At 68.8% G+C, this 57671-nt stretch carries 44 protein-coding genes (1 of these 44 running past the window's edge); 22 read left to right on the top strand and 22 right to left on the bottom strand.

The window, feature by feature from the left end; translation table 11 throughout:
* Positions 1-1813, top strand: partial view of a serine/threonine-protein kinase gene (locus tag QHF85_RS32215; protein ID WP_281331219.1) — the 3' portion only. Its footprint begins 2735 nt before the window's first position; the window shows 1813 of its 4548 coding nt (coding positions 2736-4548); its start codon lies beyond the left edge, outside the window; its stop codon occupies positions 1811-1813.
* 12 nt (positions 1814-1825) lie between these two features.
* Here the strand turns inward: QHF85_RS32215 and QHF85_RS32210 are convergent, their stop codons facing one another.
* A complete protein-coding gene (locus QHF85_RS32210; RefSeq protein ID WP_281331218.1) occupies positions 1826-2158 on the bottom strand; it encodes an FKBP-type peptidyl-prolyl cis-trans isomerase in 333 nt (110 codons plus the stop codon).
* Positions 2159-2315: 157 nt separating this feature from the next.
* Between QHF85_RS32210 and QHF85_RS32205 the strand changes: the two genes are divergently transcribed.
* The 4 genes from QHF85_RS32205 to QHF85_RS32190 all read left to right on the top strand — a co-directional run bounded on the left by QHF85_RS32205 (position 2316) and on the right by QHF85_RS32190 (position 8459).
* Positions 2316-3053 (top strand): SDR family oxidoreductase, encoded by a 738-nt coding sequence (locus QHF85_RS32205; RefSeq protein WP_281331217.1) that lies wholly within the window; start codon positions 2316-2318, stop codon positions 3051-3053.
* A gap of 84 nt (positions 3054-3137) precedes the next feature.
* Positions 3138-4703 carry a family 1 glycosylhydrolase gene (locus tag QHF85_RS32200; RefSeq protein WP_281331216.1) on the top strand — a complete coding sequence of 522 codons (1566 nt, stop codon included), beginning with the start codon at positions 3138-3140 and terminating at the stop codon, positions 4701-4703.
* Positions 4704-4834: 131 nt separating this feature from the next.
* Positions 4835-5476, top strand: a complete 642-nt coding sequence (locus QHF85_RS32195) for a serine protease (RefSeq protein ID WP_281331215.1) — start codon at positions 4835-4837, stop codon at positions 5474-5476.
* Between the two features lie 19 nt (positions 5477-5495).
* Complete coding sequence (locus QHF85_RS32190) at positions 5496-8459, top strand: hypothetical protein (protein WP_281331214.1); 2964 nt, start codon at positions 5496-5498, stop codon at positions 8457-8459.
* Here QHF85_RS32190 and QHF85_RS32185 read toward each other — a convergent pair whose 3' ends face one another.
* The 10 genes from QHF85_RS32185 to QHF85_RS32140 all read right to left on the bottom strand — a co-directional run bounded on the left by QHF85_RS32185 (position 8460) and on the right by QHF85_RS32140 (position 22251).
* Positions 8460-9149 (bottom strand): SDR family oxidoreductase, encoded by a 690-nt coding sequence (locus QHF85_RS32185; protein ID WP_281331213.1) that lies wholly within the window; start codon positions 9147-9149, stop codon positions 8460-8462.
* A 27-nt stretch (positions 9150-9176) separates the two neighbouring features.
* The gene (locus QHF85_RS32180) at positions 9177-10313 is read right to left on the bottom strand and encodes an SUMF1/EgtB/PvdO family nonheme iron enzyme (protein WP_281331212.1); all 1137 of its coding nucleotides are present in this window, start codon (positions 10311-10313) and stop codon (positions 9177-9179) included.
* A gap of 82 nt (positions 10314-10395) precedes the next feature.
* Positions 10396-11412, bottom strand: a complete 1017-nt coding sequence (locus QHF85_RS32175; RefSeq protein ID WP_281331211.1) for a hypothetical protein — start codon at positions 11410-11412, stop codon at positions 10396-10398.
* Positions 11388-12194, bottom strand: coding sequence for an SUMF1/EgtB/PvdO family nonheme iron enzyme (locus tag QHF85_RS32170; RefSeq protein WP_281331210.1), 807 nt, complete (start codon positions 12192-12194; stop codon positions 11388-11390). Before QHF85_RS32170 ends, QHF85_RS32175 begins: the two co-directional genes overlap by 25 nt.
* Positions 12179-13180: an SUMF1/EgtB/PvdO family nonheme iron enzyme gene (locus tag QHF85_RS32165; protein WP_281331209.1), complete on the bottom strand. Its 1002-nt coding sequence runs from the start codon at positions 13178-13180 to the stop codon at positions 12179-12181. The genes QHF85_RS32170 and QHF85_RS32165 overlap by 16 nt, the downstream gene beginning before the upstream one ends.
* Before the next feature lie 165 nt (positions 13181-13345).
* The gene (locus tag QHF85_RS32160) at positions 13346-16492 is read right to left on the bottom strand and encodes a lamin tail domain-containing protein (protein WP_281331208.1); all 3147 of its coding nucleotides are present in this window, start codon (positions 16490-16492) and stop codon (positions 13346-13348) included.
* Between the two features lie 170 nt (positions 16493-16662).
* Positions 16663-17136 carry a pyridoxamine 5'-phosphate oxidase family protein gene (locus tag QHF85_RS32155; RefSeq protein WP_281331207.1) on the bottom strand — a complete coding sequence of 158 codons (474 nt, stop codon included), beginning with the start codon at positions 17134-17136 and terminating at the stop codon, positions 16663-16665.
* A gap of 94 nt (positions 17137-17230) precedes the next feature.
* On the bottom strand, positions 17231-20329 hold the full coding sequence (locus tag QHF85_RS32150) for an efflux RND transporter permease subunit (RefSeq protein ID WP_281331206.1): 3099 nt from the start codon (positions 20327-20329) through the stop codon (positions 17231-17233).
* A gap of 33 nt (positions 20330-20362) precedes the next feature.
* Positions 20363-21550 (bottom strand): efflux RND transporter periplasmic adaptor subunit, encoded by a 1188-nt coding sequence (locus QHF85_RS32145; RefSeq protein WP_281331205.1) that lies wholly within the window; start codon positions 21548-21550, stop codon positions 20363-20365.
* A gap of 5 nt (positions 21551-21555) precedes the next feature.
* Positions 21556-22251 carry a TetR/AcrR family transcriptional regulator gene (locus tag QHF85_RS32140; protein ID WP_281331204.1) on the bottom strand — a complete coding sequence of 232 codons (696 nt, stop codon included), beginning with the start codon at positions 22249-22251 and terminating at the stop codon, positions 21556-21558.
* Between the two features lie 112 nt (positions 22252-22363).
* Here QHF85_RS32140 and QHF85_RS32135 point away from each other — a divergent pair, with 112 nt between their 5' ends.
* The 4 genes from QHF85_RS32135 (at position 22364) to QHF85_RS32120 (ending at position 28651) form a co-directional block, all read left to right on the top strand.
* Complete coding sequence (locus tag QHF85_RS32135) at positions 22364-23449, top strand: hypothetical protein (RefSeq protein ID WP_281331203.1); 1086 nt, start codon at positions 22364-22366, stop codon at positions 23447-23449.
* A gap of 86 nt (positions 23450-23535) precedes the next feature.
* Positions 23536-24225 carry a TetR/AcrR family transcriptional regulator gene (locus QHF85_RS32130; RefSeq protein ID WP_281331202.1) on the top strand — a complete coding sequence of 230 codons (690 nt, stop codon included), beginning with the start codon at positions 23536-23538 and terminating at the stop codon, positions 24223-24225.
* Entirely contained in the window at positions 24222-25454 is a 1233-nt protein-coding gene (locus QHF85_RS32125) for an efflux RND transporter periplasmic adaptor subunit (RefSeq protein WP_281331201.1), read from the top strand. Before QHF85_RS32130 ends, QHF85_RS32125 begins: the two co-directional genes overlap by 4 nt.
* Before the next feature lie 2 nt (positions 25455-25456).
* Positions 25457-28651, top strand: a complete 3195-nt coding sequence (locus tag QHF85_RS32120; protein WP_281331200.1) for an efflux RND transporter permease subunit — start codon at positions 25457-25459, stop codon at positions 28649-28651.
* A 21-nt stretch (positions 28652-28672) separates the two neighbouring features.
* Here the strand turns inward: QHF85_RS32120 and QHF85_RS32115 are convergent, their stop codons facing one another.
* Positions 28673-29431 carry a hypothetical protein gene (locus QHF85_RS32115; protein ID WP_281331199.1) on the bottom strand — a complete coding sequence of 253 codons (759 nt, stop codon included), beginning with the start codon at positions 29429-29431 and terminating at the stop codon, positions 28673-28675.
* A 60-nt stretch (positions 29432-29491) separates the two neighbouring features.
* Between QHF85_RS32115 and QHF85_RS32110 the strand changes: the two genes are divergently transcribed.
* The 3 genes from QHF85_RS32110 (at position 29492) to QHF85_RS32100 (ending at position 32513) form a co-directional block, all read left to right on the top strand.
* Positions 29492-30103, top strand: a complete 612-nt coding sequence (locus QHF85_RS32110; protein ID WP_281331198.1) for a hypothetical protein — start codon at positions 29492-29494, stop codon at positions 30101-30103.
* Positions 30104-30390: 287 nt separating this feature from the next.
* A complete protein-coding gene (locus QHF85_RS32105; RefSeq protein ID WP_281331197.1) occupies positions 30391-31077 on the top strand; it encodes a hypothetical protein in 687 nt (228 codons plus the stop codon).
* A gap of 23 nt (positions 31078-31100) precedes the next feature.
* Positions 31101-32513, top strand: coding sequence for a NosD domain-containing protein (locus QHF85_RS32100; RefSeq protein WP_281331196.1), 1413 nt, complete (start codon positions 31101-31103; stop codon positions 32511-32513).
* 9 nt (positions 32514-32522) lie between these two features.
* On the opposite strand, the gene QHF85_RS32095 is transcribed toward QHF85_RS32100, so the two are convergent.
* From QHF85_RS32095 to QHF85_RS32085, 3 genes are all read right to left on the bottom strand, one after another.
* Complete coding sequence (locus tag QHF85_RS32095) at positions 32523-32990, bottom strand: thrombospondin type 3 repeat-containing protein (RefSeq protein WP_281331195.1); 468 nt, start codon at positions 32988-32990, stop codon at positions 32523-32525.
* Positions 32991-33085: 95 nt separating this feature from the next.
* On the bottom strand, positions 33086-34396 hold the full coding sequence (locus QHF85_RS32090; protein ID WP_281331194.1) for an acetyl-CoA hydrolase/transferase C-terminal domain-containing protein: 1311 nt from the start codon (positions 34394-34396) through the stop codon (positions 33086-33088).
* Between the two features lie 17 nt (positions 34397-34413).
* The gene (locus tag QHF85_RS32085; RefSeq protein ID WP_281331193.1) at positions 34414-36078 is read right to left on the bottom strand and encodes an FGGY-family carbohydrate kinase; all 1665 of its coding nucleotides are present in this window, start codon (positions 36076-36078) and stop codon (positions 34414-34416) included.
* Positions 36079-36102: 24 nt separating this feature from the next.
* On the opposite strand from QHF85_RS32085, the gene QHF85_RS32080 reads away from it, so the two are divergent.
* Genes QHF85_RS32080 through QHF85_RS32070 form a run of 3 tightly spaced genes read left to right on the top strand, consistent with a single transcriptional unit; the run spans position 36103 to position 39547 of the window.
* On the top strand, positions 36103-37092 hold the full coding sequence (locus QHF85_RS32080) for a substrate-binding domain-containing protein (protein ID WP_281331192.1): 990 nt from the start codon (positions 36103-36105) through the stop codon (positions 37090-37092).
* Complete coding sequence (locus QHF85_RS32075) at positions 37089-38591, top strand: sugar ABC transporter ATP-binding protein (protein ID WP_281331191.1); 1503 nt, start codon at positions 37089-37091, stop codon at positions 38589-38591. The genes QHF85_RS32080 and QHF85_RS32075 overlap by 4 nt, the downstream gene beginning before the upstream one ends.
* A complete protein-coding gene (locus QHF85_RS32070) occupies positions 38588-39547 on the top strand; it encodes an ABC transporter permease (RefSeq protein ID WP_281331190.1) in 960 nt (319 codons plus the stop codon). The genes QHF85_RS32075 and QHF85_RS32070 overlap by 4 nt, the downstream gene beginning before the upstream one ends.
* A 423-nt stretch (positions 39548-39970) precedes the next feature.
* Here QHF85_RS32070 and QHF85_RS32065 read toward each other — a convergent pair whose 3' ends face one another.
* The 5 genes from QHF85_RS32065 to QHF85_RS32045 form a co-directional block, all read right to left on the bottom strand.
* Positions 39971-42499 (bottom strand): ATP-binding protein, encoded by a 2529-nt coding sequence (locus tag QHF85_RS32065; protein WP_281331189.1) that lies wholly within the window; start codon positions 42497-42499, stop codon positions 39971-39973.
* A gap of 181 nt (positions 42500-42680) precedes the next feature.
* Positions 42681-44201, bottom strand: a complete 1521-nt coding sequence (locus QHF85_RS32060) for a hypothetical protein (protein WP_281331188.1) — start codon at positions 44199-44201, stop codon at positions 42681-42683.
* Between the two features lie 31 nt (positions 44202-44232).
* On the bottom strand, positions 44233-45561 hold the full coding sequence (locus QHF85_RS32055) for an aspartate kinase (protein WP_281331187.1): 1329 nt from the start codon (positions 45559-45561) through the stop codon (positions 44233-44235).
* A 116-nt stretch (positions 45562-45677) separates the two neighbouring features.
* On the bottom strand, positions 45678-46817 hold the full coding sequence (gene chrA / locus QHF85_RS32050; RefSeq protein WP_281331186.1) for a chromate efflux transporter: 1140 nt from the start codon (positions 46815-46817) through the stop codon (positions 45678-45680).
* Positions 46818-46879: 62 nt separating this feature from the next.
* A complete protein-coding gene (locus tag QHF85_RS32045; protein ID WP_281331185.1) occupies positions 46880-47209 on the bottom strand; it encodes a DUF2934 domain-containing protein in 330 nt (109 codons plus the stop codon).
* Positions 47210-47364: 155 nt separating this feature from the next.
* Between QHF85_RS32045 and QHF85_RS32040 the strand changes: the two genes are divergently transcribed.
* The 3 genes from QHF85_RS32040 to QHF85_RS32030 all read left to right on the top strand — a co-directional run bounded on the left by QHF85_RS32040 (position 47365) and on the right by QHF85_RS32030 (position 51866).
* Positions 47365-49488: a S9 family peptidase gene (locus QHF85_RS32040; protein WP_281331184.1), complete on the top strand. Its 2124-nt coding sequence runs from the start codon at positions 47365-47367 to the stop codon at positions 49486-49488.
* A 95-nt stretch (positions 49489-49583) separates the two neighbouring features.
* Positions 49584-50945 (top strand): hypothetical protein, encoded by a 1362-nt coding sequence (locus QHF85_RS32035; protein ID WP_281331183.1) that lies wholly within the window; start codon positions 49584-49586, stop codon positions 50943-50945.
* Between the two features lie 117 nt (positions 50946-51062).
* Entirely contained in the window at positions 51063-51866 is an 804-nt protein-coding gene (locus tag QHF85_RS32030) for a hypothetical protein (RefSeq protein WP_281331182.1), read from the top strand.
* Between the two features lie 39 nt (positions 51867-51905).
* Here QHF85_RS32030 and QHF85_RS32025 read toward each other — a convergent pair whose 3' ends face one another.
* Both QHF85_RS32025 and QHF85_RS32020 read right to left on the bottom strand, forming a co-directional pair.
* Positions 51906-52712, bottom strand: coding sequence for an energy transducer TonB (locus tag QHF85_RS32025; RefSeq protein WP_281331181.1), 807 nt, complete (start codon positions 52710-52712; stop codon positions 51906-51908).
* A 556-nt stretch (positions 52713-53268) separates the two neighbouring features.
* Positions 53269-53745 (bottom strand): hypothetical protein, encoded by a 477-nt coding sequence (locus QHF85_RS32020; protein WP_281331180.1) that lies wholly within the window; start codon positions 53743-53745, stop codon positions 53269-53271.
* Positions 53746-54043: 298 nt separating this feature from the next.
* On the opposite strand from QHF85_RS32020, the gene QHF85_RS32015 reads away from it, so the two are divergent.
* From QHF85_RS32015 to QHF85_RS32000, 4 genes are all read left to right on the top strand, one after another.
* On the top strand, positions 54044-54898 hold the full coding sequence (locus QHF85_RS32015; protein WP_281331179.1) for a hypothetical protein: 855 nt from the start codon (positions 54044-54046) through the stop codon (positions 54896-54898).
* A gap of 161 nt (positions 54899-55059) precedes the next feature.
* A complete protein-coding gene (locus QHF85_RS32010) occupies positions 55060-55695 on the top strand; it encodes a hypothetical protein (RefSeq protein ID WP_281331178.1) in 636 nt (211 codons plus the stop codon).
* 910 nt (positions 55696-56605) lie between these two features.
* Positions 56606-56935: a four helix bundle protein gene (locus QHF85_RS32005; protein WP_281331177.1), complete on the top strand. Its 330-nt coding sequence runs from the start codon at positions 56606-56608 to the stop codon at positions 56933-56935.
* A gap of 240 nt (positions 56936-57175) precedes the next feature.
* Positions 57176-57671: RNA polymerase sigma factor (locus QHF85_RS32000; RefSeq protein WP_281331176.1), on the top strand; the 496-nt coding region annotated here is incomplete at its 3' end.

Genomic DNA, 57671 nt, shown 5'->3' with positions numbered 1-57671 from the left:
GCTGCATCCGCGCACGCTCGTCGTGCGCCCGCATGACGCGCCGTTCGTCGAGCGCGTCCCGCTCCCCTTCGACACCGCGCTCGCGACGCGCTCGGTCGCCGGCGAGGTGCGCGTCTTCCGCCTTCGTCCCGACGGCGAGGTCATGCTCGCGGCCATCGCGCCGCGCCGCTGCACGGGCGCGCTCGAGGTCGCGGACGCGGCGCCCGTGCTCGCGTGTGCCTCGGAGAACGGCCTGCTCCGCTGGGATCTCCGCCGCGCGGCCGAGGTCGACACGCACCCCTTTCAGGGCATCGTGCTCGACGTCTCGCCGGACGGCTCCCTCGTCGCGGCCGCGTCCGGATCGAAGCTCGTCGTCTGGCGGCCGGCCGACGGCAGCATCACCGAGATCAAGCCGACGAGCGCGGCTGTGCTCGCTCGCTTCGGCCCGCGAGAGCCTTTGCTCGCCCTCGCCGAGCATGGCGCCTTCGAGATCCTCGATCCGGCGCGGCCCGACGTGCCCCTCTTCCGCGGCCCCAGCGTGGAGGCGCCCTCGTTCCTCCGCTGGGACGAAGGGGGCCTCGACCTCGCGGTCTGCGGCACGGACCCCACCGGCCCCGACAAGGCGATCGTCGGCCAGTTCCACTACCTCCGCCGCGGCGGCCGAGCGCCCAGCGACGCGCTGCCCAAGGGCGCCCCTTGCTCGCCTGCGCCGCGCCCCAGGCGCCCGGAGCCCATCTCCTCGCCCGAGGAGGTCCCTGCGTTCGCGCGTGTCCCCATCGGCCCGCGGGATCTCCTCGGCGGCCATCGCCTGGAGAACGGCCACGTCGTCACGGGCGACCTCGTCCTCCTCTCCGGCGCGACCGGCGCGATCGACGCGCTCGTGCGCGTGCGCGCGGACGACGCCCCCGTGCCCTCGTCGACCAGCTCGGTGCGCGCCGTGGTCCGCGAGAGCAACGACGTCGCCGCGTTCCAGGTCGACGACGAGGTTCGCTTCTACCGCATCGCCGACGGCAAGCGCGAGCTCGGCCGCAAGGGCAACCTGCTCCGCCGTTGCCAGGACGGCCGCGTCGCCGCGTGGGCGCCCGAGGGCGACGCGTGGCACGTGTTCGACGCCCGCAGCGGCGCCACCATCGGAGACGTCGTTCGCGAGTCGGGGCTCGTCCTCGCCGTCGACGAGGCCTGCCGCACGCTCTTCACGCAGCGGCTCGACGGCGCGCTCGTGGCGACGCCCCTCGACGGCACCTCGCCCTCTGCGCCGCCCCGCGTGATCGGCTCCGCGGACGGCTACGTGTACGACGTGCGCCCGAGCGCGGCGCGTGGCGGGATCGGCGCGGGCTTGTGGATCGCGGTGAGCTCTGGCGCGCTCGCGCGGATCGACGACGCGACATCGGAGGTTCGCGTCCTCGGGTACGCGAGCCCGCGCGCGACGGCCCTCGGCGACGGACCTCGCCCGGGCGAGCTCGTCTATGCCGACGACACGGGCGTCGTCGTCCTCCACGCGCGTGGCCCCGAGCGCCTGCTCGAAGCCTCTGGCGCCACGGTCTGGGAGGACGTCTCCGTCGCGCCCGACGGCCGCTCCATGCTCCTGCTCTCGGCCGATCGTGTGGCGGCGCTCGACGTCGGGCGTCGCGAGATCGTGGGCAGCATGCCGCTCCGGGGACGCACGCGGTTCGTGCCCTGGGATGCGGCTGGATCGGTGCTCGTGTGGTCGTTTGATCGTCCGGGGGGCGTGGAAGGCGAGATCATCCCCCGGGGTCGGCCTCTCGCGGACGCGGTCGCGCGGACCCTTTCGAATCTACGCGTCGATCACGGCCGGCTCGGCCTTCAGCAGTGAGCGGTTTCGGCGTCAGGACACGCCGAGCAGCTCGACCTCGAAGACGAGCGTCGCGTTCGGCGGGATGAGCCCCGGGAACCCGCGTTCGCCGTAGGCCAGGTGCCCCGGGATCGTCAGCTTCCGGGTCTCGCCGACCTTCATCCCGGCCACGCCCTGGTCCCAGCCCTTGATCACCTGCCCGCCGCCGAGCTTGAACTCGAACGGCTTGCCTCGGTCGCGGGAGCTGTCGAACTTCTTGCCATCCGTGAGCGTACCCACGTAGTGCACGCTGACCTTGTTTCCGACCTTGGCCTCTGGGCCGTTGCCTGCGTGGAGCGTCTGGATTTCGAGCTCACCGGTCGCCATGTCGATTCTCCTCTTCCGGGGTCGGCCGGTATTCGACAGGTGGGCGGGGCGCTCGTCAAGCGAATCGAGCGCGCACTTCGACGAACGTGGTGTCTCTTTCCGACCGCGTGTGATTCAGGGGGCGCGACACGCCTGCGGCCGCGGTAGGATCTTCGGCATGAGCGATCTGGAGAGCGGACGTACCGCGCTCGTCACGGGCGGCGCGGTGCGTGTGGGGCGGACGATCGTGGAGGCGCTCGTCGACGACGGATACGAAGTCCTCATTCATTATGCGGCGAGCGAGGAGAGCGCGCGCGAGGCGCGGGAGCACTTCCTTTCGCGGGGCGCGCGGGTCGAGCTCTACCGCGCCGATCTCTCGGATCGGACGGCCGTGAGCGCGCTCGCCGCGCGGGCGCGCAGGTTCGGCGCGGGCAAGCTCGACCTCCTCGTGCACAACGCCGCCAATTTCGAGCGTGTATCTCCCGACGAGCTCGACGCGGGCGCCTGGGATCGGGCGATGGCCTTGAACGCGACCGCGCCTTATCTGCTCACGCTCGCGCTCGCGCCCGAGCTCCGGGCCGCGCGTGGATCGGTCGTGGCGATCGGGTGCGTCAGCGCGGAAAGGCCCTTCAAGCATTACATCCCGTATTCGATCTCGAAGGCCGCGCTCGTCTCGGCCATGCAGGGCCTCTCCCTCGCGCTCGCGCCCGACGTGCGCGTGAACGTGGTTTCGCCGGGCACGGTCCTTCCCCCGGTCGACGTCGACGCCGAGCGGCGCGAGAAGCTCCGCCGGAAGATCCCGCTCGGGCGGATCGGCGATCCCGGGGACGTCGCGCGCGCGGTGCTGTTTTTTGCGAAAAACCACTTCGTGACGGGACAGGTGCTCGCCGTGGACGGCGGACGTTCCATTGTGTGAGGGTTCGTCGCGGCTGGATCATGCGCCGTTTTTCCGAATTCCCTCACGAACCGGTTTTTCCGTTCCATGTTAGGTTTGCCCTTCATGAGAACCGATTTCCGCCTCGCCATACCGATGACGCTTTTGCTGGCCGCGTGCGGGGAGGACCCTCCGGTGACCGAGATCCCCGAGGTGGCCGAGGATCTCTCGTTTCCCGAGGGGTTTCTCTTCGGGACCGCGATCGGCGGATTCCAGGCCGACATGGGCTGCCCGGCGCCCGACCTCGATGGTTGCGTCGATAACGGATCCGATTGGTATGCGTTCGCCACCTCCCCCGCAACGACGAGCTCTCCCTTGGCATACCTGTCCGGGCAAGACCCGGCCGTCGTCGGCCCTGGCTTCTGGGCGCTCCACGAGCAGGATCTCGACCGCGCGTGGGGCGATCTCCACAATGGCGCATTTCGCTTCAGCATCGAGTGGAGCCGCATCTTCCCGAAGTCGACCGAAGGTATCACCGGGTACGAGGCATTGCGGTCCGTCGCGAACGAGGAGGCCCTCGCGCATTACCATGCGATGCTGAATGGGCTCCGGCTCCGCGGGATGTCGCCCATCGTCACGTTGCATCAAGGCACGCTCCCCGCGTGGATTCACGACGCCGTCGGGTGCCACCTGAACCTCGCCGCGTGTTCGCCGCGGGGGTGGCTCGATCCGGAGCGAACGGTCGCGGAGATCGCGAAATACGCGGGGTTCGTCGCGCGGGAGTTCGGCGCGGACGTCGATCGCTGGGCGACGCTGGACGATCCATTCGCGATCCTCCTCTCGGGCTACATCGCCCCGAGCGCCGAGCGCAGCCATCCGCCGGCGGTCGCGTACCCGTCGAGCGCCGCCAAAGACGTGTTCGTCACGCTCGTCGAGGCGCACGCGCGCATGTACGACGCGGTGAAGGAGAACGACGCGGCCGACGCCGACGGCGACGGGAAAACCTCCGATATCGGACTCGTGTATGCAATGATCCCCGTGTCCCCGGCCGATCCGGCGAGCCCGCTCGACGTGCAGGCGGCCGAGAACATGTTTTACCTTTACAATCTGGCGTACCTCGACGCGGTCGCGAAGGGGGAGCTCGACGAGGATCTCGTGGGCACGAGCGCGAGGCGCGCCGATCTGGAGGACCGCATGGATTGGCTCGGCGTCAATTATGAAACGCGCGCCACGGTGCGAGGCACGAGCGGACCTTTTTTGCAGGAGCTCACGCCGCTCGGCACGTTCGATCCGCTGGAGGTGCTCCGCGGCGAGGAGGATCCGCGGGGCCTCCACGAAATGCTGGAGCTCGCCGACCGGATGTATGGATTGCCCCTCTTCGTCACGGGCAACGGGCTCGATCACCCTCTCGACGACGAGGACGCGGGCCCGAGCTTCCTCGTCCGTCACCTCGCCTGGGCGAGCCGCGCGGTGCAGGACGGGATCGATCTGCGTGGGTACTTCTTCCGGAGCCTCGTCGACGATTTCGAGTGGAATCATGGCATGAGCCGGCGCTTCGGGCTCTATGCGGTCGACGCGGCCGATCCGCAGAAGAACCGCACCCCGCGCAAGACGGCCGAGACCTATGGCACCATCGCCGAGGAGCGCCGGATCCCGCCCGAGCTCCTCGTGGCGTATCCGGCTCCGCGATGAAGGCCGGGCCACCACCGACGCCCCTCGCAGCAGACGCGCATTCCGCGTCGAGGCGCGTTAAGATGAGGCGTGGCCCTCGCCTCGCCCCGCTCTCCCCACCACGAAGGCGCCCTCGTTCGGAGGCAGGGCCCATGAACCTCGTCGCGCAGGCGCTCCAGGCGGCCACCGCCGATCCGGCCGAGCCTTGCCTCGACGGCCCCGTCGTCCGGATCCGCGCGCGTTTCGGCAAGACCTGGGCGGCGTCGGGCACGGGGTTCTTCATCGCGGACTGGCTCTCGTCGATCGTCACGGCCCGACACGTCGTCGCGCTCGCGGACGGCGCGGCGCCTGCGGAGGTCGCGGTCCGCGTCCTCTCCGGCGGACGCTGGGTCGAGCTCGAGGCCGTCGCCGTCGCGTATCCCTCGGGCGGCGGCGCGGCCGACGACGTGGCCATCGTCCGGGTGAACGCGCGGTGCGTGAGCGCGCTGCGCATGGCCACGCTCGACGCGTCCGTGGCGAGCCAGGTCTGGGGGTATCCGCTCGGCAACGAGGCGCCGCGCCTGCCGCTCGTCGTGCCGGCGCGGGCGCGGCCGAGCGAGGGGAAGGTCGTGCTCGATCGCCAGGGCCGCATCGGCATGAGCGGTGGGCCCGTGGTTGCCCTCGTCGGCGAGGGGCCACCCACGGCGGTCGTCGGCATTTACCTCGGACCTGCGCCGAACGGTGGGGGCCGGGCCCAGACCCTCGCCGCCCCGTCGGTGCTCGCCAGCATGGAAGCCGCGATGGGCTGCGCATGATTCCCTGCAAAGAGACGCCATGAGGACGAGGACCACCTATTCGATCGTCGGAATCGGGCTCGCGCTTTCGGGCTTGGTCCCGCTCGCGGAGGCGAGCGCCGGGCAGGTCACGCCCGTCCTCGTCCCCTCGGATCAGCGCACACAGCCCGCGCCCACCGCGCCTCTCGCGCCGCCCGTGACGATCTCCGCGAGGGCGACCGCGCCCCGGAGCGACGCGGGGGATCCCCTTCAGGTCCACGTCGGCCGCGTGGAAGCCCTCACGTCGCTCGCGGGCGCTCTACGGGCCACCTGCGCGGCGCCGGCGGGCGACGATCCGAAAGCCGCGCTCGAAAAGGCCGCCGCGCGCCTCGTGGCCCAGCGAAAGGGAATCGAGGCCGTCGAAGCGCGGCAAAAGAAGCTCGAACAAGAGGTCTTGGAAAAACCGTTCGACGTCCGTACGAACGCCGCGCTGGAGGCGGCGAAACGCGAGCGGAAGGCCATCGAAGACGCCGCGCGGCGGGACGTCGCGGGGAGGCTCGACGAGCCCGCGCGGAGCCTCACGAGCCTGCGCGCCGACCTCTGCGCCGAGCTTTGCGCCGGCGGGGACACGGCTCGGTCGCCGCTGAACCTTTGCGCGTTTTCGGCGCCCGCGCTCGCGAATGCGGCCGTCATCTCGGATCAACGCAGCGTCGAGGCCGTCGCGCGGTACGTGACGCGTAAATTCGCTCCGATCCGGATCGTCCTCGCGGATCGCAGCGTGCTTTCGCTCGCCGAGATCGGGGAGGCCGATCCGCTCCTCGCCCGCCAGTTCCCTCTCCTCGACGTCCCCGCAGCGGCGGCGCGTGTCTTCACCGTGCAGCATACCGGCCTCGAAGTGGCCGCGTTCACGGCCGCCACGCTCGACGTCGGCGTCCGCGCGCTCGCGAGCTTCGTCGGCGATCGGGCCCGGCGCGAGGCGCTCGTCTGGTTCCTCGAGCGATTGCACGAAGACGCCTGCGGCCCCGCGATGACGCCCTCCGGCACGCAGGGGGATTCGTACCGGGAGATCCGCTCCTTCTGGCTTCCCACGACCTGCGCGCTCTCCACGCGGCGCCTCGATTTCGCGCAATATGGCGGCGGCGAGAGCCTGCTCGGCGCGCTCCGGGGCGCCGTCGCCTCCGACGTGAAGAACTGGCCCGGCGTCGCCCTCGGCCTCGGCGTCGGCGCCTCGTTATGGGCGGACGTGAACCTCGGCGGCAACCTGTTTACGTGCGCGGACGACCCGTCTGCCCCGGCGATCTGCGATGCCAGCGCGCCCGATCGCGTCACCTGCCAGGCCCGCGCCCAGCGTCGGCTCGTTTGCGGCGCGGAAACACGCTTGCGCGGGGCCGCGTCGAAGCTCGTCTCCGACCTCTCGACCGGCGCGAATGCCGCCTTGAGCCTTTCCCATTTCGGCGACGCGCTCGACGGCGCGAACGGATATCGCATCTTCCGCGGCGCGCCCCGGCGGCTCTTCAGCCAGCGCCTCGAAATCGCGGCGTGCGCCGCTTCCCTCCCGCACGTCTTCCAGGAGTATGGCGAGCTCGTCCGCCAGACCCGTCCCGGCCGGGCCGAGGAGACCGAGGCGCTCCTGCTCGCCGCGCTCACGACGTCGCCCGCTTGTTTCACGCTCGTCGGCCGAGGTTTTTCCCGGAACGATTGCCCTGCGTTCTCCGCGAATGAAGGCGCGTCCGGCCCGCACGCCTGCCACCACAAGGATCCGGCCGTCGCGGGCGACGTGGACGCGGCGCTCGCCTCTGCGCTCGACGCCTCGGCCCCCCTCGAAAGACTCTCGACGATCGTGCGGTGGTCGAGCTTCGTGCGCTCTCCCGCGGCCGAGATCGGGACCCGCTGGAGCGCCGTGCTCACGGCCTTCGAGGCCTATCGCGCCGCCGCCGAGGCGCTCCGCGCGCCGCTCGATCCCAGGCTCGCGAGCCCGCCGGCCCTCCAGATCGGCGTCGACGTCGACGGAAAAAAGATCGGCGAGATCGTGCGGGCCCTCGAAGCCTATGCCCGCGACACCTCGCGTTTGGCGAGCCAAACGAATTCGTTCGCGCTCCAGCGCGCCGGCGTGGTCCTCGCGCGCGCGTCGCTCGATCTCGCCATGGCCTTCGTCGAGGCCGGCGAAGAGCTCTCCGAGGCCGTCTCGTTCCCGGGCCTCTGCAAGGCCGTGACGTGCGCGCCCGGCGAAATCGCGCCGAGCTTCGCCGCGGCGCGGGTCGAGCTCGCGCGCATCGCGGCGACGCTCGAGACCATCGAGGCGGCGCTCGCCGAGGACTGGGGCCGGGTCGTCGCGCGGGTCGTCGCGGCGGCGCGCGCCGATCTCGAGCGCATGTGCACGGACGAGGAGTGCAAGAAGCTGTGCGCCGCGGGGAAGGGGCCGTGCCGCCCCCTCGACGCCCTCGCGCGCCACAGCGGCCTTTTTGCGACCATCGCCTTCGAGGCGGACCCCTCGCGCATCGCCGAGGCCCTCGACGCGGCCGCCATGCCCATCGGCGGCTGGCGACGGAAAAACACGCTTGGCGCCACCACGATTTCGCTCGGCGCGTTCCCCGGCATGTTCGTCGGCGGCGAGGTGCGCTTCGGCACCTATGGAAACGTGACCGAGCGCGGCCGCGTGCCCCACGTCGTCGCGCCGACGCTGACCATGCCGATCGGCCTCGATTTCGCGACGGGGCGCGGCGATTACAACCTCGGCGCGTTCGTCTCTTTGATCGATCCGGCGGCCTACCTGCAATACGACGTCGAGCAGGGCGGCCGTTTGCCCGGAGCGCAGATCCTCACGTTGCTTTCGCCCGGCGTGTACCTGCGCGCGGGCCTGTTCGACAGCCCCTTCAACATCGGCATTTACGGTGTCTTCCGGCCCGGCCTCCGCGCGTGGGAATCCGGGCTCAGCATGCCGGGCGCGCACGCCTTGCAGTTCGGCCTGGCGGCGAGCGTGGACGTCACGCTCTTCGATCTGTTCACCGGCGCGGCCGGAGAATGATCACCACGGGATCGTGTCGCCGCGGAAATGGTAGAATCCGCCCGATTCGGTGCGGGAGATACGATCGACGAGCGCGAGGATCCCGGCGACCGCGTCCTCGACCGTCATCGGCGCTTCGGGCCCGCCCATATCGGTCTTCACCCAGTCGGGGTGGAGGGCGATCACCGTGAAATGCTCGTCGCGGAGGTCCACGGCCATCGTCTTGCTCGCCATGTTCAGCGCCGCCTTCGACGTACGGTACGCATAGGCCCCGCCGCTCGTATTGTCGGCGATGGAGCCCATGCGGCTCGACATGTTCACGATCTTGCGCGTTGTGCTCCGCCGGAGGTGCGGGAGCAGCGCGGACGTGACGCGCAGCGTCCCCACGGTGTTCGTATTGAACGTCCGAAGCACGTCCTCGAAATCGAGGTCCGCGAGCGAGAGCCATTTGCCCATGACGCCCGCATTGTTGAAGAGTACGTCCACGGTCACGTCGCCCAGCGCGGCGGCGAAGGCGCGCACGCTCGCATCGTCCTCGACGTCGCAGGCGAGCACGCGGAGCCTCCCGGAAGCGGCCTGGCCGAGCGCGGCGAGCTCGCTGGCGGCTGCGGGATTTCGGACACCGGCGTCCACATGGTCGCCGCGCTCTAGATACCTACGGGCGAGCTCGAGGCCGATCCCTCGGTTCGCACCAGTGATCACGATGCGCATGCCGTGGGGTCTAGCACGGCATCTACTTCATTTCTCGATCGATTTGCAGCAACGAAAACCGAGGTGGTAATTGCCGTGGCTGTTGGGATCCGTCACGCGGGTGCCATGCCAGTCGGGCGCGCGCCACCGGCAATCGTCCGGGTGTGCCTCGAATTCCGAGAAGATGAACCAGCTCCCTTTCATCTCGGTCTGTCCCGTGCCCCCGTGGCTCGTCATCTCCTCGGGGCGGAGCGGTAAGTTCATGTGCTCGGCCACGTTCCCATGCTGATCGTACACGCCGAACGGGCTTTTGCACTCGGGGAACGCTCCGGCCGGGAACGAATTCGTCCCGCAACGCTTCCATCCGCTCGACGTGCACCCCTTCGTCTTGCGGCTCTTCGTCGCGCACTTCGAATGGTCCTTCTCGCGGCCGTACGCCCAGACGATCTCTCGATCTCGGTTGTGCAGGTCCTTCGATTCCTTGCGGGCCTTGCCGAACGAATACTCCTGCTCCGGCGCGTGGACGGCGCCGGCGCACGCGCCCTCCCATTCGTGGGCGTCGCAGAGCCGCTTGCCGACCGCCGCGCAGAGCTCGGCCGCCTCCTTGGCGGTCGGGCCCGTGACCGGGTGCTCGCACGGGATACCGGGGAATTCGTACCGATCGATGCAGACGCGCGCGTCCGCCTCTTTTTCACCCGCGAGCACGTCGTAGATCGGCGTCATGAACGGCGCGCCGCAGGCGGGTTCGTCCTGCTCGAATCCTCCGCCCGCGTTCCGCGCCTCGCGGCATTCCTTGCGGGTCATCGGGTATTTCGTGACCTTGGGGTTGCCCTGGCCGAGCACCGGCGAGCGCTGGAAGATGGCGCGCACCGCGACCATTTGCTCGTCCGTGACGTGGAGCATCGACACCATGCGCCGGAAGAGCGCCTCGCGTTGCTCCTCGATCGTGTCCGGATAGAGCTCCTCCTCGGGCATCGCCGAGAGCGGCGCGAATACCTTCGGGGCGGGCGCCTCGGGCTCCTTGACGGGCGGCGCTGCGCTGGCCGAGGCGGCCGGGGAGGGGAGCGACGAGGAAGCCCGAGCGCCGTCGCTCTCGCTGGCCTCGGGGGACGAGCAAGCGGCGAGGGCCGAGGCGAGGAGCGCGGGGGCGACGCGGCGGATCGAGGAAACGAAGAGAGGCGACATGCGGCACGTCAGACGCGTGGGGGCGCGGGGCGTCTTCCCGGCGCCACGGCGGCGCAACCTATACCCCGAGCCGCGCCGCTCGTCACGGGACGTCGAGGTCGAGGACGAGCATCGTCACGAGCGAGGTCCCGCGGCCCTTCACGTTCGACACCGAGACCTTGTACGTGTGCCCTTTCGTGGGTTCGATCACGACGACGGGCGCCGCGTCGTCGGCCTCGTCGCTGCCGGCGATCGCGTTCGTCGTCGCGTCGAGGACCTCCAGATTGACGTCATCGGCCTGACCGTCCGCGCCCGCGAGGATCACGCTGAGCGGCGCCTCCAGCTCGAGCCCGCCCGTCCGGATGTTCTCCTCCTCGGCGAGGATCGTCCCGAAGAACGACCATTCGCCGTCGGCGTGGAACGCGAGGCCCTGCGAGCCCTTCATCCGCCGCGCGACGAGGTGCGAGGCCTGCGCCGCATTCGAAAGGGTCCGGCCGAACGACTCGACGAAGCGACGCACCGGGATCGACAGGCCTCCCTCGCGCATGATGGCGACGACGCCAAACCCGCCGCCTTCGCCTTTTTTCGCGTTCCCCAGGCGAATGCGGTATTTGCCGTCCGCCTTCGGCGTGAGCTCCACGACGGGCTGCGCGTCGTCCATCGTATCGGCCGCGACGCTCTTGCCTTCGGGGCTCTCGACGGCGAGGTCGAGATCCTCCACGCCGTCCGAGCCTCCGCCGAGGATCACGTAGCGCACGCCGGCGCGGAGCGGGCGCGTGACCGACACCTCGCGCCCATTTTCGAGGAACGCGCCGAGCACGCAGGAGGCGTCCTCGTCGAAGCCGAAGCGCGATTGCTGCTCGAATCGTTGCGCGGCGCCCGTCACGCGCCCGACGGCCTGCGTCATGAATCGACCGGGGCGCCAGGCGGATGTCTCGTCGTCCTCGGCGTCGCTCGGGGCGAGGTGCGTCCGATCGTGGCGCGTTTCGCGCGGCTCGGGGGCCCGCGTGATCGCCGGTCGTGCCTGCGGATTCGCGCCTCCGCCGCCGCCACAACCGGCCGCACAGGCGAGCAAGACCGGAACGACGAGCCGGATCACGCGCCACCGTCCGCGCAGCATCGGAATCCCGTGTTGTCCTCGGCGGCGTCGATGGGTCGCCCGCTCCTCGCGTCGCAGCTCATGTATTTCGCCGAGCTGGAGAACGATCCGCCGCGGCGACGGCACTCGGGGACGCCAGCGTCGCCCGGAATGCAGGCGTCTTCCCATTCCCAGACGTTGCCGCTCATGTCGACGATTCCGGGGGAACCGCCGCCGCAGCCCGGGAGCGCGAATGCGGTGAGCGGCGCTCCGTACTTCGCGTCGGAGCCATTGCACGCGTTCGGATCGTACGTCGCGCCGTAAGGAAATGCCATCGCGCCGCCGTGCGTGCAGGCGCTGTGCCACTGGCTCTGCGCGGGATCGTCGTGCCCGAAATAAGGCGTGGGCCCGCCGGTGATGCGCCCGCAGAGGCGCTTGCCGAAAGCCGCGCAGAAGGCGACCGCGTCGCAGAAATCGACGTTCACGACGGGATAGTCGTTCTTCGGCGGCGGCCCCGACGAGGGCATGAACGACGTGTTCCCGGCGCAATCGGGGCGCTGCCCGCTCGTCTCCGGAGACGTCTCCAGCCACGCGGCATACTGCGCGTTCGTCACCTCGATCGTATCGATGCAATACGCCCGGCCGTCCCAGCCGCCGAGCGCGATCATGGGCGGGGTCCCGGGGACCTCCGGGCACGTCAATGCGCCCGCGTCGTCGACGAACGTGCCGGTCGTCCCGCCGTTCGATTCCGTGCCGCCCTCGCAGCCCGCGAGCGCGGCGACGAGCCCGAGGGCCGGGGCGGCGAGGATCAATCGGCGCAGCATCGGAAGCCCGTGTTCGCCTCGGCGGCGTCCCGCGGCCGCGTGCTGGAAACATCACAATCGACGTTGTCGGCCGCGCTCGAGAACGAGCCGCCGCGGCGACGGCAGAGGTCGGCGCCGCCATCCGTGGGGATACACGAATCCTCCCATTCCCACGCGTTCCCGCTCATGTCGACGAGCCCCTCGAACCCGCCCTTGCAGCTCGCGAGCGTGCCCACGGGCAGGACCGCGCCGTAGGCCGCGTCCTTCACGTTGCAGGCATTCGCGTCGTACGCCTGACCATAAGGATAACTTTGCGTGCCGCCGTGGCTGCACGCGCTGAACCACTGGTTCCGCGAGGCGTCGTCGTGCGCGTAATAAGGCGCCGGGCCTCCGCCGATGCGGCCGCAGAGCCGCTTGCCCACGGCCTTGCAATAAGCGAAGGCGTCACACCAGTCGACGGATCCGACCGGGTAATCGTCCTTCGGCGGGGTCCCGGCCGGCGGCGTGAACGAGAGGTTCGACGCGCAAACCGCGCTCTGGTTCGCGACGCTCGGCCCGCTCTCGAGCCAGGCCGCGTACTGTGCGTTCGTCACCTCGGTGGCGTCGATGCAATAGGCCTTCCCGTCCCAGCCCGGCACGGCGACCATCGCGGCCGTGTTCGCGATGGACGGGCACGTTTTCGCGCCCGCGTCGTCGACGAACGTCCCGCTGCTGCTGGAGCTTGCGGCGCCGCCCATGCCGCCCGCGCCGCCGTTTCCGGCGCCGCCGTTGCCCATGCCCCCGCTCCCGGCGCCGCCCGTGCCCGCGCCGCCCGCGCCCGAGGAGGCCGAGCTCGCGCCGCCGTTGCCCGCGCTTCCGCCCGAGCCGCCCGAGCCGGTCGTGGTGGACGCGGTGGTTTGTCCGATGACGTCGGGGGGCTCGCTCGAGCCGCATCCGGCGGCGATCTGGGTCGCCGCGACGGCGACGGGCAGGGTGGCGAAGCCCAGGAACAGGGCACGGTGGAGCATGTCTCTGCGCATTGATCCCTCGCGCTGCGAAAGCATACGGCGAAGGTGATGGATACCCCATCGGGGACGCGACGCAAAGGCTCGTCCGGGAGGAAGCAGGGTCCGCGCGGGCCCGCGCCAGGCGGGAGGAAGGCCCGTGGGGGCCTTCCTCGGGGAGGCGGGACGTCAGGGCGTGACGCTGAGGATGGGCAGCTCGGTGATCTCGAACGAGAGGCCGCCGTTCGCGCCGGCGCCATTGAGGTCGCAATAGGTCCAGCTCGTGCCGGCGTTGCGGCTGAAGCGATAGACGTAGCGGTACGTGCCGGGCGTCGCGGGCGCGGTGAACGAGGCCTTGTACTCGTCGTCGTTGCCATCCTGGAGGTTGAACGTCGCCGGGACGAACGTGTACCCGCTCTGCGTGGTCGGGTTCACGTTCCCGGGGCCAAACCCGAGCTCGGCCACGATCGCGGCGTTCGCGCCGGCCGCCTCCGTGAAGCCGCTCTCGTAGACGCGACCGTAGATCGTCTCGCTCATTTGACCGGCGGCCACGGTGGTGCTCATCGGGAACTGGACGTTGCAATAATCCATTTCCTCCGAGACGCCCGACTCGTTCGCGGCCCCCGCGATGGGGCAGCTACAGGCGAGCGCGGCTGTCGACGAGTTGCGAGGCGCAACGGTGCCAACCGTGAAATCGGTCGCGTTCTGGTTCGTGTCCGTGCATCCGCCGTTGTTACGAATCGGGGTGGATGCATTGTTCGCGGGGGTGGGCGTCGGGCCCGTCCCCTCGTAACAGGTGGCGTTTCCGTAACCCACGAAATCGACGATCGTCGGGCTGGTGGGGCAAGCCGTCGTCAAGGCCGTCGTCGTGTTGACGAGCGCCACCTTGCCGCCGGTTCCACCCATGGCGATGTTGCCCGTCTGGTTCGGCGTCGGTAGGTCGGTCGTGCCTCCCATACCAGCAGCTTGCTGGATCAAGTAATACCCTCCAGGAGCGATTGTCCCGGTGAGCGCCATCGGGGTCCAGGCGGAGCCGGTCGCGCTTGCATATTGCACGCTCCATCCCGCGAGGTTCACCGGGGTCGTGCCGCGGTTGTGCAGCTCGATGAAGTCTTGCTTGTAGACCGCGCCTGTATTGCCACCAGCGCCGTATACCTGGCTGATCACGACCGAGCCCACACACGAGTTCGTCGGCTCCGCCGTCAAGAACCCGTCCGGCGTCGTGTAGACAGCGGCGAGCGCTGTGCCCGACGCATTCTTCGCACCCGTCGTCACGCGGATCTTGTACGCCGAGAAGTAAGAGAGCGCCGGCGCCGGGACGAGCGTCGCCACGGTGTTGCCCAGGGTCATCGTCGGCGCGGCCGCCTGGAATCCGAGGCACGTGGCAAAATCGTCCGTCGAGATCTGGATCGACCCCGTGCAGGCCCCGGTCTCGGTCGTCCCCGTCAGCGTGGCCGGATTCATGGCGGTGCTGAACGTGACGGCGATCGTCGAGCCAACCGGGACGTCGAGCGCCCCGTCCGCCGGCGTCGTGCTGACGACCGTCGGCGCCACCGGCGCGACGCACATCCCATTGGCGTCGCACTGCGTGCCACCATTCTGGTTGCACGGCGTGCCCGGGCTCGCGGGCGTCTGCGTCGGCGTCCCGTTGTTGCAGGTGTCGATCGTGCACTCGTTGCCGTCGTCCGGCAGATCGCTGTTGTCCGCCGCGGTCGTCGTGCCACCCGTGCCATTGCACACGGACACCGTGCAATCGCCGGGGATCTGCGTCGCGACCGGCGTGCCCGAAGCCGCATACGTCATGTCGCAGACGCCGGTATTGCAGACCGGCGCACCGCACTCGGTGACCTGGCCGGGGCAATCCGAGGCCATCGTGCAGCCGACGCACTGGCCCATGCCGTTGCACTGGTTGCCATTGCCGCAATCCGTGCCCGCCGGCAGGTTCGTGTGGGAGACGCCGCCCACCGGATCGCAGGCGTCGGCCGTGCAAGCGTTGTTGTCGTCGATGCTGACGGGCGTGTGGGAGACGCCGGTCGCCGGAGCGCAGGCGTCCGTCGTACAAACGCTGTTGTCGTCGATGTTGACGGGCGTGTGGGAGACGCCGGTCGCGGGATTGCACGCGTCCGTCGTGCAAAGGTCGTTGTCGTTGATGTTGACGGGCGTATGGGAGACGCCGGTCGCCGGATCGCACGCGTCCGTCGTGCAAAGGTCGTTGTCGTTGATGTTGACGGGCGTGTGGGAGACGCCGGTCGCCGGATCGCACGCGTCCGTCGTGCAAAGGTCGTTGTCGTTCACGGAGACCGGATTCTGCACCGGTCCGTTCGTCGGATCACACGCCGCCACGGTGCACGCATTGCCGTCGTCGGCCGGCAGATCCGTGGCGTCGTTCGTGGGGACGATATTGCCGCTGCCGTCGCACACGTCCCGCTTGCAATCGCCGTCCGTCGGATCGCCCGCGGCCGCGCCCTGCGCGGCAAAATTGAATCCGCAAGCGCCCGACGTGCAGGTGCGTGTCTGGCAGGCCGTGTCCTGGCCCTGGCAATCGTTCGTGGTCACGCAGCCGACGCACGCGCCCATCCCGTCGCAGAGCAGGTTCATGCCGGCGCCGCACGCCGTGCCGGACATCAGGTTCGTGTAGGTCGGGGTGCCATTCGAGCAGGAATCGCTCGTGCACTCGTTGTGGTCGTCCGGCAGGTCCGCGTCGTCATCGGCGCTGACCACGTTCCCCGCGCCGTCACACTGATCGACCTTGCAATTGCCGTCTTGCTGGGTCGTGACCTCGGTGCCGGCATTCACGAACGCCGTGCCGCACATCCCCGCATCGCAGGTGGCGACCACGCATTCGTTCCCCGTGGCCGGGCAATCCGTAGGAACGGTACACTGCGGGTTTCCGCCGCCAGCTCCGCCCGAGCCGCCCATTCCGCCGGTGCCGCCCATACCACCGGTGCCGCCCATACCGCCGGCGCCGCCCATACCGCCGGTGCCGCCCATACCGCCGGTGCCGCCCATACCTCCGGCGCCGCCCATACCCCCAGCGCCACCCATACCCCCGGTGCCGCCCATACCCCCAGCGCCACCCATACCCCCGGTGCCGCCCATACCCCCGGCGCCCCCGATACCGCCGGTGCCGCCCATGCCGCCGCCGCCCATGCCGCCGCCGCCGGGGCCCATGCCGCCGCCGCCGGGGCCCATGCCGCCAACGTTACCGGTCCCTCCCGTGCCTGGGCCCGTCGACTGGTCGATGTCACTCCGATCCACCGAGGCGATGATCTCACAGCCCGTGCCGGTGGAAAGGAGGGCGAATGCCATCAAGGTCAGCTTCGTGGTCCTGCGCATGATTGTCCCTCTGCGCCGCGTCTACCACGGAGGGCGGCCGGGACGAACGCAAAACCAGAGCCGGCCCGAGCGACTTCCTCCGAATGTCACGCAGAAGGACGAACCTCCCGCGTGTCCCGGGTGAAACCCTGTTCGGAGCCAGGCTTTTGACGGCGAACGTTGTGACAAACCTAACGAACGAGGGTCGGTCTCGGCCGCTTTCGCGCGCCGTCCTCGAAGCGCCCCGTCTTTTCGGTGAGGTGGATACGAAAAAGGTGTGCGTCCGGGTGAACCGCGCCTTGCCTGTGCGGTCCGAGCGGCCCGCGCGCGGTCTCGCCCGCCTCGCGCGAGAAATAACGCTCGAGGAGGACCTGCAGCGCATGCGCGGCGTCCGCTCCGGCGAGCTCCTCGAACGTGCCCCACGCGATCACGCTCCTCCAGTGCGCGGGCCCGTCGATCTTCTCGACCTCGACGCAGACCTCCGGGTTTTCGCGCATCATCGCGAGCTTCAAGCCCTCGGCCGTGTGGCTGTAGATGTAGTCGTCTTCGTACGCGTACGTGATGGGCACGACGTACGTGCGGCCGCCGGCATGGCAGCCGAGGTGGGCGATCATTTCGGTCCCAAGGACCCGCTCGATCTCGTCTTGGCTGAGGTTGCCGACCATGAGCGCGCGCCTCCTCCCTCACAGGCAGGGCAGCGGCTCCTTGGTGCTTCGATGTAGCGACGTCAACGCGCGGGGCCGCGAGGGCCCCGCCCGCTCATTCGGCGGCAGGCGCGGGCTCGGCCTCGCCCTTCACGATGCCGCGCGCCCGGAGCCACGCTTTCGCGTTCTCGATGGCGAGATACAGCGCGGGGATCACGATCAGCGAGAGCAACGTCGAGCTCACGACGCCGCCGATGACCGCGATGGCCATGGGCGCGCGGAACTCGCTGCCTTCGCCGTTCGAGATCGCGGTCGGCAGCATGCCGAGCACCATCGCCGCGCTCGTCATCAGGATCGGGCGGAGCCGCTCCGGGCCGGCCTCCAGGATGGCCTGCAGCGGCGTCTCGTTGTTCTCGCGCACGCGCACGATCGCTCGGTCCACGAGCAAGATCGCGTTCTTCGTGACCAGGCCCATGAGCAGGATGATCCCGATCATCGCGCCCATGGCCATCGACGTATCCATCAAGAAGAGCCCCAGGATCGCGCCGACGAGCGCGAGCGGCAGGGTCATCATGATCGTCAGCGGGTGAATGAAGCTCTCGAACTGCGACGCGAGCACGAGGTAGATGAAGATGACCGCGAGCAGGAGCGCCGTCCCCATCGAGGAGTTCGTGTCGTTCATCTGCTCGATTTGCCCGTCGTAGGCGAGCGACGTGCCCTTCGGCCTCTGCAGCGCGTCGATTCGCGGCATGAGCTCGCCGACGATCTCGCCGAGCGAACGGCCACGCGGCGTCGCCCACACGGCGATCTGCCGCTGCCGATCCTCGCGCTCGATCACCTGCGGACCCTCGCCCATTTCGAGCCGAGCGACGTCGGCGAGCGCCACGGCGCCCCGCGGCGACCACAACGTCAGCCGCGAGAGCTCGGCCGGAGAAGCCCGATCCTCCTCGCGCATCTGCACCCGGATCGGCACCTCGTCCTTGCCTTGCCGGAGCTTGCTCGCCTCCTCGCCCTCGATTGCGGTGCGCAGCGTCATCGCCACCTGCGCCACGCTGATGCCCTGATCGGCCGCGCGCTGCCGGTCCACCTTCACGCGCATCTCGGGCTTGCCGGGCGAGAACTTCACCTGCACGTCCGTCACGCCCGCCGTGGTCTCGAGGACCCTGGCGACCTGATCGGCGAGGGCGCGGATGTCGTCGTACGACTCACCCCGCACGTTGATCATGATGGGCGCCTGCACGCCCGCGCCCTCCACGAACTCGGGCTCCGTGATGACCACGTTCGCTCCGGGCACGGCCTTCGCGATCGCGCGCACGTCGTCCTTGATGGCATCGAGCGGCATCGTCCGCTCGTGTTTCTTCGTCGTCAGGATGCGGTAATGCGCCTTGTTCACCTCGCCGCTCGGCCCGAGCGTCACGTAGAGCGTCTTGATCTGCGGGTGCGCGAGCAGCTTCTTCTCGGCTTCGTGCGATTGCGTGGCGAGCTCGTCGAGCGACGTCCCCGCGGGCAGCTCGATCTCGACCATCATCTCGCCGCGATCCTCCGGGTTGACGAAGTCCGAGCCCATGAGCGCCATGAGCTGCCCCGAGCCGATGAGCGTGCCGAACGCGAGCAGACCCACCACGAGCTTGTGCTTCACGACCCAGCCGAGCAGGCCCCGGTAGGAATCGTCCATCGCCCGGAAGACCCATTCGAACGGCCGCTTGAGCCAGGCGAATGGATCCTTCGCCCCGTGCTCGAGCGATTTCGAGAACCGCGACGAGAGCATCGGATCGAGCGTGAAGGCCACGAAGAGCGAAACGAGCACCGCGCCCGAGACCGTGAGCCCGAATTGGCGGAAGAACTGGCCCACGATGCCGCCCATGAACGCCACGGGCACGAAGACCGCCACGATCGTCAGCGTCGTCGCGAGCACGCTGAGCGCGATCTCCTTCGTCCCGTTCAGCGCGGCTTCCATGGGTGGTTCGCCGCGCTCGAGGTGCTTGAAGATGTTCTCGCGCACCACGACCGCGTCGTCGATGAGAAGGCCGATCGCCAGAGACAGGCCGAGCAGCGTCATCATGTTCAGCGTGAAGCCGAGCACGTACATCAGGAAGAACGTCGCCACGACGCTCGTCGGCAGCGCGACGGCGCTGATCAGCGTCGAGCGCAGATCGAGCATGAAGATCAGGATGATCAAGATCGCCATCGCGCCGCCGAACCAGATGGCGATCTGCACCTCGTGCGCGTTCTCCTCGATGAACGTCGATTGATCCATGATCAGCGACGTCTTGAGGTCCTCGGGGAACTGCTTTTCGAGCTCTGCGAGCTTCGCCCGCACGCCCTGGCAGATCTCGACCGTGTTGCGGCCGCTCTGCTTGACGACCTCGAACGCCACGGCTTCGTCGTTGTTCACGCGAATGCGCGTGCGCATGTCCTCGAAGCCGTCCTGCACGTCGGCCACGTCGCGCAGCCGCACGGACGAGCCGTCGCGGGCCATCGACACCACGAGATCACGCAGCGTGTCGACCGCCTCGAGCTCGCCCATCGCGCGCACGCTGATCTCACGCGTGCCCTGCTCGTAGCGCCCCGCGGGCACCGTCAGGTTCGCGCCCTGGATCGCCGCCACGATCTGCGCAGGTTGCACGCCGAGCGCGTCGATCCGCGCCCGATCCAGGAGCACCTTCACCTCGCGCTCGGCGCCGCCGCGGATGTTCACCGCCGCCACGCCGTCGACCTGTTCGAGGGACGGCCGGATCACGTCGTCGGCAAAATTCCGGATCTGGCTCAACGAGCGTTGCCCGCGGAGCGTGTAGACGAGGACCGGCGCCGCGCCCGTGTCGAGGCGCGAGATCACGGGCTCCTCGATGTCCTTGGGCAGCCTGAAACGGGCTTGCGCCACGCGCTCGCGCACGAGCTGCGCCGCCTCCTGGATGTCCACGTCGAGCTTGAAGATCACGACCGTGGTCGACACGCCCTCCCGCGAGAACGAGCGCACGCGGTCGATGCCGTTCAGCGACACGACCGCGTCTTCGATCGGCTTCGAGACCTGCGTCTCGATCTCCGCCGGGCTCGCGCCCGGATACACGATCGTCACGCTGGCGACGGGGAAGGAGACGTCCGGGAAGAGATCCGTGCCGAGGCGCTTGTAGCCCACGACGCCGAGAACGAGCAGCGCCACCGCGACCATCACCGTGAAGACGGGCCGCTTGATGGCGATCGCCGAGAGGTTCATGAGATGTCCTCTTTCGCCTGAAAATTCAGCCGATCACTTCGCCGGCGCCGCCGGAGCGGGACCGAGATCGAGCGCGTCGCCTTCCTTCACCTCGGGGCTCGGGTTCGCCACGACGGACGCCCCAGCCTCGAGCCCCTTGCGCACGTACAGCGAGCCGTCGGGCGCGATCGTGAACGAGACCCGCACGAGGTGCGCCTTTCCGTCCTGCACCACGACGATCTCGTCCTGCGCCCCGGGCCGAAGCGCCGAAGCGGGGAGCCTGAGCACCTCGATCGTCTCCGCAGCCACGATCTGCGCGCGGACGAACGATCCCGAGAGCAGGCCGACCTCGGCCCCATTCGGGATCTCCGCGATCACCGGGACCCTGCGCGTCTGCGGATCGAGCGATCCGAGCACCGCCGTCACCTTGCCCGTGGCCTTCGGCGCGCCGTCGATCGACACCGCGGCGCCGACCTCGAAGACGTTCGCGTCATTCTCGGAGACCGACGCCGAGAGCTTGAGCACCGACGTGTCTTCGAGGTGATAAAGCGGCTCACCCGGGGCGACGATCTTGCCGATGCCGTTCGGCGCGCGCGTCACGAGCCCGCCGAAGGGCGCCCCGAGCGTCGCATTGCCGACCGACACCGACACGAGCCGCGCCTGCGCGCGCGCCTGCTCGAGCTGCGCCGCCGCGAGCAGCGCCCGCTGCGTCGACGTCGTCTTCTCCGCTTCGGGCACCGCGCTCTGCTGGAAGAGCGTATCCGAGCGTTTTTGCGCGTCCTTCGCCATTTCGAGCGAGATCTCGGCCACGCGCACGCCCGTCTGCGCGACGTTCGCTTGCGCCGAGGCCTCGGACGCGTCGACCACGCCGAGGACCTGCCCCGTCTTCACGACGTCGCCGACCTTCGCCTTGATCGCGAGCAGCCGCCCGCCGGCCTTGAAGCCCACGTCGGCCTGCTGGATCGGCTCCAGCGTGCCCGTCACGGCGACCCGCGGCTGCCAGCGCATCGCCTCGGGCTTCGCGAGGAGCGTGCCGCCGCGCGCCGTCACTTTCGGCGGCGCCGCCGCGCTCCCCGGCGCCGCGGCGTGCTCCGCCGTCACGGCCGATTGCGCCTCGATGGCCTTTTTCTGGGCCATCTTGGCCTTCACGCGGACCCCGATCAGCCCCCCGGTGCCCAGCACGATCGCGAGGGCGATCAGCTTGCCCGCGCCAAACTTTTTCGTCGTACCCGTCGTTGCCACGGTGCTCATCCTGCTTTCGCCCTCGACCTGGGTTCTCGCGGGCGCTCGTCCCGCTCCCGGTTCTTCGTGACCGTCCGGTCAACTACCGCGCTCGACGCGGCGGAAAGGAGCCCCCGCGTGAGCAAATCCAGCGCTTGACGCGCCCAGCCCTCGATGTCCGGGCGCCGCGGCTGCTTGATGATCTCGCGCACCAGCCGCTCGTGTGTGCCTGCGATGAGCCGCGCGACGATCGCCGGCTCGATGTCGTCGCGGTAAAGCCCCACCTCCACGCCGCGCCGGAGCCACATCTCCGACTGCTGCTCGATTCGCTCGGCGAACGCGTCCACCAGGTACGCGTACGGCGTCCCGCCGCCGCCGGTCAGGATCATCCCCAAGATCCCGCGGTTCTGCCAGCAGAACTCGAGCAGCTCGACGACGTGGGCGATGCGGCTCTCGAAGAGCGCCTCGATGCTCTCGGGCGGCGCGCACTCGTCGAAGCGCCCGGCCTCCACGCAGGCCGCGAGCCGCGCCACGACGCCCTCCACGATCTGCCGGAAGCAATCCTGCTTGCTCTTGAAATGCAAGTAGAAGGCGCCCTTCGATACGCCTGCTCGGATCGTGATGTCTTCCACCTTGGCCGCGGCCAGGCCGTTCTCGGCGAAAATGGCTTCCGCGGCCCGGAGGAGGTCGATGCGCGCGCGTGGGTCGGCGATACGAGGCATTACTGACCGGTCGGTCACTATGGGGGGATGGGCCCTGCCGGTCAAGAGGGCTCGGGCCCCCTCGGCTTCCGCGCTACCATGGGGCGTCCTTGCTTCTCCGAGGAGGCTTTCCATGCGTATGCTCCCCCGTTTGTCGCTTGGTCTCGCCGCGGCTGCCCTCGTCGCAGTCGCTGCCCCACAGCCTGCCCGCGCCTGCCCGCCGCCGCTGCCGGGCCTTTCCAACCACATCCCCGAGAACGGGGCAACGTACCCCATGAACGCGGCGTTGTTCTTTTCAGGTCATTCGATCTCCCTCGATGCGGTCACGGTCACCGTCGACGGCAACCCCGCGTCGCTCGTGCCGGTCGCGGACGAGGTGCTGAAGGGGCTCGGCGGGTTCGTCGTGCGCATCGACCCGACCCCGTCGGTCGGACAGGTCGTGAAGGTGGCCGGCGATTTCTGCACCCCGGGCGAGACGTGTGAACCGAAATCGATTGTGTTCACGACGAGCGCGCCGGACACGACGGCGCCCGCGCCCGTGAAGAGCCTGAGCTTCGACGTCTACGACTACCCCGATTTCAAGTCGAGCGGCGGCGATTGCCAGAGCGACAGTGATCTCGCGTATTTTCTGCACGTCGACGCGGACGACGCGGCAGACGGCGCGGCGCCCGAGGTGTGGCGCGTCGAGGCGTTCCGGGACGCGGCGATGCAGGACCTCGCATTCTCGCGGTCGCTGTTCGCCGGCAGCGCGATCCGGTTCTACAAGCTCGCCCTGGAGCTCGCTGGCGCCGAGCCGGCGACGGCCTTCACGTTCCGCGTGACGACCCACGACGCCGCGGGACAATCCGGCGGATCCAGTGTGGTCTCGCTGCCTTGCCACGTGCGCGTCGATCCGCCCGGCATGGCGCCGCAGTGGACCCCCGACGAGCCGATGTGGACCACGGCGGACATCCTCCCCGGCGGCGCCTGCGACGGAAGCGGAGGCGGCGGCGGAAGCGGCGGAAGCGGCGGAAGCGGCGGCGGAAACGGCGGCGCGGGCGGAAGCGGCGGCGCAGCCGGAAACGGAGGCGCGGGCGGAAGCGGCGGCAGCAGCGGCGATGACGCGTCCTGCGCAGTCGGCGCTCCCGGCGACGCGCGCTCGGGGATCGCGGGGCTCGGACTCCTCGGAGTGATGTGGTCTGTTTCACGAGCGCGCCGTCGACGCCCCGCCTCGTCGTGACCCTGCCTCGTTAGCTAACCCTCTCGATCTCGACATTTCTTGCGAGGTCGTTGCGCACGTTCAAAAGATGAGCGACGGTTCATCCCGTGAGCAACTCGTCTGCACGACGAACGCCGCTGCCACGTCGACGCGACGAGGCCAAGGCGCTCTTCCGTAACGCGATCCTCGACGCCGCCGAGCACGTCTTCGCCAAGCAGGGCTTCCACGGCGCGCGCATCCAGGACATCGCCGACCACGCGCGAATCGCCGTGGGCACCGTCTACAACCACTTCGAGCAGAAAGAAGACGTGCTCCACGCGTTGCTCGAGGTGCGGCTCGAGCAGATGATCGGGAGCCTCAGCCCGCAGCCCGCCGATCCCGAACCCTTTGACCAGAAACTGACGTGCTGCGTCATCCGCACGCTGCAGTTCGTCGACGCGCACCGCGACTTCCATCAGGTCGCGCTCGACTGCGGGCTCTTTGCGAAGGGCACGGCCTCGGCCTCGAACATCCTCAAGGAAAAGGCCGTGGCGCACTTCGAGAAGCTTCGCGCCACGATGCTCACCCTCGTGAACGATGGGATCCAGTGCGGCGCGCTCCGGCCCATGGATCCCGTGCCGCTCGCGCGCGTGCTCGGCGGCCTGATCCGCTCCTCCTCGATCAGCATGGTCATGGAGCAGAGCCATCCCGACCTCGAAGCCGAAGCTTCGCTTCTGGTGGACCTTTATTTGAACGGCGCGGGCAGGGCCGATCGCCCCGGGCGCCCGCGTGATGAAAGCGATCTTGGAGAACGATGATGCGTCTTGATCAATCCGCGTACGTCGCCGCGCTCGCGCTGCTTCTTTCGCTCACGCCCTCGTGCGCCAAGAAGAACGCAGAGCAGAAGGCCAAACCCGCGGAGAGCGCCACCGCCGAGCCCACGCCGGCGGTGAAGTTCGCGAAGGTCACCGAGCGCAAGCTGTCGCCCACGCTCGAGCTGACCGGCACGCTCGCCGCCGACGAGACCAGCGAGGTCGCCGCCGCGACCTCCGGCATCGTCACGAAGGTCGAAATCGACGTCGGCACGCGCGTGAAGAAGGGCGACATCCTCGTGCAGCTCGACAGCCGCGATCCGGCCCTGCGCGCACAAGCCGCCGACGCGTCCGCGACCCAGGCATTGGCCAAGCTCGGCGTGAAGGCGGGCCAGAAGTTCGATCCGAACAACGTGGCCGAGGTCCGCGCCGCCAAGGAGAACATGGACCTCGCCGTGTCCGAGGCCGATCGGACGAAGAAGCTCTACGAGGGCGGATCGATCTCGGCCTCCCAGTGGGATCAGGCGCGATCGCGCGCCGAGCAGGCGCGCGCGCAGTACGAGGGCGCGCTGAACGGCGCGGCGCAAGGCTGGGCAGGCCTCGCGGCCGCGCAGTCCCAGGCGAACCTCGCGCGCAAATCGGTCGCCGACACGAGCATCCGCGCGCCCTTCGACGGCGCCGTCGCCGAGCGCCGCGCCACGGTCGGCGAGTTCGCGCCGATGGGCAAGGTCGTCGCCGTCGTCGTGCGCGACGAGACGCTGCGGCTGCGCATCGACGTCCCGGAGACGGAGGCGTCGAAGGTCACCGTCGGCAAGGAGGTGACGCTCACCGTCTCCGCGCACCCGGGCAAGAGCTTCAAGGGCCTCGTGAAGCGCGTGGGCGCGAGCCTCAAGGCGCAGTCGCGCACGCTGCCGATCGAGGCCGAGGTCACGAACGCGGACGGCCAGCTCAAGCCCGGCTACTTCGCGCGCGCGTATGTCGAGCTCGGCGAGGCCGACACGAACGCGATCTTCGTCCCCCGCGCCGCCGTCGGATCGAGCGGCAGCGCGAGCCGCGTCTTCGTTCGTTCGGGCAGCCGCGTCATCGAGCGCATCGTCACGCTCGGCCGCGAGATCGACGGTGAGGTCGAGATCCACGGCAACATCGGTCCGAACGACGAGGTCGCCATCGAGCGTGTCGACCTCTTGCAGGATGGCGCCGACGTGAACGTCGCCAACGCGCCCGGAGCGAAGTAACCATGCAATGGCTCGCAGCGATATGCGTTCGAAGGCCCGTCTTCGCGACGGTGATCGTGCTCATCCTGACCGTGGTCGGGGTGTTCTCCTACGCGCAGCTCGGCCTCGATCGGTTCCCGAAGGTCGACTTCCCGGCCGTCGTGATCACCACGATCCTGCCGGGTTCGGCGCCTGAAGAGGTCGAGACGGAGATCTCGGACAAGATCGAGAGCGCCGTCAACACGATCAGCGGCATCGACGAGCTCCGCAGCTCCTCCTCGGAGGGCGTGAGCATGGTCATCGTGACGTTCGTCCTCGAGAAGGACGTCGACGTCGCCTCGCAAGAGGTCCGCGACAAGGTGAACGCGGTCCTCAACGAGCTGCCGCCGGGCATCGAGCAGCCCGTGATCGCGAAGATGGATCCGGACGCCGCGCCGATCCTCACGCTCGCGCTCTCGGGCCCGGGCAACGTGCGCGACGTCACGGAGACCGCGGACAAGGTCGTGCGCCGGCAGATCGAGTCGATCAACGGCGTCGGCCAGGTGACCCTGATCGGCGGTCGCCCGCGGCAGATCAACGTCTGGATCGACCCGGAGAAGCTCCAGAAGTACGGCATCTCGGGCCCCGAGGTCGAGCGCGCGCTGAAGACGCAGAACATCGAGCTGCCGAGCGGGCGCGTCGAGCAAGGCTCGCGTCAGCTCACGCTCCGCACGCGCGGCCGCGTGGAGTCGGTCCGCGAGATGGGCGAGATCGTGGTGGCCACGCGCGACGGTTATGGCGTGCGCCTGAGCGACATCGGCGAGGTCGAGGACGGCACGGCCGAGCCCGAGTCCGTCGGCTTCAAGGGCCAGCGCGCGACGGTCGTGCTCAACGTCCGCAAGCAGAGCGGCACGAACACGGTCGAGGTCGTCAATACCGTCAAGGAGCGCCTCGGCGAGCTCGGCAAGCGCCTGCCGCAGGGCTACACGATCGACATCGCCCGTGATCAGTCCGAGTTCATCGAGAACTCGATCCACTCGGTGAAGGAGCACCTCGTGCTCGGCGCCATCTGCGCGGCGCTCATCGTGTTCGCGTTCCTCGGCAACGCCCGCTCCACGATCATCGCGGCCGTCGCCATCCCCACGAGCGTCATCAGCACCTTCGGCGTCATGCGCGCCGCGGGCTTCACGCTGAACTCGATCACGCTCCTCGCCCTCACGCTCGCCGTCGGCATCGTCATCGACGACGCGATCGTGGTCCTCGAGGTCATCTTCAAGCGGATCGAGGAGAACGACGAGCGGCCCATGCAGGCCGCGATCAACGGGACGAAGGAGATCGGCCTCGCCGTGCTCGCGACGACGCTCTCGCTCATCGCGGTCTTCCTCCCTGTCGCGTTCATGGGCGGCATCGTCGGCCGCTTCATGAGCTCGTTCGGCTTGACCATGTCGTTCTCGATCATGGTGAGCCTCGTCGTGAGCTTCACCCTGACGCCGATGATGTGCGCGCGGTGGCTGCGCAAGCACGTGAAGAAGGCGAACGACGGCAAGGAAAAGGCCGCCGCGGCCCCGACCCCCGCCCCGAGCCATGGGCACGGGCACGGCCACGGCCACGGCGAGTCGACGGGGATCTACGGCGCCATCGAGCGGGCCTACGTGCGGATCCTCCGCTGGTCGATGGCGCACCGCTGGGTGATCGTGGTCTCGTGCGTCGTCGCGCTCTTCTCGATTCCGGTCCTCGCGGGCCGCGCCAACGCGAACTTCCTCCCCGACGAGGACGAGTCGCAGTTCCAGGCGAGCATCCGCGCGCACGAGGGCACGAGCCTCGACGAGATGCGCCTCATCGCGACGCGCATCGTCGGGGATCTCGAGAAGATCGAGGGCGTCGCCTACGCGATCACGACCGTCGGCGACGACGCGCAGAAGACCCCGAACCTCGCGAGCCTTTACGTCAAACTCCTCCCCGCAGACCAGCGCAAGTTCTCGCAGCAAGAGCTCATCGACAAGGCGCGCACGGAGCTCTTGCCCAGGTACGGCAAGGACTACCGGATCTCGATCGGCCCCGTGAACTCGATGGGCGGCGGCGCGAACTACCCGGTCATGTACCAGATCACCGGCCCGGACATGACGAAGATCTCGTCCTACGCCGAGGCGCTGCTCGCCAAGATGAAGACGCTGCCGGGCGTCGTCGACGCCGACACCTCGCTCATCCTCGGCAAGCCCGAGCTCCGCGCGCACATCGATCGCGAGAAGGCGGCGGATCTCGGCGTCAGCGTCGCCGACATCGCGAGCTCGCTCCGCCTGCTCGTCGGCGGCTACGAGGTGACGAACTACAACGAGAAGGGCGAGCAATACGAGGTCCACGCCCGCGCGGTGCCGAGCTACCGCTCGAACGTCGAGGGGCTCAAGCGGCTCACGGTGCCCTCGACGCGGCTCGGCACGGTCTCGCTGGAGAACCTCGTGTCGTTCACGGAGGGCTCGGGCCCGTCGAAGATCGACCGCTACAACCGGCAGCGGCAGGTCATGCTCATGTGCAACCTGCAGAAGGGCTTCTCGGAGCGTACGGTCATCGAGGCGCTCGACAAGGCCGCGAAGGACCTCGGCATGGAGGCGGGCTACTCGGCGAGCGCGACGGGCCGGTCCCGCGAGCTCGGCCGCGCCGCGAGGAACTTCGGCCTCGCCTTCCTGCTCTCGTTCATCTTCATGTACCTCGTGCTCGCGGCGCAGTTCGAGTCGTGGCTGCACCCGATCACGATCCTGCTCAGCCTCCCGCTGACGGTGCCGTTCGCGATCCTGAGCGTGATCATCTTCCGGCAATCGCTGAACATCTTCTCGATGCTGGGCATCCTCGTGCTCTTCGGCGTCGTGAAGAAGAACTCGATTCTGCAGATCGATCACACGCTCAAGCTGCGCGAGTCGGGTTTGCCGCGCCTCGAAGCCATCCTGCTCGCGAACAAGGATCGTCTCCGGCCGATCCTCATGACGACGGCGGCGTTCGTGGCCGGCATGATCCCGCTCGTCATCTCCAGCGGCGCGGGCGCCGGCACGAACCGCGCGACGGGCTTCGTCATCATCGGCGGCCAGTCGCTCGCGCTCCTGCTCACCCTGCTCGCGACGCCGGTCGCGTACTCGCTCTTCGACGATCTCTCCGTCTGGGTGCGCAATACGCTCAAGCTCGGCTCGAGCGACGACGAGTCCACGAACGCCGACCCCGATCCGGCCCCCGCGCCGGGCGGGGAATGACGTAACCGTCCCGCCTCGCCTCTACGCCTGCGGGAGGGTGTCGTTCGCGACCGAGCGTCCGACGAGCCCGAGCAGGACACACATCAGCCACAAGACCCACCCACCGATCTGCCATCCCGTGCTCTCGGGGACCGTGGCGGCGACGGCCGCTACCCCGAGGCACGGGTAGACGATGCAGCCGACGCCGCTCGTCTGGACGGTCTCCGGCGGAGCGTTGAGCTCGAATCGTTTGCCGCCGGCCGGGAGGAGCTCGATCGCCTCGTCGGTGTTCCGGAAGGGATGGCTCGCGGCCAAGGCCTCGGGGAGCGCGCAGGTGAGGACGAAGCTCTGCGTGGGGGCGACCTCGAAGGAGAAGCGCTGCTGGACGCCCCCGTCCTCGCGGGTCACGGACTCGGTCAGGTTGCGACGCGCGCCGCCGAACGAGTGGACCTTGAGGCGCTTTTCGGCGGGCATTCGAAACGAGCGGCCGCCGTCGTCCGTGAGCAGGACGCTCGCCGTGTCGAGCTCGGGCGCGCCCGAGAGGTTGTCGGCGGTCTCGGCGGAGGTGCCGAGGTTGACGAGCTGGGCGCCGCCAGCGTCGACGACGCGGACGCGGAGGCGCGCGAGGCCCGGGCTGAGATCACCGGGCGCGCGGACCTCGCTTCCGATCTCGGCGCGCCGCTCATTTTCGCGGCGGATGCGCTGCGATTCACGGAACGACGCGGCGGCATACGCCAAGGCGATGAGGGCGGGGACGCCGATGCCGATGCCGTTGCGGAGCAGGGCGGTGGGGTCGTTCACGAGGGGGGAGGATAACCTGGGTGGGGGAGGGGAGGACGTCCCGTGGTAGGGTGAGGCGTCGTGCACGATTCGGGAGGAGGCATGGGAAAAGGACAGGGGGGTGCAGACGGGAGTGACTTCACCCATCACACGCAAAGCGGTGACATGGATTGCGGTCTCGCGTGTCTGCGCATGGTCCGGGATTGGTTGGGTCTGGGGGTACCCGAGCCCGAGCTGCGCAAGGGGTGGTCACGGGAAAAGGGAATAGATCCGGAGCCGATGGGTCTTGCCATTGCGAGTCTGGTTGGCAAGCGAGCCGAGGAACTTAGGTCTCGCGATGAAGTTCAGAAGCTCGTGGTCGAGAAAACGTCTCGCGATAAAGTCCAGACGCTCGTGGCAGAGCAAACGGCAAACCTGTTGAGCTACTCGGAGAAGTACCTTCTGGTCTTGTTGATCTCTTACTGGAACGAGGATGGCAACAATCCTCGCCACTGGATCATCGCGCGAAATTTTCGTGTGCTTTTCAATGAGTTCTCCACGAAGAAAACGAAGGCCAAGTCGCCGAAGCAAAGGGAGCTCGTGGCCCTCGTGCACGACCCGCTCCAGACATGGCCTTATCGACAGGCTTGGGCATCCATCCTCGCCGCGCCCGTTCTTCACGGGTTCTTGTTGACGAACCCCAAGGCTCAATAGGCGAGCCTCAGCGCTTGGATCGGGTACCTGCGGGCCCGGTTGGTGATCCTCAGCGTTCCGAGCGGGGGCCGGGCGCTCCGGAAGGCGGAGGCGCAGCGTTCGGATCGGGTACCGGACCTCCCGGGGGGCGCCAAAGCGTTCGGATCGGGTACCGGGCCTCCCGAAGCGCGATTCCTCCCGCCCGGATCGGGTACGGGGCGGCCCGGGACGCCGCCCCCAAAACCCTCTTGCGCCAGTTCCCCCGATCCGTTCCAATCCGAACACCCCTGATACGTTCGGAGGAACCCATGCCCACCATCCAGAGCGGCGGCAGCCCCGGGACACGGATCGAAGCCGGCGACGCCGTTCTCAGCGCCGCCGCAGCCATCGATACGGCCCCGATCGCTGCGCGGGTCGCCGCATTCCAGAAGGTCCACGCCGACTACAGCGCCACCGACGCCGCCGCACGAAAGGCGAGCGACGCTCTGCGCGCGCAGCAGGAGAAGGTCGCCGAGGCCGACGTCGACCAGGACGCTTCGGTCGATGCCCTCGCGAGCGCGCTGCCTGCCGATGGGCTGCCCCGCCAGAACCCGTTCAAGCCCCTCGGCGCGCCCGCGCCGAACAAGGTCAAGGAGACCGGGTACGCCAAGGAGGCCAAGATCCTCCTCGGTCTCGAGAAAGCCATCCTCAAGAAGAAAGCTTCCTACTCCCAGCAAAGCCTCGACGCCGCGAAGGCAGTCGGCAATGCCGCCCGCAAGGTCGAAGCCGCCCTCAAGCCCATCGCCAAGCTCGAAAAGACCCGCGCGGACGCGATCGCGAAGCGCGATGCGCTGGAGCAGGCCTGGGAGACGGCCTTCGCGAGCCTCAAGCGCGGAGCCAAGGCGGCCGAGGACGAAGGACACCGCGGCCTCCATGCGGCGCTCTTCGAGAGAGCGGCCCCAGCCAAGAAGAAGACGCGCGCCAAGAAGACTGACGAGGCCAGCGCCCCCGCCTGAGCCCGCTGTGTTACCCTGACCGCATGCTTATCCTTTCACGTCCTTCCGTCGTAGTCCTCCTCACGTCTCTCGCGCTCGCCTCTGCCGGCTGCGGCGTCACCGTCACCGGGGGCGGGTCCTCTGGCGCGGGCCCCTCTGGTGATGGGGGCGGAGGCGGGTCCTCGGGCGAGGGGGGCGGGGGCGGGTTCTCTGGCGAGGCGGGCGGGCCCGGGTCGAATCCACCTGGCCCCGATCCCCAAATCCCACCCGCCTTCACCGAAATCACCGTCCCCCTCGCGGACGTCCTCCAGGGGCGCGACGGCGTCCTCGATATCGTCCGCCTCTTCCCGGACAAACCCGCCGTCGAACAGATTCTCCCGGTCTCCGCCGATACCACCTCGATCACCCTCCCGTTCGAGGGCGCCGGGGTCCTTGCGTACTCCCTCCTCGGCACCCAGGGCGCCCTCTTCGAATCGCACGGCGCGACCTCGGATTGCTTGCCGTCGATCGGGCAGGGGATCCCCGAGGTCCTCGAAGTCCCGAACGAGTTCGCCACGATCCAGGCCGCGATCGACGCCGCCGCGCCCGGCGACCGAGTCTTCGTCCACCCGGGCACCTATCACGAGCACCTTCGCCTTCGCTCCGGCGTTCGCCTCGTCGGCGCGGGCGCCTGGCAGACCGTCCTCGACGGCGACGGCTTGCCCGAGAACCTCATCGATATCACCGGCGCCGGGGACGTCGTCGTCCGCGGCTTCACCCTACGCAACGTCGGGCAGGGCCAGGGCTGCGCGCAACCCGAAGATCCCTTGCTGTGCGGCGGCAACTGGTATCGCGCCGCCATCTACGGCGATGGCCACGATTCGTTCGCCGACACGCTCGGGAACCCTACCGCCTGCGCGGAGACGAGCATCCAGATCACGCAGAACATCATCGATGGCAACGACATCGGCGTGATGTTCTATTTCCACGCCCGCGGCGTCATCCACAACAACATCTTCGTCGGCAACCGCGTGGCCTTCGCCGGCGGTTATCTGAATGACTACGCGCTCGTCGCCAGCAACGTCTTTTACGACAACACCCAGCTCGCCATCGCCGGCCATTCCGCTTACCTCGACATCCTCAACAATGTCGTCGTCAAGTCGAGCGTCGGCGTCAAGGAGCAGTACCCCCAGACCGGGCGTATTCGTTGCAATGTCTTCTTCGATGTCGACAACATCGGCGAACTTGTCGACTTCGGCGAGGAGGCGGGCAACGTGATCCTCGATCCGGACTTCTTCTCGCCCGCCGATCGCGATTTCCGCCTCGGCATCGACCTCGGCGCGGCCGGCCTCGGCTGCCCCGCCCCGGGCCTTCACAACGTGGAAAACGCGAGCGCCGAGCCCGGCGCGTTCGGCGGCGCCATGGGCGGCTGGCACATGCAATCGATCACGCCCGCGGACATCGTCCCCGGGCCCTGATTCAAGGATTCACTCCGCGCACGAAGGCCACGGCACGGTGCGGAGGTAATACTCCCACGTCTGGAAACTCGACGTGTTGCTCCTCTGCACCTGCCCGCTCGTGCACCAGCGATTCTCGGTCCAGGACGTCCCGCGCGCGAGGCACTGGTATTGCACCATCGCCCGTTTCGACCCGGCGCAGCCGTGAAACTTGTACTGCAGGCAGCTGTCCATGTCGGGCGTGACGTTCACTTTTTGCTCGGAGATGACGCTCGCCGCGTCACACACGTCGCCGCTCCCGTCTCCGTCGCAATCGGATTGAGACGGATTCGCGATACGCGGGCAATTGTCCGAGATGTCCGAGACGCCGTCGCCGTCGGTGTCGATCGGGCCGCGCGGATCCCCCTGGCCCGCAGAGGCCACGTCGACCGTCCCCGACATCGTCCCGAGCGCGGCGAACAGCACCGCAATACGAATGGCTCGCCTTGTTCCACGCATGTGATCCCCTGCCGAGCAGGAAGTGCGCCGAGCCTAGACGGATGGCCCCGCGAGGGCCAAATTCCAGGGTTCGGCGCCTCTCCAGGCAGGGGAAATCAGGCGGGATCGAGGAAAACGTAGCGACGCTGCTTCGCGGCCGCGAGCAGATCCGCGCGGTGGTCCGGGTGCGCGATGTCGATCAGCGCGAGCGCGCGCTGGCGAATGTTTTTGCCCCAAAGATTCGCGATGCCGTGCTCGGTCACCACGTAATGGACGTCGCCGCGGCTCGTCACGATGCCCGCGCCGGCCTCCAGCGTCGCCGCGATGCGGCTCACCGTGCCCTTCTTCGCGGTCGAGCGCATCGCGATGATCGGCTTGCCCCCGCGGCTCCGCGCCGCGCCGCGGATGAAATCCACCTGGCCGCCGATGCCCGAGAAGAACCGGCCGGCGAGCGTGTCGGCCGCGACCTGGCCCGTCAGATCGATCGCCAGCGCCGCGTTGATCGCGATCATCTGGTCGTTCCGCGCGATCACGAACGGGTCGTTCGTGAAGCCCGACGAGCGCATCTCCACGAACGGGTTGTCGTGCACCCAGCGGTAGAGCGCGCGGCTGCCCATCACGAACGAGGTCACGATCTTCCCCGGCAAGAGCGTCTTCTTGCGGCAGGTGATCACGCCCTTTTGCACGAGGTGCATCACGCCGTCGGAGAACATCTCCGTGTGGATGCCGAGATCGTGGTGCCCTTCGAGCGCGGCGAGCGACGCGTCCGGGATCTTGCCGATGCCCATCTGCAGCGTCGCGCCGTCCGGCACGAGGCTCGCCACGTGGCGGCCGATCGCCCGGTCGATGTCGTCGAGCGGCTCGACCTCGCGCTCCGGCAGCTCGTCGTCGACGGGCACGAGGTGGGCGATCCGATCCACGTGCAAGAACGAGTCGCCGTGGGTCCGCGGCATGCGCGGGTTCACCTCGGCGAGCACGAGATCGGCCGTGTCGATCGCGGCGCGCACGACGTCGACCGAGACGCCGAGGCTCACGTAGCCGTGCTCGTCCGGCGGCGAGACCTGGACGAGCGCGACGTCGATCTTCACGCGGCCCGAGCAGATGAGCTCGGGGATCTCCGAGAGGAAGACCGGCATGAAGTCGGCGCGCCCCTCGGCCACCGCCTCGCGCACGTTCGAGCCGATGAAAAACGCCGTGTGGCGGAAGCGTTTTTCGAGGCCCGGCTTCACGTACGGCGCGGGGCCGAGCGTGAGCAGGTGGACGATCTCGTTGCCTTCGAGATGCGTCCCTTTTTCGGTCATCGCCTCGACGAGCCGCGACGGCTCGGCCGCGCCCGAGCCGATGAGGATGCGACGCCCCTTCGGGATCGCGCGTATGGCGCCTTCGGCTGTCGTGATCTTGTCGGCGAAACGCTCGTGCCAGTTCATCCGGGTCTCTGTCCTCGTCACGCGTCTTCGCGCATGAGCGCGCGATACGCCATCTGATCTTCGTACATTCGCAAGAACACCCGGTGTTTGCGGTCGTGGAAGCGCGCGACCTCGCCGCCTGTGGGCGCGACAACCACGCCCGCCTCGCTCATCGCACCCATCGCCGCGAGCACCGTCGGCTGATCGCCCGAGGCCACGGCGCCGAGGATGGCCGCGCCGAGCAGGACCGCCTCGGGCTCGCGGGGCAGGATCACGCGGCAGCCCGTCACGTCCGCGTGTTCCCGCACGAAAACCGGGTTTTTCGTGTCCCCGCCCGTCGCGTAGAGCGCCTCGATCCGGTAGCCCGCCTCGTTCATCGCCGCGAGGATGTGCCGCGTCCCGTGCGCGAGCGCCTGGATCGTCGCGAGGTACAGGATCGCGAGCGCGTCGACGTCATCGGCGAGCCCGAGCCCGCTCACCATGCCCTTGAGCGTGGGATCGGCGCGCGGCGAGCGGTTTCCATGGTGGTCCGGCAGCACGTGCACGTCGCGCGTGAGGGCTGCCGGGAAGGCGTGTTTCGTCGCGAGTGCGTCGAGCCGCTCGTTCAAGAGCGCATACACCGTCGTCCTGCGCCGCCGCGCCTCCTCCGCGAGCTCCGGCCCCCGCGCGTGCGAATGCACCACGTGATCGATCAGCGCGCCCGTCGCGCTTTGCCCGCCCTCCGTGAGCCAGAGGCCCGGGATCATGGCCGAATTGTAGGGGCCCCACACGCCCGGCACGAAGCGCGCTTGGCGCGACGAGGCCATGTGGCAGGTCGACGTCCCGCCGATGAGCGCGAGCCGCTCCTCCATCGCGGCCTCGTCCGGTGCCACGCCATTCGTTGGTATTCCAAGCAAACCGAGCCCGCCCGCGTGTGCGTCGATGATCGGCACGGCCACAGCCGTGCCTGCGAGCAAGCCGAGCTCGGCCGCGGCGCGCTCGGTCAAACCCCCGGCGCGCTCGCCCATGGGCCGCACGCGTTTTCCGATGCGGGAGAAGCCCTCGTCGACGAGATCGCCGAGGCCGATCGACCGGAAATACGAGTCGTCCCAGCGCCCGATGCTCCCGTCTGTGCCGGGCTCGTGGCCGAGGTAGGTCCACTTGCACACCGTCGTGCAGAGCGAGCGCACGTCGCTCCCGGTCGCGCGATAGGCCATGAAATCCGGCAGATCCAGGAAACGCGCGGCGCGACGGTAGCTTTCGCCGAGGTGCGCCCGGAGCCAGGCGAGCTTCGGCGTCTGCATCTCCGGCGAGATCACGCCGCCCACGTACCGCAGCACCTCGTGGCCGCCTGCGTTGATGCGCGCGGCCTCCTCGATCGCGCGGTGATCCATCCACACGATGACGTTCCACCGATCGTCGCCCGTGGGGCTCACCGTCACGGGGCGATCGCCCTCGTCGAGCAGCACGAGCGAGCACGTCGCGTCGAACCCCAGGCCGACCACACGCTCGGGGCGATCGCCCGCCTCGCGGAGCGCGGTCCGCGTGGCCTCGCACGCGGCGGCCCAGATCTCGTCGGACGACTGCTCGACGAAGTCCGGCGCGGGGCGGTGGAGCGAGATCGGACGCACGCCGATCCCGAGCTTGCGCCCTTGGCCGTCGAAGAGGGCGGCGCGTACGCTGCCCGTGCCCACGTCGATCCCGAGATAGTGACGGTCTTGCATCCCGGCCGATTATACTCGGCGCCCATGTTTGGCCGGACCCTTCGTTTCGCCCTCACGCTCGTCGCCGCGCTGCTCCTGCTCTCGTGCAATCGAAGCAAGGACGGAGGGACGACGAAGATCGCCGTCATCCCCAAGGGCACGACGCACGAGTTCTGGAAGGCCGTGCACGCGGGGGCCGTCAAGGCCTCGCGCGAGCTCCACGTGGAGATCGTGTGGAAGGGGCCGCTCGCGGAGGACGATCTCAAGGGGCAGATCGACGTCGTGCAGAGCTTCGTCGCCCAGGGCGTGAGCGGCATCGTGCTCGCGCCGCTGAACGACAAGGCGCTCGAAAAGCCCGTCGACGGCGCCGTGAAGGCGAACATCCCCGTCGTGATCTTCGACTCGGATCTCGCGGGCAGCGCCCACAAGAGCTTCGTCGCGACCGACAACCTCGCGGCCGGCCGGCTCGCCGGCGAGAAGCTCGCCGCGCTGCTCGGGCAGAAGGGCAAGATCGCGGTGCTCCGCTACCAGGAGGGCTCGGCGAGCACGCAGAAGCGCGAGGAGGGGTTTCTCGAGGCCGTCCGGAAGATGCCGGACATCCAGGTCGTGAGCGACAACCAGTACGGCGGCGCCACCACGGAGAGCGCGTTCGAGAAGGCCGAGAGCCTGCTCGCCGCGCAGAACGCCGGGAGCGGCGGCGTGGACGGTGTTTTCTGTCCCAACGAATCGACCACGTTCGGGATGCTGCTCGCGCTGCGGAAGGCGGGGCTCGCCGGGAAGATCAAGTTCGTCGGGTTCGACGCATCGGAAAAACTCGTCGGCGCGCTCCGGGACGGGCACGTGGACGCGCTCGTCGTGCAGGATCCCTTCAAGATCGGCTACGAGGCGGTGCGCACGATGGTCGAGGTCATCGCGGGCAAGCCCGTGCAGCCGCGCATCGACACGGGCGCCGTGGTCGTCGACAAGGCGAGCCTCGACAAGCCCGAGACGAAGGCGATCGTCGCGCCCGATCTCGCGCCGTGGCTCGGGAAGTGAGCGGCCTCGTCGCGCGCGGCGTCGCGAAGGCGTACGGCGCGACGGTCGCGCTCGCCGGCGTGGATCTCGAGGTCCACGCGGGCGAAGTGCACGCGTTGCTCGGCGAGAACGGCGCCGGCAAGAGCACGCTCGTGAAGATCCTGGCCGGCGCGGTGCGGCCCGACGGCGGGAGCCTCACGCTCGACGGCGCGCCGTACGCCCCGAAAGATCCCGCCGCCGCGCGCGCGGCGGGCGTGCGCCTGGTCAGCCAGGAGCGCGCGCTTTGTCCGCACATGACCGTGGAGGAGAACGTCCTGCTCGGCGGCGAGCCCACGCGGATGGGCGTGCTCCGCCGCGAGGAAGCGCGGGCGATCGCGGCGCGCGCGCTCCACGCGATCGATCCTTCGGGCGCGAAGAAACATCGCCTGCGGCCGGACGCGCTCGTGCGCGATCTCGGGCCGGGCGAGCAGCAGCTCGTGGAGATCGCCCGCGCGATCACGGAGCCGCGTTGCCGCCTGCTCCTGCTCGACGAGCCCACGTCGAGCCTCGGCGCCGACGACGTCGAGGCCCTCTTCAAGGTCATTACGCGCCTCTGCGAGGCCGGCCTCGCCGTCGTGTACATCTCGCACCACCTCGACGAGATCCGCCGCATCGGAAGCCGCTTCACGGTGATCCGCGACGGCCGCACGGCCGGGACCGGACGCGTCGCCGAGGCCACGCCCGCGGACATCGTGACCATGATGGCCGGCCGATCCATCGAGGATCTCTACCCGCGTTCGCCGCGCGTCCCCGGCGACGTCGTGCTCGAGGCGCGTGATCTCGCGGGCGCAGGTTTGCCCGTGCGCGCGAGCTTCGAGCTCCGCCGCGGCGAGGTGCTCGGCATCGCCGGCCTCGTCGGCTCGGGCCGCACCGAGCTTCTCCGCGCGATCTTCGGCCTCGATCGCGTGCGCCGCGGCGAGGTGCGCGTGGGCGCATACGTCGGCCCCGCCTCGCCCGCAGCCCGGCTCGCGCAGGGCGTGGGCCTGCTCAGCGAGGATCGCGGCGGCGAGGGGCTCGCGCTCGGGCTCACGATCGCGGACAACGTCACGCTCTCGCGGCTCTCGGGCCTCGGCCCGCGCGGGTTCGTCGCGCCTTCACGGATGCGCACCGCGGCCGCGCGGTTCATCGAGAAGCTCGGCATCGTCTGCGCAGGACCCGACGCGCCCGTCTCGTCGCTCTCCGGCGGCAACCAGCAGAAGGTCGCGCTCGCACGGCTGCTCTACCACGACGTCGACGTGCTCCTGCTCGACGAGCCCACGCGGGGCGTGGACGTGGGCGCCCGCGCCGCGATCTACGCGCTCATCGACAGGCTCGCGTGCGAATCGAACAAGGCCGTGCTCGTGGTGTCGAGCGCAGCCGAGGAGCTCGTGGGGATCGCAGACCGCGTCGCAGTCATGCACAAGGGCGAGCTCGGCCCGGCGCGGCCGGTGGGCGAGCTCGACGTCCGCGCCGTGATGCTGGAGCAGGCAGGGGCCTCATGAAGTACTTGCGTAAGTACCCGTTCCTCGGCCCGCTCGTGGCCGTCGTCGTCGTGTACGCGATCTTCGCGATCGTCGCCCCCGGCTCGTTCACGCGAGCAGAGAACCTCACGACGATGGCCGGCCAGACCGTGGTCGTAGGCATCGCAGCGAGCGGCATGACGCTCGTGATCCTGCTCGGCGGGATCGATCTGTCGGTCGGCTCGAACGTCGCGCTCTCCACAGTCGTATGCGCGCTCTGCATGCGCGCCGGCGCGCCCGCCATCCTCGCCGCCGCAGCCGCCATGGCGAGCGGTCTCGTCGCAGGGCTCGTGAACGGCGCGCTCGTCACGACGCTGCGGATCACGCCATTCATCGTGACACTCGGCACGATGCGGGCACTCCGGGGCCTCGCGAAGGGTCTCGCAGACGAGCAGAAGATCGACGCGCCCTCCTCGGGCATCGACGCCCTCGTCGCCCCCCTGCCGCCCGGCTACGGCTGGGCACTCTTCCCGCCGGGCGTATGGATCATGCTGGCCACATCGGGGCTCGTGGCAGCGATGCTCGTGTACACGCGAGGCGGGCGTCACATCGTGGCCATCGGGTCGAACGAGGCCACAGCGCGGCTCTGCGGCGTGCGCGTCGAGCGCATGAAATGGCTCGTCTACGGTCTCGCAGGGCTCTTCGCCGGACTCGCAGGCGTGATGGAATTCTCGACACTCACCGTCGGCGACCCGACAGACTCGATAGGCCTCGAGCTCGAGGTGATCGCAGCCGTCGTGATCGGCGGCGGCTCCCTCGCAGGCGGCGAAGGCTCGGTCGCAGGCGCACTCTTCGGCGCACTCCTCATGACCGTGATCCGCACAGGATCGACCTACCTCGGCATCGACAACTGGGTCCAGGACATCGTGACAGGCGGGATCGTCGTCACGGCAGTCGCGCTCGATCGCGCACGGCGCGCGAGTGAAGCGCGACGCTGAGCTCGTGTCTCGAGTCGAAGGCGCTTCGCTGGGGCGTTGCCCCAGGCCCCACCGGGGCTATCCGCCCCTGGACCCGGACCAGCGCAAGCGCTGGACTCGTGGTCGATGAACTGCGCTCCGCGCAGTTCATCGAACGGGCCAGGTCAAGACCGCGAGCGACGCTGCCAGCCAAGACCGCAGCGCGGACGGGTCCGTCGGCAACGCGGTACCACCGGCCTGTGGGAAGAACTGCGCATCGCGCAGTTCTTCCCCAAAGGGTCCAGGGCTGGCGCTGCCAAGAGGGGGCGAACTGCTTGAAGCTCTTTCCCCGCATCGACTGCGCGAAGCGCAGTCGATGCCCAAAGGTCCAGGGCTGGCCCTGGTCCGGGTCCAGGGGTGGACAACCCCTGGTCGGGTCCGGGGTGAAACCCCGGCGCAGCGCTCCTAGCTCGCCTCGCGCAGCCCTGCGAGCAGTGACACCAGCTCGGCGGGCTCGAAGGGCTTTGCGAGGTGGGCGCGGTAGCCTGCGGCGAGTGCGCGTTCTCGGTCTTCGGGCCGCGCGAATGCGGTCACTGCCACTGCGACGATCTCTTTTTCGTGGCCGTCGCGCCGTGCCCGGATTTCCCGGAGGAGCGCGTAGCCGTCCATGCCTGGCATTCCGATGTCGCTCACGATGAGATCGATGGGTCGTGAGGCGGAGACGTCGAGTGCCTCTGCGGCTGACGCGGCTGTGCACACGACGGCCTTGTGTTCCTCCAGCACGCGCTTCACGAGCTCGCGTGAGTCGGCCTCGTCGTCGACCACGAGTACGGCCACGCCCTGCAGGTTTCGCGGATCCTTCGGCGGCGCGCTCTGCGGCAGCTGCGAGGGCGCGCGGCTGCGCTCGCGGGCTTCGCAGGGCAGCTCGACTGTGAAGGTTGCGCCTTTTCCTTGGCCCTTGCTCTCGGCGCGCACCACGCCTCCGTGCAGCTCCACGAGCCGTTTGACGATCGAGAGCCCGAGGCCGAGGCCGCCGTGCCGCCGCGCCATCGAGGAGTCGGCCTGGCGGAATCGTTCGAACAGAAACGGAAGGAACTCGGGCGTGATGCCTTGACCCGTGTCGTGCACGGTGAGCACGGCGCTCTCGCCTGCTTGCGTCAGCGAGACCTCCACGCGCCCGCCCTTGGGCGTGAACTTGATCGCGTTCGAGACCAGGTTCCAGACGACCTGCTGCAGCCGCGCTGGGTCGCCGCGCACCGCGACTCGCGCCGGATCCCGGGGCCCGCGGACTGTGACGCCCTTCGCCTCCGCGGCGGCGCGGCAGGCCTCGATTGCGGCCTCCACCACCGGCGCGAGCTGCGTTGGCTGGAGATCCACGTGGATCTTGCCCGAGACGATGCGGCTCACGTCGAGCAGATCGTTGATGAGCTGCGCTTGCAGGTGCGTGTTGCGGTCGATCACCGCGAGGCCCTTGGCGAGCTGATCCGGCCGGATCCCGGGCCGCTGCACGAGCTGCGTCCAGCCGAGGATCGCGTTCAGGGGCGTGCGCAGCTCGTGGGACAAGGTCGCGAGGAACTCGTCTTTCATGCGGCTCGCTCGCTCGGCCTCGGCCCGCGCTGCGCGCTCGCTCTCCAGCAGGAACAGGCGCTCGATCGCCGCCTTCTTCTCGTCGGTCACGTCGCGGCTGATCCCCACGATTCGCACCGGCTTGCCTTCCGCGTCGTACGTGATGCGCCCGAGCGAGTGGATCCAGCGCTCGCCTTTCTCTGGGTGCAGCACGCGGAACTCCTGCGTGAAATCCGAGATCCTCTGCGCCATGAGGCGATCCATGTCGGCGTCGGATGCTGGCAGATCGGCCGGATGGATCCGGCTGCGCCAGTCGGCGGAGTGAAGCGGGCGGTTTTTCAAGTCGTGCCCGTAGAGCTCGTATTCGGCGTCGGACCATGTGTAGAGGTCGCTCGCGACGTCGTACTCCCACCACCCGGCCTTTGCCCCGTCGAGGGCGATACGCAGCCGATCCGCGCTCTCGGCGAGGGCCGCCGCGGCCTCCCTGCGCTCGGTGACCTCCTCGCAGACCACGTTCACGCCGACGATCACGCCGCCTGCGTCCCGGAGCGGGAAAAGACTCTCCATCCAGACCCGCTTCTTGCCGGGCTTGGCGGGGGTCTCGCCGACGAGCTCCACGTTCAGCAGTGGCTCGCCCGTCTCCAGGACCTTGCGAAACATGGGCTCGGCCAGGTCCGCGAGGTTCGGCAGGATCTCACGTATCGAGCGGCCGATGTGCGCCGCGGGGGGAATCCCGTTGATCTCGGCGAGCCGCCGGTTGATCCGCACCCAGCGGAGATCCCGATCGATCACGCAGAGCCCGATCGGCGCCGCTGCGTATGTCGCTTCGAGCTCGGCGAGCTGCCGGCGCGCGACGGCCTCGCTCTCGCGGAGCGCCTCCTCGGCCCGCCGCGCGGCCTCGAGCGACAACGCTACCTCGCGCTCGCTCGCCTCCAGCGCGGCCGCTCGCTCTGCGATTCGCCGTTCGAGCTCCGCATTGCGACGACGAACCTCTGCTTCGGCGTGAATGCGCGCGTCGAGGTTTCGGGCGAGGCCGGCCTCGCGCCCGCGCCGCGCTCGCTCGTTGAGCACGCTGATGGAAAACCCCATGACCAGGAAGAGCGCGAGGCGCACCTGATCCGCGAACGAATCGATGGACAGACTGCCGAGCGGGCTCAGAAAAAGCAGGATCCCGAGGAGTGCCGAGAGGCTCGTGGCGAAGATGCCCGGCCAGATGCCGCCGTACGCGGCGGCGATGGCCACGGGGAGGAGCAAGGCGAGGAGGGGCGCATTGTCGCCCATCCACGGTTCGAGGGAAAACCGGACGATGACGACGACGAGCATCACCGCAATGGAAAGGCCGTAGGCGTACCACGCCTTCCCCGGCACCACACGAGCGCTCCGGGGGGCCTCGAGCCGCGCGCCGCGGTGCTCGTCGGCTGTTTGCATCAACCCTCGCTCGGAATGGCGGAACCAGAGCACTCCCGTCCCGACAAGGCTAACGAGAGGGCAACAGCTTCGCAACGTGGAGGGCCATCTCCTCTTGCTCGCCCACGCCCGGCCGATCGTCCTCGAAAAGGAGACCGACCAAGCCGAGCGTACGTCGCGGCGCGCTGGCGAAAAAGCCGCCTCACCCCGCCCGATCGGCGAGAACACGCACCTTGAAGCCGAGCTCGCGCGACAGCGCGACCATCTCGTCGAACACGTCCCCGTAGGCCACGGCCACGTGATTCGAGAGGTAATGCGCCATCAGCGTATCGCGGCCGATCCCCATGTCCGCCGCCATGAACGGCCATTCGCGCGTCGTGCCCTCCCACCAGGCGTCGCGCACCTCGGGCGGGAGCTTCACCACCTCGCCTTTCCCGATATCCATCCAGAGCGCGCCTTCTTTGATGTACGTACGCGCCCAGGTCATCGCGCCGGGCAAGCTCTCGCCCGCGAACGAGCCGCCCGGCGTCGGGAAATACATCGCCGGCTGCCGGTAGCTGTGCGCGCCGCGCAGCGTGTCCTTGTCGTGGTTGAACGCGTATGCGCCGCACGATCCCGAGTTCAGGAGCACCCACAAGAAGCGGCCGTCGTGCTCGCCGCCCCAGCGCACGTCGTGGAACATCACGGCCTCGTGCAGGCCTTTTTCTCGCAGGAGCCGCTTCATCAGCTCCATCGGGATGGCGTTGCCCTGATCGGCCTCGGTCGCGCAGGCGATCGTCGTCCCGTTCGATTCGGGGCGACACGCCGAATTGAACAGGCCCTCGGCGAGGTCCGAGGGCGGGCGGAGCGGGATGAGCCCGAGCTGGTATTGCCAGCCGAGGCAATCGGCCTTGTATTCGTTCACGAGGTCGAGCACCACGAGGTAATCGCGGAGCTGCTCGCGCGTCGCGCGCTCGTCGAAATCGGCCGCGCCGTTCTCGCCCCAGTGGAACGTGAGGCCCCGATCCTTCACGAACCGGAGCGCGTCGTCGATGCGCTTGTCGGCGATGCCCCGGCCGCGATCGATGATCCACGCCTGATCGATCTTGTGCTCGGTGAAGCCGTGCTTGTTCAGGAGCCGCGGGCCGAAATACCCGTTGATCATGCCCATCGAGGTGTCGCCGAGCATGAGCAGGAGCACGCGCCGCTTGTGGATCTCCGCGGCCACCTTCCGGGCGATCGCCTCCGCCGCCGGCGCGATCGGGCCGGGCTCGCGGATCGCGTCCTCCGGCCAGGCGAGGCGGCCCGTCTGGCACCACGTGTCGAGCCGCTCCATGAACGCCTTGTCCGCGGACCAGTCCTCCGCGTCCGTCCAGATCCGCGAGAACGGCCGATCGAGGCTCTCCAGACACGCGCCCGTGTTCAGCAGGCCCACGAGGCCGGGCCAGCGGCCCGAGAAATTCGAGGCCAGAAGCAAGGGGTTTTCCTTGCCGACCACGCCGTCCGTCGTGTGTGGCCCGTAAAACCAGTGCACGCACACGCCGATCATCGGATCGTCGACGGGCCCGAGCTTCTCGATCGACTCGTGCGGCTTCGAAAGAAACCCCTCGATCCGGTAGGGCGCGTGGCCGAGCTTCTGGAGCGCTCGTTCGAGCTCGGCCGTCGCCGCCGTGATGCTGGGGACGGCGACCTCGTTCGGCTTGGCCCGCGCGTCGCCGGGCCAGAACAGGGCGATCTTCTTCATCCCCCTGCAATCGACCACGCGCCGGCCGGCGTCAAGCGCGCTCGAAGAGCCTCTCGTGCAGCACCGCCGACGCGGCGCCTACGTCCTTGTCGGCCACGAGCATCGTCAGGCTGATGCTCTTCATCCCGTAGCTCACCATTTCGACGTTCACGCCTGCGTCCGCGACGGCCTGCAAGATCGCCGCGCCGAGGCCCGCCTGCTCCGCGAGCCTGCGGCCCACGACCACCATCAGCGTCTTTCCCGCCTCGACGCGCACGTCGCCGAGCCGCTCGAGGTCTGGCAGGGCGCGCTCCAGCGGCTCGCGGCGGTCCGTCGTGAACGACACGCTCACCTCCGAGGTGGCGATCATGTCGACCACGACCTCGTGCCGCCCGAGCGCCTGGAACGCATCGCCGAGGAAGCCCGCGGCGCCGAACATCCGCGTCGAGCAGATCGTCACGGCGAGCTGCCCTTCCTTGTAGGCGATGCTCGTCGCCGGCAGCTTGCTCGACGGCGCGGCCTCGCGGATGACCGTGCCGGGGTGCTCGGGCCGGTTCGTGTTGAGCACGCGGACCGGGATGTTGTTCTCGATCGCCGGGACGAGCGTCGATGGGTGCAGGACGCGGCTGCCGAAGTAGGCGAGCTCCGCGGCCTCGTCGAAGCGCATCTCGGGGATCGAGCGGGCATTCTTCACGACGCTCGGATCCGCGGTCATGACGCCGTCGGTGTCGCTCCAGATCTCGACCTCCTCGGCGGCGATGGCCGCGCCGACGAGCGTCGCCGTGAGATCACTGCCGTTCCTGCCGACGGTCGTGATGTCGCCGGCCTCGGTTTTTCCGACGAAGCCCGTCACGATGGGCACGACGCCTGCCGGCACGCGCTCGCGCACCGCGCGCTTCATCGCGTCCTCGTAGCCGGGCAGGGGGCGCGCCGAGCCGAACGCCGCGTCCGTGAGAAAACCGAGATCCCAGACGTCGAAGGCCTGGGCGGGCAGGCCCTCTCGCGTGAAGAAATCGGCGATGACCCGCACGGCCATGCGCTCGCCGAAGCTCGCGGCGTAGTCGAGGCTGCGCAAGCTGAGCTCCCGCACGAGCGACAGGCCCCGGTAGAGGGCCGAGATTTCCTCGTAGAAGGGCGCGAGCAGGGCGTCGTCGCAGCCGAGCTCGCGGGCGATCGCGGCTTGCCGCTCGATCACGCGCTCGGGGGCGTAGACGCCGCGGGCGGCCTCGCGCGCGCCCGAGAGCAGCGCGTCGGTCATGCCCTTATGGGCCGAGCTCACGACGAGCGGCGTTCGCGCTGCGCGCCCGCGGACGATCGCGAGCACCTTCTCGATTTGCTTGCGGTTGGCGACGGAGCTGCCGCCGAACTTCATGACGATCATGGCGGCCGGACGGTAGCGCAGTGCGTCGAAACATGCATCGGGTTTTTCCGGGGTTTGGGGCGTAGCCCCAAGCGTCAGGGGGGTTCCCTTGGGCCCCAGCGAACCTGATTCCGCATTTATGACGAATGTCCGAGCACCGCGCGAACCACGAGTCCGGCGAGGGCGCCGCCCACCACGATCCACGTCGCATTGATCTTCGGCTGCATCGCGACGGGCAAGGCGGCGACGAGGATCAGCCATGCGGGGACGTCGACGAGCGCGCCGCGGCCGAGGGCGATCGTGGCGGCGACGAGCAGGCCGAGCGACGCGGCGGCGGCGCCGTCGAGCAGGCCGGCGAGGCGCGGGGCGGCGCGCATTTTCGGCAGGATCGGCGCGCTCGCGCGGACGAGGACGAAGCTCGGGAGGAAAATGGCGAGCGTGGCGACGGCCGCGCCGGCGGGGCCTTCGATCAGGTATCCGATGAACGTCGCCGTGGAGAGCACGGGCCCGGGCGTGAATTGCCCGATCGCGACCGCGTCGAGCAGCTCCGCCTCGGTGAGCCAGCCCCGCTCGGTCACGAGCCCCGTGCGGAGCAGCGCGATCAGCACGTATCCGCTGCCGTAGAGGATGCTCCCGACTTTGAGGAAAAACAGCCCGAGCGGAAGGAGCTTTCCGGCGCCCGCGGCCGTGGAGGCGGCGAAGGGAAGGGCCAGCACGGCGGGCGACACCCCCGCCTTTTTCGTATCGGACGGCGGTTTTTCGGGGGGCTTCTTCGCGCCCGAGGCGATCGCGCCGAGCGCGGCGCCTCCGAAGAGCACGCCGATCTCGTTCACCCCGAGCACGCTCGCCGCGGCCGCGGCGAAGCCGAGGGCCAGGAAAAACCAATCTTTTTTTCGAGGGAGCACGAGCCGCGCCATGGCCGCGAGCACGATCGAGAGCATCGCCGGCTTCAGACCGTAGAGCAGCCCTTCGAGCGCGGGCAGCGTGCGCAGGCGCTCGTAGGCGACCGCGAACCCGGCCGTGATCAGCGCGGCCGGCAGGATGAAGCAGGCCCCGGCGACGACGAGCCCCGGCGTGCCGGCGCGGCGATACCCGAGGTGGATCGCCATTTCGGTGGAGTTCGGCCCCGGGATCAGGTTCGTCGCGGCGAAAAGATCCAAAAACTCCTCGCGCGTCACCCATTTCCGGCGGACGACGACCTCGGCCTCCATGAGCGCGACGTGCGCGGCCGGGCCGCCGAACGAGGTGAATCCGAGGCGCAAAAACAAAAGCGCCACCTCGCGCAGCCGGCCCGGTTCGGCTGCGGCGGGTGGCGCCGGGGGAGGGGTCTCCTCTCCCTTCAGTGCACGACCTCGCCGGCCAGCATGGCGTCGATCTCGCGCTCGGCGACGAGCCAGTCCTCCACGGGGTCCGTCGTGCCAAGCCCGATCGTCTCGGCCCGGTGATACGCGGCGAGCGCGATCAGCCGGCGACGCTCCTCGAGCGACACGGGCCTGCGCTCGGAGGCGGCGGGCGCTTTCGAATCCTCGTCGATCGCGGCCGGCTCTGCGAGCGCGGGCGCGGGCGGCGGCGGCGCGCTCGGCGCGAGGGCGGCGGCGGTCGCGACCTTCGCGCCCTTCTTGCCTCCCTCGCTCTTCTTTTGCGCTGCCTTCTTGCCTTTCGTCTTCATCGATCTCTCCTCGGTGGTTTCGTCCGGGAGAGGGGCTCCTAACGTGGGTGGGGGAGGCGGGCAAAGTTTCGTGGGAGAGGAAAAGTCGCGCCAGCCCGAGCGTGACTTTGCCCGGGCCCCCGAAAGCCGCGCGCCTCGTGCTAGCGTCGCCCGCCATGCGAGCGCGCTTCTCGACCTTCCTGGCCCTCTCCCTCCTCGGCTGTGGTGCGGTCCCGACCTCGGATCCCGCCACGCCTCCCGCGACGTCCTCTGCCGCCGCATCCCCGATCGCGGCCGCGCTCCCGCCGTGGACCGCGCCCTCCACGCCCTCCGCGCCTGCCGGATCCCCGCCTGCCGCGGTGCCCACGCTCCCGGCGGAGGCGCACGCCGAGACGCGGCCGCTCGCGGTCGACCTCGCGTCCTTGCCGCGGATCCAGGGCGTCACCCTTTCCCCGGACGGCCAGCAGATCGCCTATGTCGTGAAAGAGACGCGGCTCGATGCGGAGGCGACGCCCTCGGACAGCGACACCTCCGGCGGCTGGAAGTCCGAGGCGCAGCTCTGGGTGGTGGGGCGCGCGGGCGGCGCCCCCAGGCAGCTCACGCGGGCCCAGAAATCGGTCGGAAACCCGAAATGGCTGCCCGACGGCCGCGCCATTGCGTTCGTTCGCGCGGAGGGCGAGGGCCGCAAGATCCACGTGCTGCCGCTCGACGGCGGCGAGGCCGAGGTGCTCGATGTCGGCGCGCTCGAATTCGAGGACTACGAAATCGCGCCCGACGGCCGCTCCATCGCCTTCACCGCGGCGCCGCCGCTCTCCCAGGCCGAAAAGGAGGCCGCGTGGCGCAGCGGGGGCGTGATCGACGAGGCCACCCGCTTCCGGTCCTCGCAGCTCTGGGTTCTCGAACGAGGCGGCAAGGCTCCGCGCCGCGTCACCCCGGGCAAGGAGAGCGTGCTCGCGTTCCGCTTTTCGCCAGACAGCCGGACGTTCGTCGTGATCACCTCGCCTTCCTCGGATCCCCACGACGCTTCCTTGCGGCACTCCGCGCGGATCCTCCGCGCCGCCGACGGCGGCACGGTCCGCGATCTGACCCGGGAGCCGCGACCGCTCGGGAACGTCGCCTGGTCGCCGGACGGGCGCTACGTGGCCGTGCAAAGCGGCAAGAACACGCTCTCGCTGCTCAATGCGCTCGAGGTGTACGAGGTCGCGAGCGGGCGGTCCTGGGACGTGGCGGACAAGCTCGACGCCGCGATCGGCAGCTTCGCGTGGTCGGGCGACAGCCGGAACCTGACCCTGCTCGTCGCCGAGCGGACCGGCACGAAGCTCGTGCGCGTCCCCGCGGCCGGCGGCAGCGCCACGCAGCTCGGCCGGACGACGCGCTTGCTCGGGCCCCTCGGCACGACCGATCGATCGGGGCGCTTCACGGCGACGATCTCGTCCGGGCCGACCGATCCCCACGCGCCGACGGTGGTCGACCTGCAGACCGGCGCCTTGCAGGTGGTCGCGCCGCAATCGAGCCGCATCGCGGGATGGACCGTGGCCAAGACCGAGGTCGTGAAGTGGAAGAATGCGGACGGCGTCGAGATCGAGGGCCTCCTCACGGTCACGCCGCACGCGGGCGCGGGCCCTGCGCCGCTGCTCGTCGCCCCGCACGGCGGGCCCGACGACGTGAGCCAGGACGGGTTCAATGCCTTCGCGCAGTACATGGCGGCGCGCGGTTATTCCGTCCTGCGCCCGAACTACCGCGGCAGCTTCGGTTATGGCCAGGCGTTTTACGCGGCCAATCGGGGCCGCCTGGGCGAGGTCGAGCTCGCCGACATCGAGAGCGGCGTGGATTCGCTCATCGCGGCCGGACGTGTCGATCCGCAGCGCCTCTATTATGGGGGTTGGTCCTGGGGAGGGTACGTCACCGCGTGGACCATTGGCCACACGCGCCGTTATCGCGCCGCGGTGGTCGGCGCTGGCGTCGTCGACGTGGTGGCGCAGTATGCCGGGTCGGACATCAACCACGGCGCGGCCGCGCAATGGGAGTTCCGGGGCGATCCCTGGAAGCAGCCCGAGGAGTTCGCCGATTCGAATCCGCTGCGCTCGCTGAGCAAGGTCGTCACGCCGACGCTGATCGCGCACGGCGACGAGGATTCGCGTGTGCCGCCGATCAATGGCCTGATCCTCTACCGCGCGCTCACCGACATCGGCTGCGAGGTGCGGCTGCACCGCTATCCCCGCGAGCCCCACGGCTTCCAGGAGCCGGCCCACCAGGTGCACCTCTGGACCACGTGGGCGGCGTGGTACGCGGCGCATTGATGGATTGTTGAGCGGGGGCTCGGTCGGACAAAGTTTGTGCCCCTGGAATGCTTTCGGCATCATCGGTGGCCCTCTGCTGGCCAAGGGGTCCGCTGATGCTTCGTCGCGTCTTCACCTGGTGCTTGCCGCTGATCCTCCTCGTCGTGTGCGTACCGAACGTCGCCCGCGCGGACGTCATCCGCGTCTGCGTCAAGCCGCCGGACGTCGCGCCGAACGTGAACGAATGGGCCTATTCGCCGGGGGCGAAGGCCCTGTGGACCACGAGCCGCGCGAAGTTCACCACGAAGAGCCAGGGGCTCACCGTCTACGTGTTCGACCCCTACGCGCCGCCTGCGAGCACGAGACTCCTGCCGATCCCGCACAACAAGCTGACCTGCCCGGCGCCGCCGCCGCACCCGAAGCCAGCTCCGCCGAAGGACGCGCCCAAGGCCCCGGCCGAGGAGGGGAAGGCAGGAACGTCCGCACCCGCCGAAGGCTCGGAGCCGCCGAAGCCTTCGCCCCAACCGGTGAAGGACGAACAAGGGGAGACCGTGCCGCCCGGCGTGAAGAAGATGCCGGAGCGTCCGCCGGAGAAGCCTCGGCCCGCGCCGCCTCCGCCCGAAGGCGTGCTCTCGAACGAGCCGCTTTTACCTTCGACGTCCACCTTGCCGAAGAAAGACGAGGTGCATCCGCCGAAGTGCGTGGACGAGCATTGCACGCTGGTGGATCGGGGCGGCGCGCTGCCGGAGCGCGTGTTTCGCCCTGGAGCGCCGCTCTCCAGTGTGGCGTCCTGCGAGCAGACGAAGGAGGGGTGCAAGCGGGACGCCGAGGCGAAGAAGAAGACGCGAGCCGGGGCCATCCTGGAGCAGGTCGTGATCGCTGGGGCGATCTTCAACCTGCAAATGAACGAGGACCTCTATCGGCCCGACGGAAAGGAATACGGGATTGTCGGCGGAATGAACGCCGACGGGCCGAACGACCCGAGGCTCCAGGCGGCGGCCGCGGCCGTGATGTTCTCGCCGGTGGCGATGGGGCTCGGCAACCAGTTCATGAAGGCGACGTCGGAGGCCTTGGCACGTGGGGAGAAGGTCGTCATCAAGGACGTGAGTGAGCTGTCGGAAGATGCGGCCAAGTACCTGGCGGAGGAGCATGGAGAGGCGCTGACGAAGGCGCTGTCGGAGGCAGGGGTGATCGCGCCGTTCCGCGTGATGCGGCACTTCACGGCGAAGTATGGTCGGGCGTGGCAAGCGCACCACATCTACGAGGTCAAGAAGATGACGGAGATCGGCCTCGATGCCCTGGATGGGCCGTCGGTGATCCTCTCGGAGGAGGCGCACACGGTGGTGACGAACGAGCTGAGGAAGTACACGCTACACATTCCAGGGAAAAACCGCCAGGCCCTATGGAAGGCATACGAGGAAGCGTACAAGAAGTCGCCTCACTGGTTGAAGACAATCGCGCATTACTTCGAGAAGTAAGCGAATCAGGTGGGTGAAAGTGGTACGATGAAAACCAAGGTACGGGTAAAGTTTGACGGGAATGACGTTCCGAGACGCGAACAGACCGTCTTGGGCCCCGCGGGGTGTGGTCCCGATGTGGCCGAGGTCAGCGATAACAAGTTTCTGAAGCAAGTTTTTGTTTATGTTACGCTCGACATCGACGACCCTCGCCTCCTCACCCTGCAGAAGCTCCTGCTCGCCTACAAGGTCCAATGGTCGGAGGATCGCTGGGACGAGTACACGGACGAGGAGTACGAGGCCGCGCGCTTGATCGTCGTACAGGCGCTTGCGGATAACCACGTCGTCGGAGGTCCCCGCTTCTACACGGAGTACGATCTCTCGAACGCCTGCCCGGCGTGCGGCGCCGGGATGCGGCAGACAGGGGCGTACATGCTCGATGGCGCAGGCCCAACCATGGTGGGTCTCGGACGATTTCGCGCCGTATCCAGCTACAGCGAGATCATCGTCGACCAGCCGCTCGCCGAGACGCTCGCGCGCGCGAACCTCTCCGGGCTCTCCCTCCGGACTGTGTATGGGATCCAGCCAGACGAGGTGCCGGACGAGCTGATCTGGAAGCAGATGTGGGCGGCGCATACCCTGCCCCCATTGTCGCCGCGCTCGACCGGGATCCACTTCGACAGCGCATGCAAGACCTGCAAGCGCGGCAAGATCGACACGACGAGCCCCGAGCGTTTCACCTACCGCGCCCGGGACCTCGAAGGGGCTCAGGACGTGAACCGGATGTGGGAGCACTTCGGGTACGTTCGGTGGAACGGCGACCTGAAGACGGCCGTCGTGTGGCAACCGTACTTCGTCGTCTCCCCCAAGGTCTGGCGCATCTTCAAGGACGCAGGCGTGACCGGATTCAAGTGGCTCCCGATCCGCGTCGTCGACGAGTAAGTCGGCAGTGCGCCCTCCCCATTCACGGCATCGAGCGAGTCATTGCTCTTTCGGCATGACCAACCTGATCGTAAACGTGTACCTGACCCGGGCAGGGCGACCGTCGAGGATGACCGGCGTGTATCGGGACGCTTCGAGCACGCGGAGGACGGCCTGCTCCATGTAAGGCACCGTCTGCAAGACGCGGCACTCCTGGAGACGCCCCTCCTCCGTCATGACGCATTGCACCTTCATGATACCATCCACGCGATTGCACAACGCGAGCGGCGTATAGCGTATCTGGGGACCGGACACATGTCGTGGCCTCGTGATTTTGTCCTTGGGCAAGGACTTGAACGTCGGCGGCGTCGACTCGGTGCCTCGTGGAGAAGCGGGCGGGGGCGCATCAGGCCATCGGATGTCCCACCGGAACTCGTAATCCACCGCGATCGGCTCCCCGTCCTGCTCCGCCGGCTGGAACCGCTGCTTCGCGAGCGCCTGGAGTGCGACGTCGGTCATGTACGGGATCGTCTCCACGACGACGCAGTCCGTCGCCTCTCCCTGTGTCGTCACGATACACCACACGCGGATCCGCCCCTCGGCGCGCACCGCCGCCGCCTCGGGCGTCAGGGTGAGGGAGGGCCCCGTCGCCGGCTCCGGCCGCTTCATGCCCTCCGCGAAGACGGCGACGCCAGGCGGACGCTCCCCGGGGCACCCTTCGCTCCGCGATTCATTCCTGTCCACCGGGAACGTCGTGTACACGGCCGTCTCTGGCCTCGGCGTACACGCCACCAGGCTCCCCACGCAGAGCACCCCGAGCAGCACCCACCGGGCCCCACGCTCAACGTCCGCTTTCCCGAACACCACGACGCACCCCTACACGTGATCCACCCCCACTCTCCAGCCGAAAAGCGACAGACAACCCCGTCCCTCGCCGGCTCCACCGCCATCCCGCTCGAACGACGCCGCCCGCGCGTTCGCGCCGGAGCTCCTCGGAAAATTCTTCGGCGGCGCGGCCCCGGGGCAATTCGTGCGCAAGGGGCTCCGCGCGCAGTGCGAGAAGACGCGCGGCGTGCTCCTGCCCGAGGCCAAAAAGCTCGGCGCGGGCCACGACCTCGCACCGTTCGCCGCGCCGATCGATACGGTCAGCACGGCCGCGCTCGACGCGCTCGACGCGCGCACCAACGCCAAAGGAAATCGGCAGCTCGTCTCGAACGAGACCGACGAATGGAAAGAGGGCATCCATGCCCTGCGGACAACGACCTACGCGGAGCTGCTCGAGATCGCGACGGCGAAGAAGTTGCCGAAGTCGTGGGTCGAATCTTTCTTCCGAAAGCCCGACGCGGCCAGGGGCGAAGACGCCGATACGGGCTCCGCCCCCGAGCCTGGCGACGCCGATCCCTGCGAGGGGATCAGGCTCGTTTCACGGGTTGTGCGACACCGTGAACGGCATCTGCATGATCGTGGCGACGACCTGGCTCGGAGCGCCGGCCGGTGCGAGATCGACCGGCTGCTGGAGCTGGTAGACCGAGCCCTGCGGAGGAAACACCGGGAGGTTGTCGTTGACCAGCGCGGCCGTCTTCGTGTTCTTCAGCACGAGGGGGGGGCCACCGCCCGGCGGCTTCTCGATGGTGAACGTGAAGTCGTGGTAGAGCGTGTTCTTGAACTTGGGCGGCATCGTGCTGATGACCTCGAGCGGGCTCAGCGGGGTCGTGTCGATGTCCCAGTCCTGGCTGAGGGTGACCTTTCCGAGCACGGGGGAGTCCGCCGACACCTCGTGGCCGATGATCTTGAACATGACGCCGCCCAATCCCTCAGCGATGTTCTTCTCGACCCGGACCTTGATCCCGCCCTTGAAGTCCAGGCTGACGATGCCGAGGACATTCACTCGCAGCGGCACGTTGACTGCATACATGGAGCAGGGGATCTCCAGACCGATCGGGGGTAGCAAGCCACCTAGTAACGACATAGTCTCCTCATGGATTGTGGGATGCGAGGCGCGTCGACCCGCACTGCAAAGGCGACCCGCCCCGGGTCTACTTCGCCGTGGCAAAGCCTCGGAAGGCTCCACGACGTTGCGTGTCCCCCTTTCTAGAGATTCCGGGCGCCGAGGACCATGGGACCAAAGTCCTATACGAGAGCGTGCGCCGGCCCCTCATCCGTGGACGGCCGGGGGAGACGGTGTATCCTCCGCGGCCATGGACGATCCCTTTCGCGAGCGAAGGCTCCCTCCGGCCGAGGTGCGCCGCATTCTGCGCCGGGCCCTCACGCTCGCCGAGCAAGACCCCGAGACGCAGGCGGTCGAGACTTCGATGACCGAGGGCGAGCTCGCGCGCCGCGCCGCTGAGCTCGGGATTCCGCAGACGGCCCTTCGGGGCGCCGCGGACGAGCACGCGCCGATGTTGAAGCCCGAGGAGAAGGGGAGCGCTTGGATTGGCGCGCCGCTGCGCACGGTCCTCGAGGAGGAGATCGAGGGGGAGATCTCGACGGACGCCCACGAGGAGGTGGTCGAGGTCATTCGCAGCGTGATGGAGGACGCGGGGCAGGTGCAGATCGTGGGCAAGACCCTGACGTGGACGCCCACCCTGAACCCGCAGCGGCAGACGCGGCAATTCTCGGTCACGGTGCGCGCGCGGAACGGCAAGACCTTCGTTCGCGTGGAGGAGTCGTTCGCCGCCATGGCTGCGGGCCTGTTCTTTGGTCTCGGGATCGGCCTCGGGTTCTCCGGCGCGCTCCCGATCTTCGGGGCGACCTTGCACGCCACGAACAGCGTGTTTGGCGCCGTCCTCGGCGCCGTCGCGTGGTTCGGGTTCGTCTACCTCATCGCGCGCACGATTTTCCCCTGGGTCGCGCGGCGACGGTTCAGGAAACACCGCGAGCTCCGGACGCGCATTCTGACCGCGGTGCGCGCGGTGCCGCGCGTGGAGGCGCCGCGGAAGCGGAAGCGGATTGCGGGAGCGGAGGCGGAAGCGGAAGCGGAAGCGGAAGCGGAGGCGGAGGCGGAAGCGGAGGCGGAAGCGGTCGAAGGACGCGGGGCTCGGGCGCACCGCTGAGCGCCTCGTGGCCTCGTGGCCAGAACGCTACGCTGTCGCGCTTCCGCGACAGTCGAGGTGGCTGCGTGCTGCATGGCCACAGGCTGTGCGCTCGGTGCGGCTCGCAGGCTCGATGGTCCAGCTTCGGCTGTGTGGTACGCGGCGTGCAATCCAGCGCGGCCATGACAACACGCTTCGCCAGCTTCGTCGTCGTCTCGGCCACAATGGCCGCCATCCAGTCGCACGCTTCGACCGCCCGTGCGGCGAGCCCCGACAAGGCGTATCTCCAAGTCGGTCCCGGCGCACCGCTGCAAGGCGCCGGGACGCGCGATGATTCCTGGCGGTTGAAAGTCTCTGGATCGCTCGGTGGAGGCTTCACCCTACGCGCGAGCATGGATGATGGTCACGGGCCTGGGGCCTTCGCGGGGAGCTTTCGCGTGTTGGGTGGCTGGGAGCCGACCCCGGCGTTTTTTTGTGGCTTCTCCTATCGCGGCGTTCGTGGCCGAGGCAATGACGACGGCTTCGGTGCGTCGATCGACACCGACATCGTTACGAGCGTTTTCGAATTCCACCCGACTGCCGGTTTCTGGGCGGATCCATACGTGTCCGTGGATCTTGGTTATGGCTTCTACAGTTCCGACGTGCTGGGTCGCAGCCCCATCGTCACTCGGTTCAATGGGTTCGCGGCCGGCGTCGGCCTGGGCTTCGCGTTTCGCTCGAAGCGCGTTGCTTTCGGACCGCAGCTCAGCTTCGTGACGCTGCCATCGGTCGGGTCCCACTCGGCGCTGCTCGACCTGCGCCTGGATGTGAGGTTTTGACGGCGTCCGATGACACGCGCGAGCGTGAAACCAGCGGGGCCGTCAGAAGCTTGTGTCTCCGCGGCGCGCGGGGGTATGCGACGTGGGCACGGGAAACCTCGCTGTGGCCGTCGCGACGGCATGTCGCGATGCGGGTCGATCGAGGGACACAGCAAATCGCTGGCCAAGCGGGGACGAGCGGAGAAACGAGGGGCGGGCCGCGAGGGGTGATCCAGGATGGAGCGGTGACCGTTCCAAATTGGAGCGGAGCGCTCCAGATCGGAGCTGCATGGGGAGCATGCGAGGGTCGGAGCGGCTCTGGAGGCGCCTGCGCCGGGCGCAAGAGCGGCGGGGAGCGCTCCGAAGGGCGCTTGCGCCGGGCGCAAGAGCGGCGGGGAGCGGTCCGAAGGGCGCTCGTACCGGGCGCAGGAGCGGCGGGGAGCGCTCCGAAGGGCGCTTGCGCCCGGCGCAGGAGCGGTGGGGAACGGTCCGCAGAGCGCTCGTACCGGGCGCGCGAGCCTCGGGGAGCGCTCCGAAGGGCGCTTGCGCCGGGCGCGCGAGCCTCGGGGAGCGGTTCGAGAGGCGCTTGTACCGGGCGCGAGGCCGAAAAGGTCGATGACATAGCGAATGATTGGCGCGAAGCCGGAAGCGGGAGCGGTAGCGGTAGCGGTAGCGGTAGCGGGAGCGGGAGCGGTAGCGGTAGCGGTAGCGGTAGCGGGAGCGGGAGCGGTAATCAGGGGATCCCGCTCGGGGACGGCGATCGTACCGTCGTGCTCGGCCTCTTCAAGGCCAAGCCGTCCTCGCCGTCCTCGCAGCACTGCGTGCTGCTCCGGGCGGCTCCGGGCGGTGCTGCGCAGCCTTGAAGAGGCCTGCGCGCGACGGTGCGGGATGGGGGTCCCGGCGAAAGGGTCGTCGGACGGAGGGTTTCGTCATGCTGAGGATTTACGAGGTCATTTTGGCCATGGCTGGAGACGCGGCAGGTATCGCGGAGCAGATCGAACGAAGGGATTCGGATCTCGCCCGACAACTGCGCAGGGCCATGCATAGCGTGGCTCTCAATACGGCAGAAGGGGCCGGGAACACAGCGGGGCATAAACGGCAGCGCTATCAGTCGGCCCTCGGTTCGGCGCGGGAGGTGCTGGCCTGCGTCCAAGTCGCTCAGGCCATGCGGTACATCGGCACGGTCGACGCGCGGGCGCTCGACCGCATGGACCACGTCATCGCCACCCTCGGCCGCCTCGTCTACCGCCGCGCCTCCTGACCCCCCGGGCGGGCCGTCCCCACCAGGGCGGCCCGCCCGCACGGCCTGGATCTCGGCCCCCATTACGATCCCCCGCTCGCCATTCCCGACGGATCGTGGGTTCTCCGCGGACGAACCAATCCGCCAATTTACCGTTGAGTTCGCCCGCGATTCGTGAGACAAAACAAGCGACGCCAGCCGGCGCTTGCAACACCGACCGGCGTCTGACACGCAAACCCCACAGACCGGAGTTCACGAGCTGTGACAACGCTACTCGACCATTCGCCGCCGGCAAACTTCTCGGCGTCGCACGCCTTGCTCGGCCGCCTCTACCTCGAACACCGCCAATTCCTGCGTCGCCTTCTTCTCGGCCAGGCCGTACCTCCCCGCGACGTCGAGGATCTCCTGCAAGACATCTTCATCACGGTATGGCGTCGCCTCTCGTACCTGGTCACGCCGGAGCAGGCCCGTCCGTGGCTTTGGGTGATCGGACTCAACCATGCCCGCAACTATCGCAATCGCCTACGATACGAGCGCGAGGTCCTCGTCGGTTTCTCGGAGGATTTCCCCGAGCAGGAGGACGGGACGTCGCCGGAGACGTTGCTGCATGCGATCTATGGGATGTTCCGACTCAAGCGGTTCCTGGGGAAGCTCAGCCCGCGCATTCGGGACGCCGTGATTCCGTATCTGGAGGGATGGTCGATCGCGGAGATCGCTGCGTCGCTTGGGATCAAGGCGAAGGCCGTCTACAGTCGCG

The organism is Polyangium sp. 6x1, assembly GCF_029946515.1.
Classification (GTDB): Bacteria; Myxococcota_A; Polyangia; order Polyangiales; family Polyangiaceae; genus Polyangium.
The sequence above is the reverse complement of the archived record's forward strand: the minus strand, read 5'-3'. Positions and strand labels throughout refer to the sequence as shown.

Bases quoted from the DNA above. Each gene is read 5' to 3' on its own strand.
- QHF85_RS32210 (WP_281331218.1), bottom strand. From the start codon at position 2,158: ATGGCGACCGGTGAGCTCGAAATCCAGACGCTCCACGCAGGCAACGGC.
- QHF85_RS32205 (WP_281331217.1), top strand. From the start codon at position 2,316: ATGAGCGATCTGGAGAGCGGACGTACCGCGCTCGTCACGGGCGGCGCG.
- QHF85_RS32200 (WP_281331216.1), top strand. From the start codon at position 3,138: ATGAGAACCGATTTCCGCCTCGCCATACCGATGACGCTTTTGCTGGCC.
- QHF85_RS32195 (WP_281331215.1), top strand. From the start codon at position 4,835: ATGAACCTCGTCGCGCAGGCGCTCCAGGCGGCCACCGCCGATCCGGCC.
- QHF85_RS32190 (WP_281331214.1), top strand. From the start codon at position 5,496: ATGAGGACGAGGACCACCTATTCGATCGTCGGAATCGGGCTCGCGCTT.
- QHF85_RS32185 (WP_281331213.1), bottom strand. From the start codon at position 9,149: ATGCGCATCGTGATCACTGGTGCGAACCGAGGGATCGGCCTCGAGCTC.
- QHF85_RS32180 (WP_281331212.1), bottom strand. From the start codon at position 10,313: ATGTCGCCTCTCTTCGTTTCCTCGATCCGCCGCGTCGCCCCCGCGCTC.
- QHF85_RS32175 (WP_281331211.1), bottom strand. From the start codon at position 11,412: ATGCTGCGCGGACGGTGGCGCGTGATCCGGCTCGTCGTTCCGGTCTTG.
- QHF85_RS32170 (WP_281331210.1), bottom strand. From the start codon at position 12,194: ATGCTGCGCCGATTGATCCTCGCCGCCCCGGCCCTCGGGCTCGTCGCC.
- QHF85_RS32165 (WP_281331209.1), bottom strand. From the start codon at position 13,180: ATGCTCCACCGTGCCCTGTTCCTGGGCTTCGCCACCCTGCCCGTCGCC.
- QHF85_RS32160 (WP_281331208.1), bottom strand. From the start codon at position 16,492: ATGCGCAGGACCACGAAGCTGACCTTGATGGCATTCGCCCTCCTTTCC.
- QHF85_RS32155 (WP_281331207.1), bottom strand. From the start codon at position 17,136: ATGGTCGGCAACCTCAGCCAAGACGAGATCGAGCGGGTCCTTGGGACC.
- QHF85_RS32150 (WP_281331206.1), bottom strand. From the start codon at position 20,329: ATGAACCTCTCGGCGATCGCCATCAAGCGGCCCGTCTTCACGGTGATG.
- QHF85_RS32140 (WP_281331204.1), bottom strand. From the start codon at position 22,251: ATGCCTCGTATCGCCGACCCACGCGCGCGCATCGACCTCCTCCGGGCC.
- QHF85_RS32135 (WP_281331203.1), top strand. From the start codon at position 22,364: ATGCGTATGCTCCCCCGTTTGTCGCTTGGTCTCGCCGCGGCTGCCCTC.
- QHF85_RS32125 (WP_281331201.1), top strand. From the start codon at position 24,222: ATGATGCGTCTTGATCAATCCGCGTACGTCGCCGCGCTCGCGCTGCTT.
- QHF85_RS32120 (WP_281331200.1), top strand. From the start codon at position 25,457: ATGCAATGGCTCGCAGCGATATGCGTTCGAAGGCCCGTCTTCGCGACG.
- QHF85_RS32105 (WP_281331197.1), top strand. From the start codon at position 30,391: ATGCCCACCATCCAGAGCGGCGGCAGCCCCGGGACACGGATCGAAGCC.
- QHF85_RS32100 (WP_281331196.1), top strand. From the start codon at position 31,101: ATGCTTATCCTTTCACGTCCTTCCGTCGTAGTCCTCCTCACGTCTCTC.
- QHF85_RS32095 (WP_281331195.1), bottom strand. From the start codon at position 32,990: ATGCGTGGAACAAGGCGAGCCATTCGTATTGCGGTGCTGTTCGCCGCG.
- QHF85_RS32090 (WP_281331194.1), bottom strand. From the start codon at position 34,396: ATGAACTGGCACGAGCGTTTCGCCGACAAGATCACGACAGCCGAAGGC.
- QHF85_RS32085 (WP_281331193.1), bottom strand. From the start codon at position 36,078: ATGCAAGACCGTCACTATCTCGGGATCGACGTGGGCACGGGCAGCGTA.
- QHF85_RS32080 (WP_281331192.1), top strand. From the start codon at position 36,103: ATGTTTGGCCGGACCCTTCGTTTCGCCCTCACGCTCGTCGCCGCGCTG.
- QHF85_RS32070 (WP_281331190.1), top strand. From the start codon at position 38,588: ATGAAGTACTTGCGTAAGTACCCGTTCCTCGGCCCGCTCGTGGCCGTC.
- QHF85_RS32065 (WP_281331189.1), bottom strand. From the start codon at position 42,499: ATGCAAACAGCCGACGAGCACCGCGGCGCGCGGCTCGAGGCCCCCCGG.
- QHF85_RS32060 (WP_281331188.1), bottom strand. From the start codon at position 44,201: ATGAAGAAGATCGCCCTGTTCTGGCCCGGCGACGCGCGGGCCAAGCCG.
- QHF85_RS32055 (WP_281331187.1), bottom strand. From the start codon at position 45,561: ATGATCGTCATGAAGTTCGGCGGCAGCTCCGTCGCCAACCGCAAGCAA.
- QHF85_RS32045 (WP_281331185.1), bottom strand. From the start codon at position 47,209: ATGAAGACGAAAGGCAAGAAGGCAGCGCAAAAGAAGAGCGAGGGAGGC.
- QHF85_RS32040 (WP_281331184.1), top strand. From the start codon at position 47,365: ATGCGAGCGCGCTTCTCGACCTTCCTGGCCCTCTCCCTCCTCGGCTGT.
- QHF85_RS32035 (WP_281331183.1), top strand. From the start codon at position 49,584: ATGCTTCGTCGCGTCTTCACCTGGTGCTTGCCGCTGATCCTCCTCGTC.
- QHF85_RS32015 (WP_281331179.1), top strand. From the start codon at position 54,044: ATGGACGATCCCTTTCGCGAGCGAAGGCTCCCTCCGGCCGAGGTGCGC.
- QHF85_RS32010 (WP_281331178.1), top strand. From the start codon at position 55,060: ATGACAACACGCTTCGCCAGCTTCGTCGTCGTCTCGGCCACAATGGCC.
- QHF85_RS32005 (WP_281331177.1), top strand. From the start codon at position 56,606: ATGCTGAGGATTTACGAGGTCATTTTGGCCATGGCTGGAGACGCGGCA.